The following is a 57,671-nucleotide window of genomic DNA, read 5'->3' on the forward strand; positions in this document are numbered from 1 at the left end:
CAGGTCGGCCGCGTAGGCGATGCCGAACGAGAGGCTGTCGCCATCGTCCATCACATCCACGCTCAGGTCGAAATGCACCTCGTCCACCGAGATGCTTCCGGCCGCCGCGGCCGGCTGCCGCGCCCCGCGCGGGGCGGCCTGCTGCTGGGTGGATTTGACCTGGAACAGCGGATGCAGGCCGGGTACGCGCGGCACCGAGAGCGCATCCACGAGCATGTCCAGCGGCACTTCCTGGTGCGCCTTGGCCTCGACGAAGCGGTCGCGCACGTGCTCCAGCCACTGCGCGAAGGACCAGGCCCGGTCGGCCTGCAGCCGCAGCACCAGCACGTTGGTGAAATGGCCCACCACGCCGGCCAGCTCGGGCCGGTCCCGCGTGGTGGTGGGCACGCCGATGCACAGGTCGTCCTGGCCGCCCAGGCGGTGCAGCAGCAGCCCGAGCAGGGACAGGCATACCAGGTAAGGAGAGGCTGCGTGCGCGCGGCCCAGCGCGCGCAGCGAGGCGGACACGGCCTCGTCCAGCCCGGCAGCCACCACGCCGCCCTGGGTGCCGCGCCGTGCGGTGCGCGGCCGGTCCAGCGGCAGCGCGGTCGCCAGCGGCGCGTCGCGCAGGCGTTCGCGCCAGTGGCCGATCTGGCGCTGCAGCTCCCCGGCTTCCATCCAGTGGCGCTGCCAGGCGGCGTAATCCGCATAGCCCAGCGATGCCGCACCTTGCGCCGCCGGGCCCGGCGCCGCTTCGCCCGGTGCGGCGAGCAACGCGCGCAATTCGGACAGCAGCAGGCCGATGGACTGTCCGTCGGCCGCGATGTGGTGCACGCAGAGCACCAGCTCGGGAGCACCTTCGGGGAAGACGTGCAGGCAGGCGCGGAAGACGGGACCGCGCTCCAGGTCGAAGGGTTCCATGGCGAAGGCCTGCGCCTGCGCGGCCAGGGCCTCCTGCGCCTGGGCACGGGGCATGCTCCATTCGCGCACCGACCAGCCGAAGCGCTGCTGCGGGTCCTCCCGCTGCACCGGCTGGTCCTGCGCGTCGCAGCCGAAGCAGGTGTGCAGCGCGGCGTGGCGCGCCACCAGCGTGGCCAGGGCGCGGTGCACCGCGGCGGCATCCGGCGATCCGGGCAGCACCATGCGGCCGGCCAGGTTGTAGGCGGGCGAGGCGGGATCGCGCTGCCAGGCGAGCCACAGGGGCCGCTGGGCATAGGCCATGGGAGCTTCGCCGGCGGCGGCCCTGGGCACCACGGGCAACGCCTCGAAGCCGATGCCGCTGGCACGCAGCCGCTCCAGGAACACCTGGCGCTTGTCAGGGGTGAGGGCCGCGAAGCGGCGCGAGAGCTCGTGCATTTCGGTGGTCATGCGATGGTCGTCCTTCCCGTTCGTGATTCAGAGTTCCAGCTCGCCCAGCAGGGCATCGATGCGCCGGGCCGGGTCGTCGGCCGCTGCGGCGCCATCCGCCTGCGGCACCAGGCCGTCGGCCGCGAGGCGCGCGGCGAGGTCGGCGAGCACCGGCACCTCGAACACCGTGCGCAGCGCCACGGTGCGCCCCCAGGACCGCTGGATGGCGGCGACGAGCTGCACCGCCAGCAGCGAGTGCCCGCCCCGCTCGAAGAAGTGGTCGTGCCGGCCGATGGCATCGGTCTGCAGCACCTCGCGCCACAGCGCGGCCAGCGCCGCCTCCGCGCCGTCGCGCGGCGGCTCGCCCGGCGCGCCGGCACCATTCAGGGCCTGGGCGGCCGATGGCAGGGCCCGGCGGTCCACCTTGCCGTTGGGCGTGAGGGGCAGCCCGTCCGACACCAGCACCGCGGCGGGCACCATGTAATCCGGCAGGGACTCCCCGAGGCGCTCGCGCAGCAGGGCGATGTCGATCGCGAGGCCGGGCTGGGCGCTCACGTGGGCGACCAGGCGCGCACCGCCCGGCCCCTGCTCCGCCACCACGACGGCCTCGCGCACCTCCGGCTGCGCGAGGAGCCGGGTCTCGATCTCGCCCAGCTCGATGCGGAAGCCGCGCACCTTCACCTGGTGGTCCACCCGGCCCAGGTATTCCAGCTCGCCGTCCTCGCCCCAGCGCACGCGGTCGCCGGTGCGGTAGAGGCGTTCCCCGGGCACGCCAGGCGAGGGGTGCGCGACGAAGCGCTGCGCGGTCAGCGCGGGCTGGCGCAGGTAGCCGCGCGCCAGGCCCGCGCCGCTGACGAACAGCTCGCCCGGTACCCCGGGCGGCACGGGCCGCAGGTCCGCGTCGAGCACGAACAGGCCCAGATCGGGAATCGCCGTGCCGACCGGACTGCGCTGCGGCTGCAGGTCGGCCCGGGTGATGCGGCGCCACGTGACGTGCACCGTGGTTTCGGTGATGCCGTACATGTTGACCAGCTCGGGCCGCGCATCGCCGAAATGCGCGATCCAGGGCCGCAGCCGCTGCGGGTCGAGCGCTTCCCCACCGAAGATGACCACGCGCAGCGACAGCTCCGGCATGCCGGCCGGCGGTGGTTCATAGGTGGCGGGCAGGCCCACCAGTTGCCCGAAGGCCGACGGCGTCTGGTTGAGCACGGTCACGCGCCGTGTGCGCAGCAGGGCCAGGAAGTCCTGCGGAGAACGGCTCACCCAGTACGGGACGATGACCAGTTGCCCGCCCGTGCAGAGCGCGCCGAAGAGCTCCCACACGGAGAAATCGAAGGCGCAGGAATGGAACAGCGTCCAGACGTCTTCGGGGCCGAAGCGGAACCAGCCGTCGGTGCCGTGCAGCAGGCGCACCACCTGGCGATGGCACAGCTGCGCGCCCTTGGGCCGCCCGGTGGAGCCCGAGGTGTAGATCACATAGGCGAGGTGGTCGGGGTGTACCGCCACATCCGGCGGCGTGTCGGGCCAGGCGGCAGCATCGCTGCACTGCGGATCCACCACGGCCAGGCCCGCGGGCAGCGGCGAGGCGTCCCACAGGCCGTCCTGGGTGACCACGCAGGCCATGCCGCTGTCGCCCGCCATGTAGGCGATCCGCTCCGGGGGATAGTCGGGGTCCAGCGGGACATAGGCCGCCCCGGACTTGAGCACGGCCAGCAGTGACACCACCAGGTCGAGCCCCCGGCCGAGCGCGACACCGACGCGGGCTTCCGGCCCGGCGCCCGCGGCGCGCAGCCGGTGCGCCAGCCGGTTGGCGCGGCGGTCCAGCTCGCCGTAGGTTAAGGCGTCGTCCTCGAAGCGCAGCGCGACGGCATCGGGTTGCCGCAGGGCCTGCCGCTCGAACAGGCGGTGGACCGTGTCGTTGCCATCCACTGCCGCGGAGGCCGGGGCCTGGCGGGCGTCCGGCAGGGCCAGCACGTCCAGCGAACCCAGCGCCCGGCCGGCATCCTCCGCCAGCGCGCGCAGCCCGCGCACCAGCTGGTCCGCCAGCCTCCCGGCCGCGGCGGCGTCGATCCGCCGGAGGTCGTGCCGCAGCTGCAGCGTCAGCACCGGCTCGAGCAACGCCAGCAGCGTGACGGGGTAGTGCGTTTCCTCGCGCTGCGCGGCCACCTCGGCCTCGAGCCCCGCCGGCAATGCGTGCAGGGCGCCATCGACGGGGTAGTTCTCGAACACCAGCAGCGTATCGAAGAGCCCGGCTGCATCCGTGCCCATCCAGCGCTGGATGTCGTAGAGCGGCGTGTGCTCGTGTTCGCGCATGCGCAGGCCCTGGGCCTGCAGTTCCCGCAGCCAGTCGCCCACCGCAGCGCCGGAACGGGGGGTGCAGGCCATGGGCAGCGTGTTGATGAACAGGCCCACCGCGCGCTCGGCGCCCGGCAGCTCCGCCGGGCGGCCCGCCACGGTGGTGCCGAACACCACCGTTTCCTGCCCGGCATGGCGTTGCAGCACCATGGCCCAGGCCGCCTGCACCAGCGTGTTGAGGGTGACGCGCTCGCGCCGTGCGAAGGCCTGCAGGCCCGCGGTTTCCTGCTCCGTGAAGGAAGCCCTTACCTCACCGGCTCCCAGCCGCGCGGCGCCCTCGCCCCGCGCGGAGGGCTCGGCAGGCGCAGCGTGCGGCAGGCACCGGGCCAGGAGGGTCGGCTCTTCCACGCCGCCCAGCGCCCCGGTCCACCAGGCCCGGTCCGCCTCGGCGTCGCGGTGCTGGAGCCAGCGGATGTAGTCGCCGTAGCGGGCGGCCGGCGCCGCATCGGGCAGGCCGGCATAGTGGCGCAGCACTTCTGCCATGAGCTGCGAGGTGCTCCAGCCGTCCAGCAGCACGTGGTGCATGGTCCAGATGAAGTGGTAGCCATGCTCGCCGGTGCGCACCAGCGCGAAACGGATGAGCGGCGGCTGCATGCCCGGGAACCCGGCGGCCAGTTCCTCCTGCGCGATCGCGTCCAGGCGGGAACGTGCATCGCCTGCGCCGCTTGCACCGATCTCGCCGCGCACATCGATCTCGCGCCACGGCAGCCTGCCGGCCCGGGCCACCCACTGCAGGGGCCGGGCGCCCTCGGCCAGCACGCCGCTGCGCAGCACCGCGTGGCGCTCGAAGGCGGCCTCCCAGGCGGCGCGCAGCCGGCCTGCGTCGAGGTGGCGGAAGTCGATGCGCAGCTGGTTGCGGTATGCGGCCGCATCCGGGTCCAGCAGGGTCTGGAAGACGAGCCCTGCCTGCAGTGGCGACAGAGGATACAGGTCTTCCACCTGCGCCCAGTCCAGCCCGAGCGCGTCCAGGCCCGCCTGGTCCAGCCCCGCGAGCGGGAAATCCGAGGGCGTGGCGCTTTGCGGCGCCTGCGCGCAGTGGTCGATCAGCGACCGCAGTTCGCGCTCGACATCCGCCATCCAGCCGCGCACCGCGGCGGCATCGTGGCGCGCGCCGCTGAACAGCACGTCCATCGACAGCTCGCCCGCGAGCACGCGGCCGTTGACGGTGAACTCGTGCGTGAGCGGGGCGCCGGCATCCACGAAGGGGCCGGCCGGTTCGGGCGCCAGCGTCCATCCGCCTGCGCTTTCCTGCGGCCGGGCGTCGAACTGGCCCAGGTAGTTGAACACCACCTGCGCGCGCGGCAGCGCCTGCAGGGCTTCGCGCTGCTCCGGCGTGCCGAAGTGGCGCAGCGCGCCGTGGCCCACGCCGTGGCGGGGCACGGCGCGCAGGGTTTCCTTCACGCGCCGCACGGCATCGCCCAGCGCCCCCCGCGCGTCGAGCGCCACGGGATAGAGCGAGGTGAACCAGCCCATGGTGCGCGACAGGTCCACCGCGGGATCGAGGTCTTCGCGGCCATGGCCTTCGATGTCCACCAGCACGCGGTCATGGCCGCTCCAGCGGCACAGCGCGCGCGCGAGGGCGGTGAGCAGCAGGTCGTTGGCCTGGGTGCGGTAGGCGGCGGGCGCCTGCGCGAGGAAGGCCTCGGTGGCGCGCCGGTCCAGGCGGATGGAGACGGACTGCTGCTGGGCAGCGGTGCCCTGGCCTCCGGGCCGCGCGCAGGGAAGCTCCGCCGGGCAGCCAGCCAGGGCGGCCCAATGCGCCAGCTCGTCGGCGTGGTCCTGCCCGTAGCGCTGCAGCACGGCGGCCCATTCGCCGAGGCCGCTGGAGGCCGGCGGCAGCGCGGCCGGCGCGCCCGCGAGGCACCGGGCATAAGCCTGCTGCAGGTCGTCCAGCAGGATGCGCCAGGAGACGCCATCGACGATGAGGTGGTGCATGACGAGCAGCAGCCGCGCATCCCCGCCCGGCAGGGCGACGGCGACGGCGCGCAGCAGCGGGCCACGCTCCAGGTCGAGGCTGCACTGCGCCTGCTCGCACAGCGCGCTGAGCTGCGCGGGACCGTCCGCCGCGCGCATCCACAGCACGTCGTCCCATCCGGACAGGGCCGTGGCGGTGTCTTCGTAGCGCTGCGTCCACACCTCCCCTGCCGCGCCCTGCTGCCGCGTGAAGCGCAGGCGCAGCGCATCGTGCCGCTCTGCCACCGCGCGCAGCGCGCCGCGCAGGGCCTGTGCCTGCAACGGAGCGGGACTGCGCAGCAGCACGGCCTGGTTCCAGTGGTGGCGCGCCGGCATCGGCATGGCGAAGAAGTCGCGCTGGAACGGCAGCAGCGGCACCTCGCCGCGCGCCGGGCCGGCGGGCCGTGCCTCGCCGGAAGGCAGGCGCTCGATGACGGCCGCGAGCTGGGCGATGGTCTGCCGCTCGAACAGCTGGCGCGGCGTGGCACGCCAGCCGGCCAGCCGCAGCCGGGCCACGATCTGCAGGCTGAGGATGGAATCGCCGCCCAGTTCGAAGAAGTTGTCGTCGCGGCCCACCCCGGCGCGGCCCAGCACCTCGCACCAGACACGGCCGACGGCCTGTTCGGCTTCGCCGCGCGGCGCCCCGCCCGACTGAGCGGCCACGGCCTCGGGCGGCTCGGGCAGCGCCTTGCGGTCCACCTTGCCGCCGGGACCCGTGGGCAGGCGGTCGAGCACGACAATCGCCGAAGGGACCATGTAGTCCGGCAGGCTGCGCTCCAGGTGCGCGCGCAGGGCGCCTTCGTCCAGTGCGGACGGTGTTGCGGGCATGGCTGCCGGCGCCGGTGCCAGGTAGGCGACCAGCCGCGTGCCCTGCGCCGTCGCGCGCGCCACGACCACGGTCTCGCCCACGCCCGGGGCGGCCCGCAGCGCGGCCTCGATCTCGCCCGGCTCGATGCGGAAGCCCCGCACCTTCACCTGGTGGTCCGTGCGGCCCAGGTATTCGAGCTGGCCGTCCTCGCGCCAGCGCACCCGGTCGCCGGTGCGGTAGAGGCGTCCGCCGCTGCCGAAGGGGTCGGCCACGAAACGCTCCGCCGTCAGGCCCGGCCGGCCGCCATAGCCGCGCGCCAGGCCCGACCCGCCCAGGTACAGCTCGCCCGGCACATGGCGCGGCACGGGCTGCAGGTCGGCATCCAGCACGTGGGCGGTGCGGCCCGGCATGGGCTGGCCGATGGGTGCGTAGGCCTGGGGGAAGGATGCGAGCGCATCCACCTTCCAGAGCATGGGCGTGACCACGGCCTCGGTGGGCCCGTAGCCGTTGATGAGCAGGCGCGGCCGCAGGTGGCGGCGCACGGCGTCGAAGCCTTCGCGCGGCATCGCTTCGCCACCGAAGGAGATCAGCTCCAGCGCGGGCGCATCGTCGCCTGCCCGCCCGGCCCAGTCGGCCAGCTGCCCCAGGTAGGCCGGCGGAAAGCCCGCATGCGTGATGCCGCGCACGCGCAGGGCCTCCAGGGTCTCTTCGGCGGTCCAGAGGGTGTCGTCGCGCAGCACCACGGCGGCGCCGCAGGTGAGTCCGGTGAACAGCCGCTCGTGCGCGCCGTCGAAGGCGAACGAGAGGAAGTGCAGTTCGCGCGTGCCCGGCCCCATCTCGTAGCAGGCGGCGGTGTCCACGCAGTGGGCGGCGAAGGGGCCGTGCTCCACCAGCACGCCCTTGGGCAGGCCGGTGGAGCCGGAGGTGTAGATCACATAGGCCAGCTGGCGCGGGCCCACCGGCACATCGGGCCCCGCGTCACAGGCGCCGGGTTCGTCGTCGCAGGCGATGCAGGCCACCCCCGGCGGCAGCGGGATGCGCCCGGCCAGGGCGCTTTCGGTGAGCAGCAGCGCCATGCCGCTGTCGCGCGCCATGTGGGCCAGGCGCTCGGCCGGATAGGCCGGGTCCAGCGGAACGAAGGCCGCGCCCGCCTTGAGGACGGCCAGCAGGGCCGCCACCAGCTCGGGCGAGCGCGACAGCGCGACCCCGATGCGCCGCTCCGGCCCGGCGCCCAGCGCAGTGATGCGGTGCGCGAGGTGGTTGGCCCGGCGGTCCAGCGCGCGGTAGCTCCAGGCGGCGTCCCCGGCCTCCACGGCCACCGCATCGGGCTGCCGCCGCGCCATGCGCTCGAACAGGCGGTGCACGGGCTCGGCATGGGGCTGTGCGCGCGGGCAGTCGCCCCACTCGCGCAGCTGGCGCGCCTCGCCACCGGCCAGCAGGGGCACGTCGCCCACGCACGGGTCGCCGGTGCCTTCCAGCGCCTGCAGCACGGCCGCGAGCACGGCCTCGTAGTGGCCCGCCATGCGGCGCACCGTGCCGGCCGCGAACAGTTCGCGGGCATAGTGGAATTCCAGGCGCAGTCCGCCCTGCCCGTCTTCCACGGCACCCAGGATGAGCTCGAACTGGGCGGTCTGGCCCGGGATGTCCCAGCGCTCGAGCGCCAGGCCCGGTAGCTCGCCCAGCGCGCGGTGGTCGTGCTGCTGGTAGTTGAACATCACCTGGAACAGTGGCGGCGCGGCCAGGCTGCGGCCGGGCTGCAGCGCCTCGACCAGCTGGTCGAAGGGCAGGTCCTGGTGGGCTTGCGCCTCCAGGGCGGCTTCGCGCACCGCGTCCAGTGCGGCGGACAGCGGCATGCGGCCATCGACCTGCAGGCGCAGCACCTGGGTGTTCACGAACAGGCCGACCAGGCCCTCGGTCTCCACGCGGCCGCGGTTGGCCACCGGCACGCCCACGCGCACGTCCTGTTGGCCGCTCCAGCGGTACAGGGCCGCCTGGAACGCCGCGAGCAGCGCCATGAACGGCGTGATGCCGCGCGCCTGCGCCGCCGAGCGCAGCGCCCGCACGCGGTCCGCGGGCAGCTCCCAGGCATGCACGGCCGCGCGGTAGCGGCCATCGGCGCGGCGCGGATGCTCCGCGGGCAACTGCAGCACCGGCTGCTCACCGCCCAGGCGGGCGCGCCAGTACGCGAGCTGGCGGTCTTTTTCGCCGGCCTCCATCCACTGGCGCTGCCAGAGGGCGTAGTCGGTGTACTGCAGCGCGGATGCGGGCTCCGCGGGGGCGCCCCCGCCCGCATGGCGGGCGCGGTAGCGCTCTGCAAACGATTCGACCAGCACGCGCAGCGACCAGCCGTCCGACACGATGTGGTGCATGGCGACCACGAGGCGGTGCTCCCCGGCCCCCGTGCGCAGCAGCCAGACCCGCAGCAGCGGCCCTGCGCCCAGGTCGAAAGGCGTCTCGCAGCAGGCACGGGCCGCGGCCTCGGCGCGTGCGCACCGTTCGGGCTCGGGCAGGTCCGACAGGTCGATGCGGTGCACCCCGAACTCCACGGAGTGCAGCACCTGCTGGTGGGGATGCCCGCCGGCATCGGCGCGGAAGACGGTGCGCAGCGCGGCATGCCGCGCGATCACGTCGCGCCAGGCGGCCTCCAGAGCGGGCACGTCGATGGCGCCCCGCAGCACGAACGCCCCGGTGATGTGATAGGCCGATCCCTGCGGCTCCATCTGCCACAGGAACCACTGGCGCATCTGCGCGTACGACAGGGGGGCCTCCCCGTCCTGCGCCTCGCGCGGCAGGATGGGAAACTGGCCCATCGTGAGCCCCTCTTCGCGCATCTTCGCGTAGGCGGCGCGGCGCTGCGCATCGGTCAGCCGCATGAAGCGCCGGGCCATCCGGGCTTGGGGGAGAAGTGCATCCATATCGCTCATCCGGCAATCTCCATATCGTCGAGGAAGGCATCCAGGCGCGACAGCGCGTCCGCCACGGGGCGCTGCGGGCGCGCGGCTTCCACGCACCGCGCCAGGTCCGCCAGCACGGGATGCAGGAAGACGTCCCGCACCGAAATCTCGGCCTGCAGGCCCGAGCGCACGCGGGCGACGAGCTGCATGGCCATCAGCGAATGGCCGCCCTGGGCGAAGAAGTGGTCGGTGCGGCCGGCGCGCGGCAGCGCGAGCAGCTCACACCACATGCGCGCCAGCGCCTCCTCCACCTCGCCCTGCGGTGCGGCGTAGGCCACCGCGGAAGCGGGCTGCAGCGAGGGCAGCGCCTTGCGGTCCACCTTGCCGTTGGCGTTCAGCGGCAGTTCCGGCAGCACCGCGATCTGCGAAGGCACCATGGCCTCGGGCAGTTCTGCGGCGAGCCGCGAGCGCAGCGCTTCGCCGTCCAGGGTGGTGCCCGCGTGCGGGCTGCAGTACGCCACCAGCGCCATGCCCGCGGGCGTGGATGCGGCCACCGCCACGGCCTCGCGCACGCCGGGCCGGGCCAGCAGGCGTGCCTCGATCTCGCCCAGCTCGATGCGCTGGCCGCGGATCTTCACCTGGTGGTCCAGCCGCCCCAGGTATTCCAGGGCGCCATCCTCGCGCCAGCGCACGAGATCGCCCGTGCGGTAGAGCCGCGCTCCCGCCTCGAACGGATCGGCCACGAAGCGGTCCGCCGTGAGGCCGGGCCGGGCGGCATAGCCGCGCGCAAGCCCGACGCCGCCCAGTAACAGCTCGCCCGGAGCGCCCGGCGGCACGGGCTGCATCGCGGCATCGAGCACATGGGTGCGCAGCCCGGCGATGGGCCGGCCGATCGGCACGGGTCCGCGCTCCTGCGGATGGCAGGTCCAGTGCGTGACGTCGATGGCGGCCTCCGTCGGGCCGTAGAGGTTGTACAGCGCCACGCCGGGCAACCGCTCCAGCACCTGGCGGCGCGCCTCGGCCGGCAGCGCCTCGCCGCTGCACACGATGCGCCGCACGCTGGCGCAGGCGTGCGCATCCAGCTGCGCCAGCAGGGCCTGCAGCATGGAGGGCACGAAGTGCAGCGTCGTCACCGCATGCCGCTGGATGAGCGCCTGCAATTGCGCGGGCTCCCGGTGCGCGCCGGGGGGCGCCACCGCCAGGCGCGCGCCCACGGCGAGCGGCCAGAAGAACTCCCACACCGACACATCGAAGCCGAACGGCGTCTTCTGCAGCACCGTGTCCCCCGGGCCCAGCCCGTAGGCCTGCTGCATCCACGCGATCCGGTTCGACAGTGCGCCGTGGCGGTTGGCCGCCCCCTTGGGCCGGCCGGTGGAGCCGGAGGTGTAGATCACGTAGGCCAGGTGCTCGGGGTGCAGCGCCGCGGGCGGAAGAGCGCCTTGGGTGGTGCCCTCGCCCGGCGCATCCTCCAGGGGCAGCAGGATCACCGGCTGCGCCATCGCCGCCGGCAGGCAGGCGCGGTGGGCGGCATCGGTCAGCACCAGCGCCGGTGCGCAGTCGCCGAGCATGTAGGCGATGCGATCCGCCGGCAGTTCGGGGTCGAGGGGCACGTAGGCGCCGCCGGCCCTCAGTACCGCGAGCAGCGCCTCCACCATGTCCGCGCCACGCGCCAGGGCCACGCCCACCAGTGTCTCCGGGCCCACGCCGCAGGCGCGCAACCGGTGCGCGAGACGGCTGGTGCGCGCGTCGAGCTGCGCATACGTCCACTCGCGGCCTTCGGCCACCAGGGCGGGCGCATCGGGGGTGAGCGCCGCCTGGCGCTCGAACATCCGGTGCACGGGCAGGTCCATGTCCACGGCCTCCCCGTCCGCCGACCACGCCTGCAGGCGCGCGCGCTCGGCATCGCCGAGCATGGCGACCTCGCCGACGGAGCGGCCGGGATCATGGGCCAGCGCATCCAGCATGCGTTCGTAGTGGCCGGCGATCTCCGCCATTTCCTGCGCGCCGAAGCGCGCGGCGTCGTAGCGGAACGCGGCCCGCAGTCCGCCGTCCGGGTCTTCCATGGTCTCCAGCGTGAGCCCGAAGGGCGCCGCGCGCAGTCCGGGATCGACGCGGCGCACGGCCAGCCCCGGCCAGCCCGCCAGGGGCCGGCCGCCCTCGCCCAGGTGGTTGAACATGCACTGGAACAGTCCTCCGCCTGCGTGGCCGCGCTCGGGGCGCAGCAACTGCGCGACATGCTCGAACGGCAGATCCTCGTGCTCGCGGGCCTCCAGCGCGGTCGCATGCACCTGCGCCAGCAGTGCAGACAGCGGCATCTGCGGCACGGGCCGCGCCTGCATCACCACGGTGTTGATGAAAACGCCGGCCACGTCGGCCGTCTCCGGGCGGTTGCGCCCCGCCACGGGCACGCCCACGCGCTGCACGGCATGCCCGGCATGGCGGAACAGCACGGCATGGAAGGCCGCCAGCAGCACGCAGAACAGCGTGGTGCCGTGGGCACGGGCGCGCTGGCGCAGCGCCTGCAACAGCGGGGCGGGCACGGCCAGCAGGTGCTGCGCGGCCCCGGCGTCCTGCCCTGCGGGAACCTGCGGCGACGCAGCAGCGGTGCCCCGGCCGATCTGCAGCACGGGCGCTTCTTCCGCGAGCTGCCGTGTCCAGTAATCCCGGTGCCGTGCGGCCTCCGGCCCCTGCAGCCAGTGCCGCTGCCAGACCGCGAAATCCACGTAGCGCAGTGCCGTGGGCGCATCGGACGGTGCATGGCCCTCGAGCGCATCCGCATAGCCTCGCGCCCATTCGTCGAGGATGCGCTCCACTGTCCAGGCATCGGAGGCGATGTGGTGCATCATGAACAGCAGCCGGTGCTCCCGCGGGCCGAGCCGGGCGAGCGCGCAGCGCAGCAACGGGCCGCGGCGCAGGTCGAAGGGCTCCGCGCACACCTCGCGCGCCAGTGCCTCCAGCCGCGCATCGCGCCCGTCCGGCGCCAGCCCGGAAAGATCGGTGCAGGGCAGCGGCACCTCCCGTGCGGGCTCCACGCGCTGCCAGGGCGTGCCGTCCCCGCTTTCGCCGAAGACGGTGCGCAGCCCTGCGTGCCGCCGCACCAGGGCCTGCAGCGCCGCATGCAGGGCAGCGGCATCCAGCGGGCCTTCGAAATCCAGTCCGCCCCCCACGTGGTAGGCCGTATTGCCGGGATCCATGCGCCAAAGGAACCACTGGCCCTGCTGGGCCCAGGACAGGGGCGCCTCGGCGCCCTCCGGCACGCCGCTGCGCGGCAGCGCATCCACGGAGGACGCAGGCGGCGGCTCCGCACCGCCGGCGGCGGAAGCATCGGATGGACGGCCGCTCAGCCGCTGGCGCAGCAGCGCCTGCTGTTCGGGAGAAAGGCGCGCGCGGCGCTCGGAAAGAAGAGGACTGTCGCTCATGTCAATCGGCCTGCAGGGAAACGGAAGAAGTTGCGGCGCCGCGCTCGATGTCCTCGATCAGCCGCAGTTCCACGAGCTGTGCCAGGTCGGCGATGCGCGGGGCCTTGAAGAAGGCCGCGGGGTGGATGTCCACGGCATAGGCCTTGCGCACGCGGGCCAGCAGGCGGATCGCCAGCAGGGAGTCACCGCCCAGCTCGAAGAGGTTGTCGTCGGCGCCGATGCCATCGATGCCCAGCGCCTCGGTCCACAGCGCCGCGAGGTTGTCCTCCAGCTCGCCCTCCGGCGCGCGGTAGGGCGTGGACAGCACCGGGCGGGGGTGCGCGGCGCCGCCGGAGGGAGCCGCTGGCGGCGGCGCGGCCTCCAGCGCATCCACGAGCCCGTCCAGCGGGCGCAGGCGCTGCGCGAGCGGCGTGACCGACACCAGCGTCTGCGGCTGCAGCGGCCCGTTCACCACCCGGTCGAACACCTCCATGCCCGTGCGCTCGTCCAGGCCCATGCCCTCGGGCACGTCCATGTCGGCACCGACGCCCACGTCGCGCCAGGCATCCCAGTTGACCGAGAACACCGGCCACGGGCTGTCGCGCCGGCTGGCGGTGGCGAAGGCGTCGAGCCAGGCGTTGGCGGCCGCGTAGTCGCTGCGGCCCAGCCCCCCCACCCAGCTGGCGACGGACGAGCACAGCAGCACGAAATCCACCGGCTCGCCGCGCAGGGCGTCCACCATGGCCCGCGTGCCCTGCATCTTCGCGGCGAAGGCCGCCTCCACCTCGGCCCGCGTGCGGGTGGCCAGCATGCCGCCGCCCGGCTCCATCACGGCGTGCACCACGCCGTTCACGCCGCCGAAGCGCGCATGCACGGCCTGCAGCGTGTCCCGCCACTGCGCCGCATCGGTGACGTCGGCCGCCACGGCCATCCATTCGATGCCGTCCGCATCCATCGCCTGCAGCTGCACGAGCCTGCGGCGTTGCGCCGCGGGCAGGTCCGGCCGCGCGAGCAGGCCCTCCCAATCCCCGCGCGGCGGCAGCGGCGTGCGCCCCAGCAGCACCAGCCGCGCGCCGTGGCGCCGGCCCAGGTGCCGCGCCAGCGCGAGGCCGACGCTTCCCAGCCCGCCCGTGATCAGCACCACGCTGCCTGCCCGCAGGCGCTGCGCGCAGGCAGCGGGCGCCGGAGCGGGCTCATAGGTCTTCACCCAGCGCTGCGCACCGCGCCAGGCCACGCAGAACTCGTCGGACGGGCGCGCCGGCTCGCCCGCGAGCGCGTCGGCCAGCTGCGCCTCGGCGGCGCTGCCGGCGTTAGGCACCAGCACATCCACCACGCGGCAGGCGATGCGCGGCATTTCCTGGCCCAGCACGCGCGCCAGGGCGGCCACGGTGGCCTTGCCGGGTTCCAGCGGTTCGATACCGGCCACCTCCTCGGCACGGTCGATCACGGCAGTGAGCGACAGCGGTTCATCGCGCCCCGCATCCTCGCGGCCCTGGGCCAGGGCCAGGAGGCTGAAGTAGCCGCGCTCCCAGTCTTCCTCCAGCCCCCAGAAGTGGAAGGCATGCGTCACCGGACCGAGCACTCGCCAGAGCGCTGCATGGTCGCCGCGCGCCTCCGGCCGCAGCCCGAAGCCGCCACCGCCGTCTTCCCTGAAACCTTCGGCCGCAGCCACCTGCACCACGCGCGCTCCGCGCTCCGCCAGGCGCTGCGCCAGGCGCTCCGCCAGCGGCAATCCCGCACCGCCGAGCAGCAGCACCGTGTCTCCCGGGCCGGGCCCCGCGGCCTCCGGCACCGCTTCGCTGCGCTGCCACGCGGGCAGGTAATAGAGTCCCTGCGGCCGCGGCGCGGGCGCATCGCCCTGCGTTCGGGGCGCGCCAGCCTCCACCCAGAAGCGCTGGCGCTGGAACGGATAGGTGGGCAGCGGCACATTCCGGCGGCGTGCGCCGTCGCGTGTGGCGGGCCAGTCGATCTCCACGCCCGCCGTCCACAGGCCGGCCAGGGCCTGGGCCAGTTGCTGCGCGTCGCGGTCCCGCTGCTGCGGATGGGCCAGGCTGGCCCAGATGCCGGCGGCCGTTGCCGCCTGCGCATGCCGCCGCGCGAGCCCCGCCATGGATTCGCCCGGCCCGGCCTCCAGCACCACGCGCCCCGGCTGCGCGAACACGGCGTCCAGGCCCTCGCGGAAGCGCACCGTACCCCTCAGGTGCCGCCCCCAGTAGGCCGGGCTCATGGCCTCCTCGGCCGTGATCGGCCGGCCGGTGACGTTGGAAACGAAGGGAATGCGCGGCGCATGGCGCGGCACCGCGGCGATGCGCCGCTCCAGTTCCGCCACGATGGGCTCGACCATGCGCGAATGCATGGCCACGGCCACGTGCAGCCGGCGGGGCGCATGGCCCTGCGCGCGCAGCGCCTCTTCCGCCGCCTCGACCGCGGCGGGCGTGCCGGACAGCACGCAGAGCGCATCGCCGTTCACGGCGGCCAGGTCGCAGCCGAGGGACAGCGACGGCGCGATCTCCGACTCGGGCAGCGGCACCGCCGTCATCGCGCCTTCGGGCAGGCCGGCCATGAGCCGGCTGCGCCAGATCACGATGCGCATCGCATCCTCGGGCGCGAAGACGCCGGCCAGGCAGGCCGCGACATATTCGCCCAGGCTGTGGCCCAGCATCAGCGCGGGCCGCACGCCGCACGACATCCACCACTGCGCGATCGCGTACTCCACCGCGAACAGCGCGGGCTGCAGCACCTCGACGCGCGCGAGTTGCCCGGCGGCCTCCGCTTCCCGGCCAGGCGCGGGGTGGATCAACGCCCGCAGGTCCATCCCGGTCTCCTGCCGCAGGACGGCGGCGCATGCATCCAGCGCCTGCCGGAACACCGCGCTGCGCCGGTCGAGCCCCTGCGCCATGCCGATGTGCTGAGCGCCGGAGCCGGGAAACAGGAACACCACCTCGGGCGCGGTGGCCGGCACGCGCCGGGGCTCGGGCAACGGAGCCTCCAGCCGCTGCGCCGCCAGGCCGGGCTCGTGCGCCGCCACGGCCGTGCGCCAGGCCCAGGCCCGGCGGCCGCACTGCAGCGTGTGCGCGATGTCGGCCAGCGCCTCCTGCGGCCCGCCGCGCAGGTGGGAGGCCATCTGCGCGCGGGATGCGTGCAGCGCGGCCTCGGTGCGCGCCGACAGCGGGAGCACCTCCCACCCGGGCTCAAGAATGCCCTCCGGCCCCTCCCTGCCCTGGCCTGCCTGATCGTCCACGGAACGGCCCGCGCGCGGCACCGGCGGCGGTGCCTCTTCCAGCACCACGTGCACGTTCGTGCCACCGATGCCGAACGAACTCACGCCCGCGCGGCGCGGGAAGGCGCCCCGGGGCCATGGAGCAGTTTCGGTATTGACGTAGAAGGGGCTGGATGCGAAATCGATGCGCGGGTTCGGCTGCCGGCAGTGGAGGCTCGGCGGCAGCTGCGCGTGCTTCAGGGCCAGGGCGGCCTTGATGAGCCCCGCCACGCCCGCCGCCGCGTCCAGGTGGCCGATGTTGGTCTTCACGGAGCCGACCGCGCAGAAGCCGCGCCTGTCCGTGTCAGCACGGAATGCCTGCGTGAGCGCGGCCATCTCGATGGGATCGCCCAGCGCCGTGCCCGTGCCGTGCGCCTCCACATAGCCGATGGTGTCGGCCGAGACGCCCGCGACGAGCTGCGCCGCGCGGATCACCTCGGCCTGCCCGTCCACGCCGGGCGCGGTGAAGCCAACCTTGGCCGCGCCGTCGTTGTTGGCCGCGCTGCCCTTGATGACGGCATGCACCGTGTCGCCATCGCGCAGCGCGTCCTCCAGCCGCTTGAGCGCGACCACGCCCACGCCGCTGCCGATCACCGTGCCCGCGGCATCGGCATCGAACGCGCGGCAGTGCCCGTCGGGCGACAGGATCGCACCGGCCTGGTAGCGGTAGCCGCCCTGCTGCAGCAGGTTCAGCCACACGCCGCCCGCCAGTGCCATGTCGCATTCGTGGCCCAGCAGCGACTGGCAGGCCATGTGCACGGCGACCAGCGATGTGGAGCAGGCCGTCTGCACGCTCACCGCCGGGCCGCGCAGGTCCAGCTTGTAGGCCACGCGGGCGCAGAGCGAGCTGGGCGCATTGGCGCCCATCAGGCCGAGCACGTCGGCGATGCCCGAACCCTCGTCCAGTCCGGCCGCGGGCAGCAGGTGGCGCATGAGGTACACGCCCGGCCCTTCGCCGCCGTACACGCCCACCTTGCCTTCCCAGCGCGCCGGATCGCAGCCGGCGTGCTCCAGACAGGCCCAGGCGCTTTCCAGGAACAGCCGCTGCTGCGGATCGAGCTGCTCGGCCTCGCGCGGCGTGAAGCCGAAGAACTCGGCGTCGAATCGGTCGAACCCGTCGAGCGGCACGCCCGCCTTCACGTAGTCAGGATCGCGGCGCAGCGCCTCGGGCACGCCCAGGGCCTCGAGCTCCGCATCCGAATAGGTCCTGACGGAGTCCAGGCCATCGCGGATGCGCTGCCAGAAGGTCTCGACATCCGGCGCGCCGGGAAACCGCCCCGCCATGCCGACGATCGCGATTTCCAGCCCGCTCGGTGCCTGCGAAGAGATCACGGGAGAGTCAATGGGCGCATTCATTCCCGGGCTCCTTGAAGATGGACGCGGCGCTGCAGCAGCGCGGCACGCTGCCGGCGCGCGCGGTCGTCGGCGGACTGCACCGCAGCGGATGCACCGGACTGCGCCGGGCTGCCGTCTCCCGCGGCCTGGTCGATGCGGCGCGCGAGCGATTCCACCGTGGGGTGCTGGAACAGGTCCACCAGCGCGAGCCGGCAGCCCCACTCGTCCTCCAGCCGGCGATGGGCACGCACCAGCAGCAGCGAGTGGCCGCCCAGGTCGAAGAAGTTGTCCTGCAGCCCCACCGACGGCACGCCCAGCAATTCGCTCCACAGCGCCGCCAGCCGGTGCGCCGTGCTGCCCTGCGGCGCCGTGGCGCCAGAACCGGTGCCTGCGTCCGTGCGCGCTGCAGGCGCGGGATCGGGCAGCGCGGCCCGGTCCACCTTGCCGTTGGCATTGAGCGGCAGAGCGTCCAGCACCACGATGGCCCGGGGCACCATGTAGCCGGGCAGCCGCTGTGCCAGTGCCGCACGCAGCGCCACGGCATCCCCCGCGCCCGCCACGTAGGCGACCAGCGACTCGGCGCCCTCCGCGCCGCGCACCACCGCCACCGCGTCCTTCACGCCGGCCTGCGCGCGCAGCGCCGATTCGATTTCGCCCAGCTCGATGCGCAGGCCACGCAGCTTCACCTGGTGGTCGATGCGCCCCAGGTACTCGATCTGTCCCTCGGCATTCCAGCGCACCCAGTCCCCGGTGCGGTACAGGCGCCCGCCCGCCCCTCGCGGATCGGCCACGAAGCGCTCGGCCGTCAGCCCGGGCTGGCCCAGGTAGCCGCGCGCCAGCAGGGCTCCGCCGATGTAGAGCTCGCCGGCCACGCCCTGGGGCACCGGCTGCAGCTGCGCATCGAGCACCCAGGCCTGCGTTTCGCTGATGGGCCGCCCGATGGGCACCGGCCCGGTCTCGTCCCGGCAGGTCCAGCGGGTGACGTGGATCGTCGTTTCCGTGGGCCCGTAGAGGTTCTGCAGCGTCGCGCCCGGCAGGCGGCGCAGGGCCTCGCGCTGCAGGGTCTCGGGCATCGCCTCTCCTCCGCAGATCACATGGCGCAGGCGGGTGCGGTGCTCGATGCCCGGATGGTCCAGGAAGGCCCGCAGCATCGATGGCACGAAGTTCAGCGTGGTGACCTGGTGGCGCTCGATCAGTTGCACGATGCGCTCCGGATCGCGGTGCGCCCCGGGCGGCGCCACCAGCAGGCGCGCGCCGGCCGTGAGCGGCCAGAAGATCTCCCAGCACGACACGTCGAAGCCGAAGGGCGCCTTGTGCAGCACCGTGTCCGACGCGGCCAGCCCGTAGGCGCCCTGCATCCAGGCCATGCAGGTGTGCAGCGCCGCGTGGCGCACGGCCACGCCCTTGGGCCGCCCCGTGGAACCCGAGGTGTAGATGACATAGGCCAGCTGCTCGCCATGCACCGCGATGCCGGGGTTCTCCGCATCGCCGGGCACTTCGTCCTGAAGGTCCTCCATGCCGATCACGCGCACGCCCGGCAGCGAGGGCACCTGCCCCGCCGTCGCCGCATGCGACAGCACCCAGGCCGCGCCGCTGTGCTCCAGCATGTCGCCCAGGCGCCCGGCCGGAAGCTCCGGATCCAGCGGCAGGTAGGCGCATCCAGCCTTCATCGCCGCCAGCATGCCCACGATCATCCCGACCGAGCGCTGCATGCAGATGCCCACCAGCGACTGTGGCCGCAGCCCCTCGCGCAGCAGGTGGTGCGCCAGGCGGTTGGCGCGCGCGTTCAGTTCCCCATAGCCGATGGCTTCATCGCCGAACAGCAGCGCCGTGGCCTGCGGCTGGCGCGCGGCATGCGCCTCCAGCTGCCGGAAGACCGGCACGGGCGCGCTCTCGCGGTGGTCGTTGCGGCTCCAGGCGTCCAGCTGCGCGCGCTCGGCGGGCGCAAGCCACTCCACCGCACTGGCCGGCTGGTCCGGGCCCTCGGCCATCGCCTGCAGCAAGGCCAGGAAATGGCCGGCCAGCCGCTCGATGGTGGCCGGCTCGAACAGTTCGGCCGCATGGACCCAGGTGAGCGACAGCGCCCCGGTGCCGCGCTCGCGTGCCTCCAGCACCAGCTCGAACTGCGCCTGCGGCCCCTGCAGCGGCTCGGCCCGCACGTCGAGCCCCGGCACCGACTGCAGCAGCCGGTCGTCCTCCGCCAGGTGGTTGAGCATGACCTGGAACAGCGGGCTCGCGCCCGCGCTGCGCTCCGGCCGCAGTGCCTCCACCAGCCGGTCGAACGGCAGCTCCTGGTGGGCCTGCGCGCCGAGCACCAGTTCGCGCGCATCGCGCAGCACACCGAGCAGCGTGGCCTGGGGGCCCACGGTACCGGGCAGTACCAGGGTGTTCACGAAGAGGCCGACCAGCCCGTCCACGCCGGGCACGCCCCGCTGCGCCACCGCCGCGCCGACGCGCACGCGCGGCTGCCCCGTGTACCGGGACAGCAGCACCTGCAAGGCCGCCAGCAACACCATGAAGGATGTCGCACCCTCGCGCGCCTGCAGCGCGCGCAGGCCCTGCACCACCGCCGCCGGCACCTCGAAGGCATGGCGGCGGGCCGTGTAGGCGGCCCGCGGCGAGCGCGGATGGTCCGGCCGCACCTCGCAGGGCGTCGCGTGCCAATCGGCCAGCCGCTCCCGCCACCAGGCCCACTGCCGCTCGCCCTCGCCGGCCTCCAGCCGGCCGGCGGCCCAGGCCGCGTAATCGATGTACTGCAGCTGCGGCATGGCCCGCGCGGGCAGGCCCTGGCGGCGCGCGCCGTAGGCCTCCAGCCACTCGGCCACCCACAGCTGCATCGATGCGCCGTCCGAAAGAATGTGGTGCATCACCACGGCGAGCACATGCGTGCGCGCATCCAGGCTCAGCAGCGCCACGCGCCACGGCGGGCCCTGCAGCAGGTCGAACGGGCGGGACTGCAGCGCATCCAGTCGCTCGCGCACGGCATCGTCGCGCTCCGAGCAGGCGGTGCGGCCGAGGTCCGCCGTCTCGGACGCGATCGCCGGCATGTCCTCCACGCGCTGGAACGGCACGCCATCCGGGCCTTCGCCGAACACGGTGCGCAGCGATGCCTGCCGCCGCGCCACGTCCTCCAGCGCGGCCTGCGCCGCCGCGGCATCGAGCTCACCGTCGATCCACAGCGCCGCACCCACGTGGTAGGCGGCATCCCCAGGTGCCAGTTTCCAGAGGAACCACTGGCGCGCCTGGGCATGCGACAGCGGCCGGTTCCCGGTGCGCAGGGACGGGGGCAGCGGCTCCACGGAGCTCGCGACCACACCGGCGTCGGCCGCCGGCCCCGCGGCCATGGCTGCGCGCAGGGCCTCCACGCACGCACCGAGCCGCGGATGGTCGAACAGCACGCGCGGCGCGAACGCCACGCCGAAGCGCTGCGCGGTGCGCGCTGCCGCCTGGGTGGCCGCGAGCGAGTTGCCGCCCAGCACGAAGAAATGCGAGTTGCGGTCCAGCGCCTGCGGCGCCGCGGTGCGCAGCACGTCCTGCCAGATGCCCGCCACCTCGGACTCGAGCGCATCCAGGGCGCCGCCGCCGGACGCGGCAGCCTCCTGCTGCCCGCCGCGCACGAAGCGCCCCCACTCGTAGATAGCGTAGGCATCGGCGCTGCGCTCCGACCACGCCGCGCGGCAGGCGCTGCGCTGCAGCTTGCCGCTGGTGGTCTTGGGCAGCGTGCCGGGCTGCAGCAGCAGCACGACCGACAGCGGCTCGCCCACCGCCTCGCTCACGGCCGCGCTCAGGGCCTCCACCAGCGCGTGCGGCGGCACCAGCTTCTGCATGCCGCGCGACACCTCCACCGCCGCGCCGATGCCCTCGGCCTGCGCTCCCTGCACCGGGAACACGGCCACGCGGCCCTTGCGCACTGCCTCCACCTCGGCCTCGATGGCCCGCTCCACATCCTGCGGATAGACGTTGTGGCCGCGCAGGATGATCAGGTCCTTGGTGCGCCCGGTCACGACCAGCTGCCCTTCATGCAGGAAGCCCAGGTCGCCCGTGCGCAGCCAGCGCCGGCCGCCGTGCTCCACGAAGGTGGAAGCCGTCGCCTCCGGCTGGCCCCAGTAGCCCGCCGCCACGCTGGGCCCGCTCGCCCAGACCTCCCCCACGCAGCCCGCATCGGCAGGGGCGAGCGAAGCCACGTCCATGATCTGCACGGCATGCCCGCTCGCCGGCCCCCCGCAGCCCACGAGCAGCGGGCCCGTGCCCGCATCGCCGGGCTCCGCCGCGCCCACGGCCAGCGCCTGTGCGGAGAATGCCCGTGCCCACAGGCCCTGCCCGGGCCGCACACCGGTCACGTAGAGCGTCGCCTCGGCCAGGCCATAGCAGGCATGCACCGCGCCTGCGCGGAAACCGTGCGCCGCGAAGCGTTCGGCGAAGGCCGCCATGGTGTCGGCCCGCACGGGCTCCGCCCCGCTGTAGGCCACGCGCCAGTGCGACAGGTCCAGCCCCTGCGCCTGCGCCTCGCTGATGCGTTCCAGGCAGAGGCGGTAGGAAAAATCGGGCCCGCCGCTGACCGTGGCGCGGTGGCGCGACACCAGTTCCAGCCAGCGAGCGGGCCGCTCCAGGAAGTAGCGCGGCGACACCAGCACGAGCGATGCCCCGCAGTACAGCGGCTGCAGCAGCCCCCCGATCAGGCCCATGTCGTGGAACAGCGGCGCCCACGAGACGAAGCGGTCCTCCGGCCCCGTGGCCATGCCTTCCTGGATGGCCCGCTCGTTGGCCATCAGGTTGCCGTGCGTCACCATCACGCCCTTGGGATGCCCCGTGGAGCCGGACGTGTACTGCAGGAAGGCCAGGTCGTCGTCCGCCGGTTCGTGCGTGCGCCACGCGCCGGCGAGCGCCAGGTCCACCGCGTCGCCCGCGATCACTTCCAGGCCGGGGAAACCGGCGCGCACCATCGCCTCCCACTCCGTCGTGGTCAGTACGCAGGCCGCGCCGCAGTCCCGCGCGATGCCCTGCAGCCGCGCCAGGTGCTGGGGCCGCTGCGATTCGGGCGGGAACACCGGCACCGCGACGATGCCGCTGTGGAAGCACGCCAGCATGCTGGCGGCATAGTGCTCGTCGTTGTCCTGCAGCACGAGCGCGCGTTCGCCCGGGGCGAACCGCTGCTGCAGCCGCGCGGCCAGGGCGTGCACGCGGCGCGCGAACTCCGCATAGGTCAGCGCCACTTCGCGCCGGCCGCCCTGCGGTTCGTCCACCACCGTCAGCCAGACAGCGTCCGGCCGCTCCCCGGCCAGCGTGCGCAGCCGCTCGACGAAATTGCGCGGCGCCGCCGCCTCCGCATCCAGGGCCGCGGACAGTGCGAGATCCTTCGCGTTCATGCGCCCGCTCCCAGGTTGCCGTGGGGCCGTGCCATGGCCACCACCACCTTGCGCGGCCCCTTGAAGGGCGCGCGCGCATGGGCCGCCAGCATGTTGTCCAGCATCACCACGTCGCCCTTCTCCCAGGGGAAGGACACGGTCTCTGCGTCCAGCACCGCGCGCACCTCGTCCATCAGTGCATCGGGCATGGGCGATCCATCGGCGAAGAAGGTATTGCGCGGCACGTTGTCGATGCCCAGCACCTCCTCCAGCACCTCGCGCTCTTCCGCGTCGCGCGCGGAGATATGGAACAGGTGGGCCTGGTTGAACCACACGGTCTCGCCCGTGACGGGGTGGACCTCGATGCCCTGGCACAGCTGCCGCGTGCGCAGCCCGCCGTCGTCCTTCCACTCCCACGCGATGCCCGCTTTCGCGCAGAACGCCTCCACCGCATCGCGGCGGTCCGTGTTGAACACCTTCTGCCAAGGCACGTCCATTTCGCCGAAATTGCGCACATACAGCACGCCGGGCTCGAAGAGGCGGCGGATGCGCTCCGGCATGCGCCGGTAGATGGCCCGGCTGTCCGCGATCGGCGTTTCGCCCCCTTCCGGTGCCGCCGTCACGCAGTGGAACCAGATGCGCATGGGCCACTCGCGGGTGTAGGCCTGCTCGTTGTGCAGCGGAATGGTCTGGTGCGCGGGATACTCCGTGGAGGTATAGACACCGGCCCCGGTGGAGGCCTCCACGGCCGAGCGCGGCGTCGAGGCAAACTCGTACTTCAGCAGCGGATCGCCGAAGGCCGCCGCGAACTGCTGGAAGGTCTCTACGGCCGGCACGTCGAAACCGCGCAGCAGCACCCCGCCCACGGCCGGCAGCGCCTCCTCGATGCGCGGACGCAGGCGGCCGAAGGCATCGAGCAGCCCCTCCCCGGGCCGGTTCGGCGTGATCAGCAGGGGCAGTTCGGACCCTTCGGGCGCCTGGCGCCTGAATTGCATCGGCATTTCATTCATGTGGAACTCCTCGTGCGCGCAAAGGCGCTGCCAGCCCGCGGCGCCAGCGGCAGCGCGGGAAACCAGAAAAGGAAGCAGGAAAAAAAGGGTGGCCGCGGTCAGGCGGTGGCCGCCAGGGGCTGCGCGCCGCGCGCCGCCCCCGGAGCCGTCATGCGCGCGGCCAGGGTCCGCAGGAAGCGGTCCTCCTCCTCGCGCAGGAAAAAGTGCCCGCCGCCAAACCAGTCCAGGGTCGAAGGGCCGCGCGTCTCGCGCGCCCAGGCCTGCAGTTCGGCCGCGGCGATGCGGTCAGCCCGCCCGCCGAAAATGTGGACGGGGCAGGACAGCGGCGCCGCGCCCTCCACGCACTCCGGCCGGCGGAAGCCGTGGCACAGGCGGTAGTCCGCCCGCAGCACGTCGAGCGTGATGCGCAGCAGCTCAGGCTCGGCGAACACCGCCTCCGGCGTGCCGCCCTGCTCGCGCAGGTCCGACATCAGGCGCGCATCGTCCAGCGGCTCCGCGTAGCGCTCGCCGCTGCGCAGCGCGGGCGCGGCGCAGGCCGACACGGCCAGTGCCGCGGGCACGGCACCGCCCAGGGCCTCCATGCGGCAGGCGACGCCATAGGCGAGCAGCGCCCCCATGCTGTGGCCGAAAAGCGCGAACGCGGCACCACCGGCGGCACGCAGGCAGCCCTCCGCCAGCGGGCCGACGAGATCGGCGTACGACCGCGCGAACGGCTCGCCCATGCGCGCGCCGCGGCCGGGCAGCTCCACCGGCACCACCCGCAACCCGGGGGGCAGGCGCCGCTGCCAGCGCAGGTACATCGTCGCGCTCGCGCCCGCGCAGGGCAGGCACAGCAGCACCAGGTCCGCGTCGCTCGCCATGGCCATCGCCGTCAGGCCGCCGCGGCGGTGGAACCTTCTGCCGCGGCCCCGGCGTCCTGCTGCGCCATCCAGTCGCGCAGCGACTTCGGCCGCATGTCGGTCCAGGCGCCGTCCACGTAGGCCACCACGGTCTTCTTGTCGCCGCGCACGCCGTCCACGGCCTTCCAGCCTTCGGGCACGGCCTTCCAGTGCGGCCAGATCGAATACTGTTCCTCGTGGTTGATCAGGACGATGAAGGTTTCGTCCTCGCGGTCGAAGCAGCTCGTAGACATCGGTGCATCCCTTGTGCGGTTGAACATCCAGCCCCGCCGCGCGGCTCCCGACAGGGAGAGCGCATCCGGACGGGCCTGCCTTCACAAGACGGTTGGCGGGGCCATCTGTTCATCGCGGCCTGCACCCGGGGCCGTTGCGGCACGTTTCAGGAATGCCCGCCGCCATCGTCCGTGCGGCGCGGCACCATGCCGGCCAGCCGCCACAGCTGCGCGGCCTCCTCGTAGCGCTGGCGGTGCAGGGGGTCCGCGTGCAGCCACGCGGCCAGTTCGGCGCGCGCGGCCTCGTCGAACGTCTCGCGGTCGAATTCGCGCTGGACCCAGGTCCAGGCCGCGTCCCAGGTGGGATCCTCATCGTGGGGGGCAGTCATGCACCGAGCCTAGCGCATCCCGACAGTAACGCCGCCGCCACGGGCGGCCTGCACGCCGCGCCCGCCGCCCCGTCAGCCCGCCGCGCGGGACCGCGCCAGAGTCACTGCCCCGCCATCATGTGGACGCGGCAGCGCGCCACCGCCTTCGCAGCCTCCGCGATCAGGCCGTTCACCAGCCCCAGCGCACAGCCCAGGCGTTCGGCGATCTGCCGCTGCGTGAGGCCCTCGATGCGGTAGAGCTCGAACACCATGCGCGTGCGCGGCGGCAGCTGCGAGAGCACCTCGTCGATCGCGTGGATCACCTGCTGCTCGCACATGTGGCGGTCGGGGGAGCGATGGCACGGCACATCGATGGCTTCCACGTCCACGTCGAAGGTGCGGTAGCTCGCCTCCACGCGGTGCCGGCGGCAATAGTCCAGCGCCAGGTTGCGCACCACCTGGCAGCAGTAGCCGATGGGCCGCTCCGCCACGCGCCTGGGCCCTTCGGCGAGCTTCAGGTAGGCGTCCTGCACCACATCGTCCGCCAGGTCCTCGGTATTGACGATCTGCCGCGCCACACGCCACAGCTGCGCACGGTGGGCAACGAACACATCGGCCAGGGAAGGTTCGGACAACGGCATGAAGGACATAAGCATCGCTTTCCTGGAATGGGCGGCGGCGGTTCCGTCGCGCGGAAAGCGATGATACAAACAAAATAAGTAATGCGAATTATTTGTATTTATAAAGTTGCGGCGCTTGCGTAAAAAATGTTTCGGTTCCCCTCCGCATGGGGTCGCAGGGCATCTGGACCCCTCGTGCACAACCAGCGTTTCTACTGATTTTTCTGAAAAACTACAGTAAAAATGATAAAAAATTTAACTATGGGAAAATCCGCAAACACTTTGTTACCCGCGCTTTGGCCGCCTCTCTCCCATGAAGCTCTCCACCCGCCTCGTCGTCCTCCTGTCAGTGCTCTGCGCCGCCTTGGCCATCCTCGGTGCGCTGGGCCTGTACGGCATGGGCAAATCCAACGAGGGCCTGCACTCGGTCTATGAGGACCGCGTCATTCCGCTGACCTACCTGAAGGCGGTTTCCGACCTGTACGCGGTCAGCGTGGTGGATGCCGCGCACAAGGTCCGGGACGGTGCCCTCACCGGATCGCAGGGTGCGGAGCAGATCCGCAAGGCGGCAGAGTCGATCCGCGCCCAGCTCGAGGCCTTCGGCAGGACACGTCTGCTGCCCGAGGAGGAACGCCTGCTGCAGGAGATGAAGCCGCGCCTCGCGGTGGCCGATGCCGCGGCGTCGCGCCTCGCGGCCCTCATGGTCTCCGGAGACCGGCAGCCGCTGGCCGACTATGCGGCCCGCGAGATGTACCCGGCCATCGATCCCCTGCAGGATGTGGTCGGCAAGCTGATCGACGCGCAGGTGCAGGGCGCCCGCACCGAATACGACAGTGCCAACGCGCTGTACGAACGGCTGCGCCTCGCCATGGTGGCGGCCATCGTGGCCTGCATGCTGCTGGCGCTGGCCATGGGCTGCTCCCTGGTGCTGCGCCTGCGCCGGTCGCTGGCACTGGCCAGCGGCGTGCTGGAGGAAGTCGCCGCGGGCAACCTCGCCATCCACATCGACACCCATGGCAGTGACGAGGTCGGCCTGCTCATCCGCAGCCTGGCGGGCATGCGCGACAGCCTGGCCCGGGTGGTCGGCAGCGTGCGCACGAGCGCCGAGAGCGTGGCCGCCGCCAGCACGCAGATCGCCCAGGGCAACAACGACCTGTCGGCACGCACCGAGCAGCAGGCCTCCTCCCTCGAGGAAACCGCGGCCTCCATGGAGGAACTCAACGCCACCGTGCGCCGCAATGCGGACAACGCGCGGCAGGCCAACGAACTGGCGATCAGCGCCTCCCGGGTGGCCGAGCAGGGAGGCGGCGCGGTCGGCGAGGTGGTGCAGACCATGAAGGGCATCACCGAGAGTTCGCGGCGCATCGCGGACATCATCGGCACGATCGACGGCATCGCCTTCCAGACCAACATCCTGGCCCTGAACGCCGCGGTGGAAGCCGCCCGCGCGGGGGAACAGGGCCGGGGCTTCGCCGTGGTGGCGAGCGAGGTGCGCAGCCTGGCCCAGCGCAGCGCCTCCGCGGCCAGGGAAATCAAGGAACTGATCTCCACGAGCGTGGAGCGCGTCGAGCAGGGAACGGTCCTGGTCGATCGCGCCGGCGAGACGATGACGCAGGTCGTGGACTCGATCCGGCAGGTGACCGGCATCATGGCGGAGATCAGCACGGCCAGCCAGGAACAGAGCCAGGGCGTCTCCCAGGTCGGCGAGGCCGTGGCGCAGATGGACCAGGTCACCCAGCAGAACGCGGCGCTGGTGGAAGAGTCCGCCGCCGCGGCCGGCAGCCTCCATGGCCAGGCCCGGAGGCTCGTCGAATCCGTCGCCTTCTTCCGGCTCGGCGCGGCCCGTACCGGTGCGGCCGCCGCCGTCCCGGCCCTGCCGTCCGCCGCGGGCCGGCGCACGTAGGGCGTCGTCCCCGCCTTCCAGGTTGCCCGGCACGCCCGGGGCATCGCGGGAGCCGGCGGGCTGCCGCCAGGCTGCGCGCCGGGTGCGGGCCACATGCGGGGACGGGGTGATGACAGGCGCCCCGGGCGCGCCACGTCGCAAATGCGTATATTGCGATCTCGACAGTGCGCTCCATCCACGGGGTGCAGGCATGCCTTCCACCCCCTACCGCACAGGCCATCGCATGAGCACCAGGAACAGGACGCCCCGTTCGCCCGCGCCCCCCCCTTCCCACCCCCTGCCGGGTACCCGGCTGCCTGCGGGCGGCGTGGACATGCAGTCCGCGGACCGCGCGCTCGTCCTCCAGGGCGGCGGCGCGCTGGGCTCCTACCAGGCAGGGGTGTACGAAGCACTGTTCGAAGCGCATCCGGCCCTCGACTGGGTCGCGGGCGTCTCGATCGGCGCCATCAACGCGGCACTCATCGCGGGCAACGCGCCGGAACACCGCGTCGCGCGCCTGCGGGAGTTCTGGAACCTCGTCTCCTCGGGCTTCGGGCAGCAGGTGCCGCAGTACCTGGGCGACCGCGCACTGCTCAATCAGTGGAGCGCCACCACCGGAGCGCTGTTCGGCATTCCCGGCTTCTTCAAGCCGCGCCTGGACCCCGCCCTGTTGCTGGGCGCCTCCGCGCCCGTGACCAGCTACTACGACACCAGCCCCCTCAAGGGCACCCTGGAGCGGCTGGTCGATTTCGACCGCATCAACCACGGCGGGATGCGGCTCAGCGTGGGCGCCGTCAACGTGCGCACCGGCAATTCGGTGTATTTCGACAGCACCGAGCAGGCGATCGGCCCCGAGCACATCATGGCCAGCGGCGCCCTGCCACCGGGCTTCCCGGCGGTCCACATCGACGGCGAAGACTACTGGGACGGCGGCGTGGTGTCCAATACGCCGCTGCAGTACGTGCTCGACGTGCATCCCCGCACGCGCCCGCTGCTGGTGCTGCAGGTGGACCTGTTCAGCGCCCGCGGCGCCGTGCCCGCCACGCTTTCGGAAGTGGCGCAGCGGCAAAAGGACATCATGTACTCCAGCCGCACGCGCATGAACACCGATGCGCTGTCGGCCAATGTCAACCTGCAGCAGGCCCTCGCCGACCTGATGGACAAGCTGCCGCCCGAACTGCGCCATGACCCGAGCGTGGAAGCCCTGCGCGCGCAGTTCACGCACGCGCCGATCGACATCGTCCACCTGATCTACCGCGGCCGGTCCTACGAGCGCGACTCCAAGGACTACGAATTCTCGCGCGCCACGGTGCTCGAGCACTGGCAGGCCGGCATGCGCGACATGCAGGCCACGCTGGCGCACCCGGAATGGCTGCGCAGCGAGGCCCGCAACGGCGTGACCACCTTCGACCTGAGCGAACCCGGCGCCGCGCGGGTGCGACACCCGGTGGGCGAACCCGGCGGCCTGTAGGACGCGGCCCCGTCACGCCGCCGCTTAAGCCGTTTCTAAGCGGCACTGGCAAGACTGGCGGCGAAGATCCCACCCGCCCTCTCCCCTTCCATCCGAAAGTGCCCGCATGAAGATCGAAGACGTCCGCCAGCAGGCTTTTGCCATGCCCCTGACCAGCCCCGCCTTTCCCCCGGGGCCCTACCGCTTCATGCGGCGCGAGTTCATGGTCATCACCTACCGCACCGACCTGGACGCCCTGCGCGCCGTGGTGCCCGAGCCGCTCGAAGTGACCGAGCCGCTCGTGAAGTACGAATTCATCCGCATGCCCGACTCCACCGGCTTCGGCGACTACACCGAGTCGGGCCAGGTGATTCCCGTGCAGCTGCGCACCGAACGCGGCGTGGAACAAGGCGCCTACGTGCATGCGATGTACCTCGACGACCATCCCCCCATCGCCGGCGGGCGCGAGCTGTGGGGCTTTCCCAAGAAGCTCGCCAACCCCGCGTTCAGCTACGAGACCGACGTGATCGTCGGCACGCTGGACTACGGCCGCGTGCGCGTGGCCAGCGCCACCATGGGCTTCAAGCACCGGCAACTCGACCCCGGCCCCGTGCTCGCCGGCATCGCGCAGCCCAATTTCCTGCTCAAGATCATTCCCCACGTCGATGGCACGCCGCGCATCTGCGAACTGGTGCGCTACCACATGGTCGATGTGACCCTGCACGGCGCCTGGACGGCCCCGGCCTCGCTGGAGCTGCATCCGCACGCGCTGGCGCCCGTGGCCGACCTGCCGGTGCGCAAGGTGGAATCCGCCGTGCACTACATCGCCGACATGACGCTGGCCCTGGGCACCGTGGAACACGACTACCTCGCCTGACCGGCCCGCCTTCCCCGCTTCCATTCATCCATCCGCACATCCAACCCAACCCCGAGGACATTCCCATGCAACTCAAGGACAAGGTCGCTTTCATCACCGGCTCGGCCAGCGGCATCGGCAAGGAAATCGCCACCCTCTTCGCGAAGGAAGGCGCCAAGGTCGTCATCGCCGACCTGAACAAGGACGCCGCCACCGCCACCGCGGATGAACTCAAGGCCACCGGCGCACAGGCCCTGGGCGTGGCCGTCGATGTGACGGACGAGGCCCAGGTGGACGCCGCTGTCGAGGAGGCCGCCAAGGCCTTCGGCGGCATCGACATCCTGGTCAGCAACGCCGGCATCCAGATCGTGCACCCGGTCGAGGAATTCAGCTTCGCCGACTGGAAGAAGATGCTCGCCATCCACCTGGACGGCGCCTTCCTCACCACGCGCGCCTGCCTCAAGCACATGTATGCGCAGGGCCGCGGCGGCAGCGTGATCTACATGGGCTCGGTGCACTCCAAGGAAGCCTCCAAGCTCAAGGCCCCCTACGTGACGGCCAAGCACGGCCTGATCGGCCTGTGCAAGACCGTGGCCAAGGAAGGCGCTGCCAAGGGCGTGCGCGCCAACGTGATCTGCCCCGGCTTCGTGCGCACGCCCCTCGTGGAAAAGCAGATCCCCGAGCAGGCGAAGACGCTGGGCATCACCGAGGACGAAGTCGTGAAGAACGTCATGCTCAAGGAAACGGTGGACGGCGAATTCACCACCACCGACGACGTCGCGCGCGCCGCCCTGCTGTTCGCCGCGTTCCCCACGAATGCGCTCACCGGCCAGTCGCTGGTGGTGAGCCACGGCTGGTTCATGCAGTAAAGCGCCGGGGCCGGGGCGTCACGCGGGCTCCAGCGGACAGGCGAGCGCGATGCGCCCGGCCAGCACGGCCCGCAACTCCGTGAGCGCAGCGATGCGCGCGTCGATCTCGGTCAGCTTGTGCGCCAGCACCGCCGCCAGCGCGGGCGCGGGATCCGGCGCATCCCACAGCTGCGGCAGGCGCTCGCCGATCTCCGCCAGCGTGAAGCCGAGCTGCTGCGCGGTGCGGATGTACTGCACCAGCATCACCGCCTCCGGCGGGTAGTCGCGATAGCCGTTGGCCTGGCGGCGCGCGCGTATCAGGCCCCGCTGTTCGTAGAAGCGCAGTGCCTCCCGGCTGAGGCCCGACAGTTCGGCCAGTTCTCCGATGCGCATGCGTGCAGCCGCCCCGCAGCGGGTGCGGAACGAAAAAAAAAGTGGTTGACCCTGAAGCTTACTTCAGGGTGGAAGCTCGCGCCCTCTTCCACCACTTTTGCGAACGCATCGATGACTCCTCCTGCCTACCTCCGGATCGTGCGCGCCAGCGCCTGGTACGACCTGCTGGTCACCTGGCCCTTCGCCCTGCCCTGGACCTTCGCCTGGCTGTATGCGCAGCTGGCCGCCCTCGCGCTCTACTGGCAGCTGCCCGGCACCGTCCACCCGCTGGACGCCACGCACATGCTGCTGGCCAACCTGCTGGGCGCCGTCGTGGTGGCGTGGTCTCTGGCGAGGCTGCTGTCGCCCTCGGTCCTGCTGGGCCGCCTCGATGCCCTCGCCCGGCTGCTGTTCGCCGCCGCACAGATCCATGCCGTGGTGCAAGGCGCCAACGCGATCGTGCTGGGGTTCACGGTGTTCGAGCTGGTCTTCGGCGTTCTGCAATGCCTGCCCGTCACCCGGCAGCCCCGTGCGGAATCCTCGGGTTTTACAACTGCTTTCCCGCATTGAAGACAATAGCGGTCACGGGGCCCGGCTCCAGGCCGGCCCAACTGCTGCCCGTCGCGCCCCATGGCGCCACCACAGACCCATGACCGAACCCCAAGAACTCCCCTTCCTCTCCCGCCTCTCCCTGGCCATCGGCAGCTTCTTCGCCCTGCTGGGCGACGGCCGCCTGGCCGCGCGCGTGCAGGCGCTGCGCAGCGGCGCTCCGCTGGCCAGCGAAGTGCCGCCGCCCCCTCCCGCACCGGCACCTGCGCCCGTGCAGGCCCCGCCGCCGGCCCCGGTACCTGCCCCGGCCCCCGTGCGCGCCACGGCCGACGTCGATGCCGCCCTGCAGCTGCTGGCCCTGCTGCAGCGCGAAGCGCGCTTCGTCGATTTCCTGCAGGAAGACATCGGCGCCTATTCCGATGCCGACGTGGGCGGTGCCGCGCGCCTGCTGCACGGCGGCGCGCGCAAGGTGCTGCAGGACACCTTCGACCTTGAACCCGTGCGCACCGAAGCCGAAGGCAGCCGCCTGACCCTGCCGGCCGGCTTCGATGCCGCCGCCGTGCGCGTCACCGGCAACGTGGTCGGCCAGCCGCCGTTCACCGGCACCCTGCAGCACAAGGGCTGGCGCGCCACCGCCGTGCGCCTGCCCGCCCTCACCGAAGGGCACGACACCCGCGTGATCGCCCCCGCGGAGGTCGAGCTGTGAGCGAAGCGAAATACGCCATCGGCATCGACCTCGGCACCACGCACAGCGCGCTCTCCTGGGTCGACCTGCACAGCGAGGGCGCGGCGCCCGAGATCCTGCCCATCGCCCAGCAGAGCGGCCCCGGCGCCGTGCAGGACTATTCCCTGCTGCCGTCCTTCCTCTACGTGCCGCACGACAGCGAATTCGCGCCCGGCGACCTGGCCCTGCCCTGGAACGCCACGCCCGGCCGCATCACCGGCGAATGGGCGCGCAGCCACGGCGCGCTGACGCCGATCCGCCTCGTCTCCAGCGCCAAGAGCTGGCTCGGCCATGCCGGCGTGGACCGCCGCGCCGGCATCCTGCCGGCCGACGCGCCGCCCGAGGTCGAACGCATCTCGCCGCTGGCCGCCAGCACCCACTACCTGCAGCACCTGCGCGACGCCTGGAACCACCGCCACCCCGAGGCGCCGTTCGACCAGCAGTCCGTCACCGTCACCATCCCCGCATCGTTCGACCCGGCCGCGCGCGAACTCACGGCCGAGGCCGCCCAGGCCGCGGGCTACCAGGGCATCACGCTGCTGGAAGAACCCCAGGCCGCGCTCTACAGCTGGATCGCCGCAAGCGCGGGCGACTGGCGCAAGCAGGTACAGGTGGGCGACGTGATCCTCGTCGTCGATGTGGGCGGCGGCACCAGCGACTTCTCGCTCATCGCCGTCACCGAAGACGCCGGCAACCTGCAGCTCAACCGCGTGGCCGTGGGCGAGCACATCCTGCTCGGCGGCGACAACATGGACCTGGCCCTGGCCCATGGCGTGGCGCGCGGCCTGGCCGCCGAAGGCAAACAGCTCGACCCCTGGCAGATGCGCGCGCTCACCTATGCGTGCCGCCTGGCCAAGGAGCAGTTGCTCAGCGACCCCGGCCTGCAGAGCGTGCCCCTGGTCGTGCCCAGCCGCGGCTCCAAACTGATCGGCGGCTCCATCCGCACCGAGCTGCAGCGCGAACTGCTCTCCACCATCCTGCTCGAAGGCTTCTTCCCGGCCGTCGAGAGCAGCGCCCGGCCCATCACCCGCCCGCGCGCCGGCCTCACGCAGATCGGCCTGCCCTATGCGCAGGACGCCGCCGTCACCCGCCACCTCGCCGCGCTGCTGGGCCGCCAGGCGGGCGCCACCGCGCAGCTGCCGGGCTTCGCGCAGCCCGAGGGCGCGACCTTCCTGCACCCCACGGCCGTGCTGTTCAACGGCGGCGTGTTCAAGTCCGAACTGCTGGCCGATCGCGTGCTCTCCACGCTCAACGCCTGGCTCGCCGCCGACGGCGCGCAGCCCGCCCGCCTGCTGCAGGGCGCCGACATGGACCACGCCGTTGCGCGCGGCGCCGCCTACTACGGCCAGGTGCGCCAGGGCCGCGGCATCCGCATCCGCGGCGGCACGGCCCAGGCCTACTACGTCGGCATCGAATCCAGCATGCCCGCCGTGCCCGGCCTCGAGCCGCCCGTGCAGGCCCTGTGCGTCGCCCCCTTCGGCATGGAAGAAGGCTCAGAGGCGCCGCTGCCGCCGCAGCAACTGGGCCTCGTGGTCGGCGAATCCGTGCGCTTCCGCTTCTTCGGATCGTCCGTGCGGCGGGGCGACCAGCCCGGCACCCTGCTGGATTTCTGGTCGCCCGAAGAACTGCAGGAACTCGCGCAGATCGAAGCCCACCTGCCCGCCGAAGGCCGCGCCGCAGGCGAGGTCGTGCCCGTGCAACTGCGCGCCCGCGTGACCGACATCGGCACGCTGGAGCTGCTGGCACAAGCGAGTGATAGGGCCTCGGGCGGCGCGCAGTGGAAGGTGGAGTTCGACGTCCGCGACGCGTGATGGCGGCCGCCTTCCGCATCGGCATCGACCTGGGCACGACCCACACCGTGCTCGCGTTCGCGCCCGTGGGCGCGGACGACATCCAGGTCTTCCCCATCCCGCAGAGCATCGCGGCCGGCGAGGTCGCGCCGCGGCCCCTGCTGCCCTCGCTGCGCTTCCATGCGGCCGAAGGCGCGCTCGCGGCGGCCGACCTGCCCCTGCCCTGGCCATCGCAGGAGCCCGCCATCCTCGGCGCCTTCGCGCGCGAACTCGGCCAGCAGACGCCCGGCCGGCTCGTGGCCAGCGCCAAGAGCTGGCTGTCGCACCCCGCCGTGGACCGCACCGCCGCCATCCTGCCCTGGGGCGCGCCCCATGAGGTGCCCAAGGTCTCCCCGCTGGAGGCCAGCGCCAGCTATCTGCGCCACCTGCGCCACGCCTGGGACCACGCCCACCCCGAGGCCCCCCTCGCGCAGCAGCCCACCGTGCTCACCGTGCCCGCCTCGTTCGACGAAGGCGCGCGCCAGCTCACCCTGCAGGCCGCCGCACTCGCCGGCCTGGGGCCCGTGCACCTCATCGAAGAACCGCAGGCCGCGTTCTACGACTGGGTCTTCGCCCACCGCGCCGGCCTCGCCAGCCAGCTGGCCGGCACGCGCCGCCTGCTGGTGGTGGACGTGGGCGGCGGCACCACCGACCTGACCCTTATCGACGTCACACTCGACGCCGCCGGCCAGCCCCAGCTCGCGCGCACCGGCGTGGGCGACCACCTCGTGCTTGGCGGCGACAACATGGACCTCGCGCTCGCCCGCTGGATCGAGCCGCGGCTGTCGGGCGGACCGGCGGGCCAACCCAGCCAAGCAGGCCAGCCCGCGCATGCCCCGCTCTCGGCGATCCAGCTCGCGCAGCTCACCCAGCGCTGCCGCAGCGCCAAGGAGCGCCTGCTCGCCCCGGACGGCCCCGCGGAGACCACCGTCACGCTCCAGGGCAGCGGCAGCCGGCTGATCGGCGGCGCGCGCTCCGCCACCCTCACGCGCGCCGACGTGGACCGGCTGCTGGTCGAGGGGTTTTTCCCACAGGTCGCGGCGGATGCGCAGCCCCTACGTGCGCGTGGCGCCCTCGTCGAATTCGGCCTGCCCTACACCCACGACGCCGCCATCACCCGCCACATCGCCGCCTTCCTGCGGCGCCAGGGCGGCGCCCTGCCCGACACCGTGCTGCTCAATGGCGGCGTGTTCCACGCCCAGGCCCTGCGCGAGCGCCTGCTCGCCACCCTGCGCGACTGGCAGCCGGCCGGTGCTCCGCCCATCCGCCTGCTGGAGGTCGACGACCCCCGCCTCGACGCCGCCGTCGCGCGCGGCGCCGTCGCCTACGCCATGGCCCGCGCCGGCAGCGCGCCGCGCATCCGCAGCAGCGCGGCCCGCGCCTACTACCTCGCGCTCGATGGCGGCCAGGGCGTCTGCGTGCTGCCGCACGGCACCCCCGAAGGCGACACCGTCCGGCTCGCGGACCGGCGCTTCCGCCTGCGCCTGGGCCGGCCCGTGCGCTTCAACCTGGTCACCAGCGCCGCCGATCGCCAGCACGGTGCGGGGGACCTCATCGCCTTGCAGGACGGCGACGAAGGCCTGCAGCGCCTGCCCCCCATCGCCACCGTGCTGCCCAAAACGCAGGCTGGCGGTGCGGCACAGGTCGAGGTACAGCTCGAAGCCCGCATCACCGACGTCGGCACGCTGGAAATGCACTGCGTCGCCGTGAACGCCCCGCATCCCCAGCGCTGGCAACTCGAATTCCAGCTGCGCGGCGATGCGGCCACGCAGGATGTGCATGACGACGGGGACGCAGGTGCCGACGCGAATACCGGCGCCAGGACCGCTTCCGCCGCATCCCCATCCAAGGCCACGGCTCCCCAGCCCCGCCTGCCCGAAGCCCTCGCCGCCATCGACCGCGTCTATGGCGGCAAGAAGCAGCAGGGCGTGGACACGAAAGAGGTCCGCCAGCTGCGCACCACCCTGGAACGCCTGCTCGGCGACCGCGCCACCTGGCCCACTCCCCTATTGCGCACCCTTTTCGGGGCCCTGCTGCAGGGCGCCAAACGCCGCCGCCGCTCCGCCCAGCACGAACGCACCTGGTTCAACCTCGTCGGCTTCACCCTGCGCCCCGGCTTCGGCGACCCGCTCGACGGCTGGCGCATGCAGCAGATGTGGGAGCTGTTCGGCCCCGGCATCGCCCACAGCGACGACAGCCAGCAATGGTCCGAATGGTGGACCCTCTGGCGCCGCATCGCGGGCGGCCTGGACGCCGAACAGCAGCAGATGGTCTACGACGTCATCGCTTACTACCTGCAGCCCGCGGGCGGTACCGACATCCCCGCCCCCGACGGTCCGCGCATGCAGGCGCCCGACGAACTGCTGCGCATGGCCGCCTCGTTCGAGCGCATCCAGCCGGCCGACAAGACGCAGTTCGGCGGCTGGCTGCTGCAGCGGCTGAAGCAACAACAGAAACAGCAGCAGCCACAACGCCCAACGGCCGAACTCTGGTGGGCCCTGGGCCGCCTGGGCGCCCGCCAGCCGCTCTATGCCAGCGTGCACCACGTGCTACCCCCTGCCACCGTGCAGGGCTGGCTCGCGCAGATCGAGGCCGACATCGCTCCCGACTGGGCGCGGCACGAGGCCGCGGCCTTCGCCGTGGCCCAGATCGCGCAGGCCACGGGGGACCGGGTGCGGGATCTGCCGGAGGAGGTTCGCATGCAGATCGCCGGGAAGCTGGAAGCCGCGCATGCTGCGCCGGGCTGGGTGGCGATGGTGCGGGAGGTGACGGTGCTGGACGAGGCGGATCAGCGGCGGGTGTTCGGGGAGGCGTTGCCGCCGGGGCTGGTGTTGGTGCGGGGTTGATTCGGAGCGCAGCGTGACCGCGCGCTCCTGTGTCCGCAGATTGCGCTGCCCGCAGGTCTATTCGCGGATGACGAATTCGAAGACGCGCCCGGACCGGGCATAGGTCTCGCGGGTCTGCTCCAGCACGTCGTTCAACACGGCGAAAGCATCAGGATTGTCCCGCGCGAATAACCCGGCGCCGGTGATGACGAGTTCGAGCGGGAACTCGATGACGGGGCTCGTTCCCCAGATGCCGCCGGAATGCAGATTGAGCAGGCAGTCGAACAGCGCATCCCAGTTCATGCCCCAGCCGGACTCTTCGCCGGGGCGCACCGGGTGATTGCCGCCGGGGCCGCCCAGCTGTAGTGCTTCGCCCATGGCCGCCAATACATCGGCCTTGCTGTGCTTGCCTTGGATGTTGATGGTGAGGACGTTGGGCATGGGGTCGGATTTTGATGGCTCTACGATGGAGGAGCCAAGGTTGATGGATACCAAATTTGGATGAGAGGCAAGCGCCGCACGAAGCAAAGACCGCGGCGCATCGCACCCGCAATGACAGCTTTGCAGCGATCGCTGCCGTTCGCTCTTGGTCACGAATGGGTACTATCGGCCAATAGCGAACGTCGCCCCCTTAGGTTCATTCTTGACTATGGCATTTCATCTGACACATCGCTACGGCAGCATGAGCACTGGCGACGAAGCTTCGGACCTTTCCGGACTGCTTGGCGAGCTAGATGAACGACCTGAGGATACTGAGCATGGCTCTGTGTCCGTTACGCATGAGTCCGAGTGGTGCATCTCCGCGTCTCGGGGCGGCTACGTAGTGTTTGAGAACCTTGAAAGCGGTGGGGAGCGGCATATGGATGGTGTTCCAGCAACCAAAGTGCTTGAGCTGTGGCGGGCGCTTGCAAGAGGCGACATTGCCATCTTGGAATCGGAGCCGTGGAAGTCCGGGTACTAACTCAATGTCCGCTTTGGGAAAAATCTAACGGCGGCTTCGGGCGCAGAGCCGTCATCTGGTCGTCTCCACAGAACGTCCGCAACCAGCCTGAACAGGTCATAGACACTCCCAGCAAAGAGACCGACTAGATCCCGCTTACCCTCCTGAGACACGCCCCTGGACCGTCGACACACCGCTGCAGGCAGCAAGCCATGGTGCAGATTCGAAATCCCACAGCCCCGCCCCGCTCCGTCACTACCAGTGCGCCTCAATAGGGTCACCTAAAAGGCCGCGTCCTGAACTTCATGACCTCATAGGCCGCAGCAATGCACTTCGCATGCAAAAATATAAAATGCATGCATCGAATGCATCCAAGGAGCCCGCCATGGCCATGCTCACCGTCCGCAACCTCCCCGAGGAAGTACACCGCGCCCTGCGCGTCCGTGCGGCCCAGCACGGCCACAGCATGGAGGCCGAAGTGCGCGACATCCTCGAATCCGCCATCAGCCCCCAGGGGCGCGTGAAGCTGGGTTCGCTCCTGGCCGACATGGGTCGCCAGGCCCGGCTGAGCGATGAAGAATTCGCGGTGTTCGAACACGCGCGCGACAAGGCGCCCGCCCGCTCGGTGAGCTTCGAATGATCCTGCTGGACACCAATGTGATGTCGGAGCCGCTCCGGCAGGCCCCGGAGCCGCGCGTGGTCGAATGGATCGATGCCCAGGCCATGGAAACCCTGTTCCTTTCCGCCATCACGGTAGCGGAATTGCGGGCAGGCGTCGCCCTGCTGCCGCCAGGCAAGCGGCGCACAGGCCTCCAGGACAACCTGGAAAAGCGCGTGCTGCCCCTGTTCGCGGGTCGGGTTCTGCCTTTCGATCTGGCCTGCACGCAGTCCTATGCCAAGCTAATGGCCGAGGCCCGCAACGCCGGCTTGGCGATCGGCACGGCCGATGGCTACATTGCCGCGATCGCCGCGGCCAACGGCTTTGCCGTCGCAACCCGCGACACCAGCCCCTTCGAAGCGGCAGGCGTCACCGTCATCAACCCATGGGCCTCGACATGAGCGCGCACAGATCCATGGGGAGTTCGCCCTCCCCCGTTTCGTCTCCCCTCCTCCACACCCTCCCCAACGGCGTCCGCCTCCTCGCCCTCCCCATGCCCCACGTGCAGAGCGCCAGCGTCGGCGTGTTCCTGCGCGTGGGCTCGCGCGACGAGACGCCGGAGACCAACGGCATCAGCCACGTGCTGGAGCACATGGCGTTCAAGGGCACGGCCACGCGCTCAGTGCAGGCGATCAACCTGGATGCGGAGCGGCTGGGCGCGGACGTGAACGCGTACACGGGCAAGGACAGCACGGGTTATTTCATGACCGGGCTGGGGCAGCATGCGCTGCAGCTGCTGGGCATGACGGCGGACATCGTGCTGCACAGCACCTTTCCCGAGGCCGAGCTGCAGCGCGAGCTGGAGGTGATCCGGCAGGAGGCGATCGAGTACGACGAGGACCCGGAGGACAGCTCCAGCGACCTGCTGGACCGCGCGCTGTGGGGCGATGATCCGATGGGTATGCCGGTGATCGGCACCGTGGAGAACATCGAGGGCTTCACGCGCGACGACCTGGTGCGGCACGTGCAGCGGCACTACGTGGCCGGCAAGACCATCGTGGCGGCCGCGGGGAATTTCGACGTCGATGCGTGGATGCGGCGCGCAGGGGAGCTTTTCTCGGGGATGCCCGCGTCGCCGGCCGGCGGCGCCGGGTCCCTGCCGCCCGCGCCTGCTCCGCATGTCGGCCAGGCCGTGGCGCGCCGCTTCACGCAGGTGTCGCAGGTGTTCCTGAACATCGCCTTTCCGCTGGGGACCTCGGGGCCCGCGGGGCCTGAGGGCATGGGCACGGCCATGCCGCCGCAGCGCTGGCGCCTGGCCGCGGCGCTGGCGGCCAACCTGTTCGGCGGCGGCATGTCCTCACCGCTGGTGGACACGGTGCGCGAGCGGCTGGGCCTGGCCTATAACGCCGATGCCACGATCGACAGCGGCGACGCATGGCTCAATTTCGTGGTGCATGCCGTCACCACGCCGGACAAGGTCGAGGAATTGGTCCGTGCCACAGGCGGGCTGCTGCATGCGCAGGCCGCCGCCATCGACCCGGTGCACCTGGAGCGCGCGAAGAACCAGCTCACGGTCTCGCGCGTGCGCGGCAGCGAGCGGCCCTTCGCGACGATGGAACGGGCCGTGGAAGAGGTGTTCGCGCACGGCACCGTGACGCCGCTGGCCGAGACAATCGCGCTGATCGGCGACATCCGCGCGGACGAAGTGCAGCAGGTGTTCGCGCGCATGCTCGCCCATCCCCCGGCGCTGTCGATCACGGGCAAGGGCGTGAGCACCAAGTCCGCGCGGCTGCTGGCGGCATCGCTGGCGGCATCGCTGGCTGCAAGTGGCCGCCAGGCCGCCTGACCGCTCTTGCGAAAGGCATCACGGCAGGCGGCGCCCTCCATCGCCCGGTTCACCCCATCTCCAGCGCCTTCCGTCGCATCGCGCTGGCGCCGCCGCGCGCACACCTCTAGATTGGCGGCATGGACGTCCTGTACACGATCCTGAAGTTCGCGATGTTGACCGTGCTGGTCGCATCCGCCGCGGAGGCCGCCGTGCTGTCGCTGCGCGCGGCCGGGCCCCGGTACGACTGGCGCGCGAGCGGGGTGTCGCTTGTCGACTTCCTGGTGCGCGAATACCCGCTGCGCTGGCTGCTGCCGCTCGCGTTCTGGAGCCAGGCGATGGACTGGCTCTACCAGCACCGGCTCTGGACGCTGCCCATGGACCACTGGACCGGCTGGGCCGCATGCTTCATCGCCCAGGAGTTCTGCTACTACTGGTACCACCGCGCCGCGCACCGCGTGCGCTGGTTCTGGTGCACCCACGCGATCCACCACTCGCCGAACGACCTGAACCTGTCGGCCGCATACCGCTTTGGCTGGACGGGCAAGCTCACCGGGACGCTGCTGTTTTTCATGGCCGCGCCCCTGCTCGGCATGCCGCCGAAGGTGATCCTGGTGATGCTGTCGCTGAACCTGCTCTACCAGTTCTGGATCCACGCGACCTGGATCCCCCGGCTGGGTCCGCTCGAATGGATACTGAACACGCCGTCGGCGCACCGCGTGCACCACGCGTCCAACCTCGAATACCTGGACGGCAACTACGGCGGCGTGCTGATCGTCTTCGACCGGCTGTTCGGCACCTACATCGCCGAACGGCCCGACCTGCCGTGCCGCTATGGCCTCGTCCGGCCGGTCACGGGCTACAACCTGCTGAAAATCGAGTTCGACCAGTGGCGCAGCCTGTGGCGCGACCTGCGCGGTGCACGCTCGGTGGCCGAGGCGCTGGGCTACCTGTTCAAGCCCCCGGGCTGGCGCCCTTGCGGCGCGGGAGAAACCACGGAGGACCTGCGCCGCGCCGCGCTCAATGCACCGGCCGCCCCAGCCGCCGGCTCGCCCGCGAAATCGCGTAGTTCACCAGGCAGTACAGCGCCGCCACGATGAGGTACACCGGCACCAGCGAGTGGTAGTTGGCGATGAGCACCCGGGCGTTCTGCATCAGCTCGCCATAGGTGACGACATAGCCGAAGGTGGTGTCCTTCACCACGATGACCAGTTGCGCGACCAGGGCCGGCACGATGTAGCGCAGCGCCTGGGGGAACACGATGGAGAAGAACACCTGGGTTTCCTTCATGCCCAGGCTGCGCGCGGCATCGGTCTGGCCGCGGGGCACGGCGAGCACGCCCGAGCGATAGACCTCGGCCACCACGGCTGCCGTGCTGAGGCCGATGGGCAGGGTCAGCATCCAGTAGGTACTGAGCTTGATGCCAGCCGACGGCAGCACCAGGAAGCACACGTAGATGAGCAACAGCGTCGGCGTGCCCCGCAGGAACTCGATGGCCGCGACGGCCGGCCAGCGCACGACCCGGTACCGCGCCAGGCGCCCCGCCAGCAGCACCAGGCCCAGGGAGAGCGCGATGGCCGCGGCCATCGCCGCCGAGACCAGCGTGCCGAGCAGGCCCTTGGCCAGGAAGGTCCAGGTCGTCGGCCAGGCGAAGAATTTCCAGTAGCGGGCATCGAGCTGCCCGGCGGCATGGAAGCGGAACGCGATGCCGACCGCCAGCAGGAGCAGCACGCCTGCCGCGACCACGCTCGCCACGCGGGTGAGGGTGCGGGCGCGGGGGTTCGGCGCGCCGAACAGGATGTCTTCGAGGGACCGGTTCATCGCAGGATCCGCAGCTTCCTGTCCAGGGCGGCTCCGGCCCAGGCGATGAGCAGGCCGCTGGCCACGTACATCGCGGCCGCGACGGCGAAGGCGGCCATGCCGGCCGCGGAGTCGGTCGCGATCTTGGAGACCAGCGTGGTGAGCTCCCGGCCCGGGAACGGCACCTGCGACGCGAGCGAGGTGGACAGCATCAGCGCGATGAGCAGCGACGTCATCGGCTGCACCACGGAGCGCATCGCCTGGGGCAGCACCACCGACCAGATGATCCGCGCGGGCCGCATCCCTAAGCTGAGCGCGGCCTCGATCTGGCCGCCGGGGATGGTGTTGATGCCCGAGCGGACATAGTCCGCCGTGAACGCGGAGCACACCAGCACCAGGGTCAGCACCACGCTGGGTTCGTAGTCGATCACGAACTCGAGATCGGGCAGCGCGAACACGATGAAGATCAGCAGCGCCACGCTGGGGATGTTGCGGAAGGTCTCGACGTAGAGGGTGAGCACCCAGCGCAGCGGCGGCAGCGGGAAGAGCCGCAGCATCGCCACCGCCATGCCCAGCAGCACGCCGGGCACGAACGACAGCGCGGTGAGCTTCCAGGTCAGCAAAAGGGCCTGCCCGAAGGCAGGCCCGTGGTCGGCCAGGAGCCTGGCAACCTCGCCCATCGGCTCAGGGCAGCGCAGGCGGCGTGGGGACGGCCGTGCTGCCCGTGCGCTGGCCGATGGCGATCGTCCAGAGCTTGGCCCAGGTGCCGTCGGCCTCGATCTTCTTCAGGAACGCGTTCACGAAGGCCACGCCGTCCGAGCCCTTGGGCAGGCCGATGCCGTACGGATCCTGCGCGCCGAACGGTGCGCCCGCGAGCTTCGCGTCGCCGGTGCCGAGGCTCAGGGTGTTGAGCAGCAGCGTGTAATCGGTCACGTAGGCATCCACGCGCCCCTGGCGCAGCCCGTCCAGGGCCTCCTGGTGCGTCTGGAACTCCTGCACGGTGCTCTTGGGCGCGAACTGCGCGAGGATCGCCGGCCCCGTGGAGCCGGCCTGCGTGGCAACCTTCCTGCCGCCCAGGTCGTTGACCGACTGGATCGCCTTGTTGTTCGCCTTGACCAGCACCCCGGCCTGCGAGGTGTAGTACGGGCCCGCGAAGGAGATCTTCTCGGCGCGGGCGGGGGTGATGGAATAGGTGGCGATGACCGTGTCCACCTGGCCGTTGATGAGGACCTGCTCGCGCGTGGACGAGGTCACCTGCGTGAACTGGACCTTGGAGGCGTCGCCCAGGATGTAGCGCGTCAGGAGCTGGGCGATGCCGGCGTCGAAACCGCGCATCCGGCCGTCCTTCTCGTTCAGCAGCGAGAACAGGTTCGAGGTCTGGGTGCCGCCCAGGCGCAGGGTGCCGGCCTGTTTGATCTTGCTGGCCCAGGGGCTCGCCGCGATGGCCTCGGCGCTGGCGACGGGGCCCTGCGCGACCAGCGCGTCGAACGCCGCGGCATCGATGGGCGAGCCCTGGGCGCTGGCTGCGCCGCCGCCGGCGATCGCCAGCGCCGCGACGGAGGATTTCAGGAGGGATTTGATCGTCATGGGCATGCGGTCCTCTCGGATGGTGGATTGCTCGGGGCAATGTATAGCACGCGCCGCTAGCTGCGGCGGGAGCGCACGAACCGGCGGTGCGAGATCTGCAGGTGCAGTTGCATCACCTGCTTGGCCAGCTCTCCGTCCCGCGCCGAGACGGCCAGGGTCAGGTCCTGGTGGTGATGGAGGCTCTGCTCCATGTCCGAGCGGGCATACAGCTGGAACGAGCCGGTGATGACGGGCATGTCGATCATGGTGCCGAGCATGTTCATGAGGCGGTGCGACCCGCTGGCCTGCAGCAGCGTGTGGTGGAAGTCCCGGTTGGCGTCCTGCACCAGCGAGGCCATGTTGGACTTGTTCGCGGCGATGGCTGCGCCCATCCTCGCGTTGCTGTCCTCGAGGCGCTGGAGGACTTCGGGAGTGCAGCGCTCCGCGGCCAGCTGCGCGGCATACGGTTCGAGCAGAAGCCGCAGCTGGAACACCTCGGCGATGTCCCATTCCGTCCAGGCCGCGACCTGTATGCCGCGCCCGCCATCGGACGTGGCCAGCCCGTCTTCCACGAGCCGGCGCAGCGCGGCCCGCACGGGTGTCCGGCTGATCCCGAATTCCTCCGCGAGCGGTTCTTCCTTGAGTTGCGTTCCCGGCTGGTAGTGGCCCGCCACGAGCCGGTGCTTGAGCTCTTCGTATGCCTTCCTCGTTCCGGTGGCCATGCCGCGTCCTTCCATGTCAGCCATGGATTCTATGGAACGGGACGCGCCCGCCGCCATACGCGGCAAACAGTACATAAAAAATACCAAATAGCCCTGATTCCAGCACGCATAGGTGTTTTCCCTGCGGATTGTGGTCTTCAATGTTTTTTATTTGTACTATTCCCGGCAAAGGAACACCGCATATGAAGATTGCAATCATCGGACTCGGGGAGGTGGGACGCACGTTCGCCGCCCCCCTCCACCGGCAAGGTCACGGGCTGCTGTTGTGCGAACGCCAGCCGTCCGCCGCGGCCGCCGCGCTGGCCGAGGGCATGGGAGCGCACATGCACGCCGAACCGGGCCCCTGGCTCGAAGAGGCCGACTGGACCTTCTCCTGCGTCATCGGCAGCCAGGCCCGGGCGGTCGCATCCGCCTGCGCCCGCCACCAGCGCCGCGGATCGGCGATCGCGGACTTCACCACCGCGTCCCCGGAGGACAAGCGCGGTGCCGCCGCGTCCGCAGCACAGTCCGGCGTGGGCTACATCGACACGGCGATCATGGGCGCCGTCTCCCTCGCCCGCGAGCGGACGCCCCTGCTGGCATCCGGCGACCGGGCCGATGAACTGAAGGCCATCTTCGACGGCATCCAGGGGCGCATGGAGGTCATCGAGGGCGGCCGGCCCGGCGATGCCATCGCGCTGAAGATCCTGCGCAGCGTGTTCACCAAGGGCATGGAGGCCCTCAGCGTGGAACTGCTGATGGCGGCCGAACGCCAGGGCGTCCGCGGCAAGCTCCCCGGCGTGCTGGCGGACATCGACCGCACGCCGCTGCGCGACTTCATCGACATGCTCGTGCGCACGCACGTCGTACACGCCGCCCGCCGCGCCCATGAAGTGGAGCAGGCCGCGGAGGAACTGGCGTCCCACGGCCTGCCGTCGCGGGTGCTGGGCGGCGTCGGCGACCGGTTCCGCGCCACGGCCTCGCAGCTCCAGGCATCGCCGCTTCCCCAGGCCGAACCGACCACCGACCAGGCCGTGCAATGGCTGCTGGCCCACGAGGCCCGGCACGCCGCGCCCCGCTGACTTTCCTACCGCCTCCCGCCCCACTCCTCCTTGACAGCGACACCATGACCATCACCCCGGAAAAGCTCCAGGCCCTGCGCGACCTCGGCACCGCCACCATCTACGAAGCGCAAGGCGCCAAGGGCGCCTTCGACCACGGGATGAAACCGATCGACCCGTCCCTGCGCATCGCCGGTCCCGCGCTCACCGTCGATGCCCGCCCTGCGGACAACCTCATCCTGCACTACGCGGTCCAGAAGGCACGACCCGGCGACGTGCTGGTCGTGGATGCCAAGGGCTTCATGGAAGCAGGCCCCTGGGGCGATGTCCTGACGCTGCAGGCGATGAAGAAGGGCATCGTCGCCCTGGTGATCAGCGGATGCGTGCGCGACGCCGATCTCATCATCGACCTGAAGTTTCCCGTCTTCTGCCGCGGCCTGTCCATCAAGGGCACCGGCAAGACCCAGCCCGGCAAGGTCAACGTTCCCATCACCATCGGCGACGTCGTCATCCGCCCGGGCGACATCGTCGTGGGCGACCGCGACGGCCTGGTGCTGGTGCTCCAGGAAGAAGTGGACATGGCCATCGAGAAGAGCAATGCCCGCGAGGCCAGGGAAGCCGGCCAGCGCGAAGCGATCGAACAAGGCGTATCCACCGTGGAACTGCTCGGCCTGGGCGACACGCTCAAGCGCCTGGGCCTGGCCTGAATCCCGGAAATGCGAGGAGACAACATGCAACGCCGCCAATTCCACCTGCTGGCCGTTTCGGCCGCAGCGCTCGGCCTCGTGCCCGCCGCCGCCCGGGCCGCCGACGCCTACCCTTCCCGGCCCGTGCGCCTCGTCGTGGGCTTTCCCCCGGGCGGGTCCGCGGACATCAACGCCCGGCTGGTCGGCCAGCAGCTGGCGAAAGAATTGGGCGGGACCCTGGTGATCGAGAACAAGGGCGGCGCCGGCGGAAACCTGGCCGCCATGGACATCAAGCGCTCCCCGGCCGACGGGTACAACCTGTTCTACGGCACTTCGGCCGTCGTGCTGGCGCCTTCGCTCTACAGCAAGCCCGGCTTCGACCCGTACACCGACTTCATCCCGGTGTCGCTGACCGCCACGATCCCGCTGCTGCTGGTGGCCTCTCCGCAGTTGCCGGCCAGGACCGTCGCGGAACTGGTGAACTACGGCAAGGAGAACCCGGGCAAGCTGAACTACGCATCGTCCGGCGCGGGCGCGCTGCTGCACCTGGGCGGCGCGCTGTTCACCGATGCCATGGGCATCAAAGCGGAACACGTCGCGTACAAGGGCAGCGCGCCGGCCGTGGCGGACCTGCTCGCAGGCAACGTGCAGTTCATGCTGCTGCCCATCAACGAAGCGATGCCGCATGTGCGCGCCGGTTCGATCCGGCCACTGGCCATCACGAGCGACAGGCGCTCCCCGCTCGTTCCCGACGTGCCCACGATGCAGGAGGCGACCGGCCGCAAGGACATGGAAATGGGTGCCTGGCAGGGCCTCATGGCCCCGCGCGGCACTCCACCCGATGTCATCGCGAAGCTGGCGTCCGCACTGCAGGCCACGCTCGCGGACCAGGACCTGCGCAGGAAGCTGGCGGAGCAAGGCTCCACCGTGCTCGGCGGAACCGCGAAGCAGTATGCCGACTACATGAAGCAGGAAGGCGCCCGCTGGAGCAAGGTGGTCCAGGACACCGGCACCCGGCTGGACTGAGCCAGGCAGTGATCGACCAAACCACAGGAGACACCATGGACACAGTACGTCGCTGGATCATCGCGGCCGCAGCGGTCGGGGCCTGCGGGCTCGCCGCCGCGCAGGAATTCAAACAGCCCATCAGGATCGTCGTGCCCTTCGCCGCCGGCGGCGCGACGGATGCCGTGGCGCGCATCCTGGGGCCGGGCCTGTCCCGGGAACTGGGGCAGCCGGTGATCATCGACAACCGGCCCGGCGCCAGCGGCCTCATCGGCTCCAACGTGGTGAAGAATGCCGCGCCCGACGGCGCGACCCTGCTGTTCGCGCTGGACCACTCGCTGGTGGTCGCTCCGCTCATCACCCCCGGGGCGAACTACGACGCCGTCCGCGACTTCCAGGCCCTGGGCACGGTGACCCGCTTCCAGTGGGTGTTCCAGGTGCCGCTCGCGAGCCCCGCCAGGAACCTGGCCGACTTCATGCAGCTCGCCAGGAGCCAGCCCGAGTTGCGCAGCTTCGGCGTGCCGGTCCTGGGCGGCATGCCCGAGCTGATGGGGACGGCCATCGGCGCGAAGGCAGGGGCCCCGTTCGAGCAGGTGCCTTTCCCGGGCTCCGCCCAGTTGATGCCGCTGCTGATCGGTGGCCAGCTCCCTGCCGGCGTGACCGGATCGCCCGAAGCCGTGCAACTGGCCAAGGGCCGCAAAGTCCGTGCGCTGGCCATCACCGGGGACAAAAGGTCCCCGCTGTTCCCCGACGTGCCCACGTTCGAAGAGCAGGGCATTCCGCACATGACCATCTCCAGCTTCAACGCCTTCTTCGGGCCCAAGGCCCTGCCTGCGGCCCTCGCGGCGAGATTCAACGCAGCGCTCCTGAAGACGCTGCAAGACCCGGAAGTCCGCAGCAAGATCGCCGACATGTCGCTGGACCTGGAAGCCCATTCCACACTGGAGGCCGCGGCCGCAGAACTCCGGCAGGATTACGACTTCTGGCATGCACGCAGCGGCAGGCCGGCCGCGCCGCGTCCGTGAGCATCGCCAGCGCCCGCGATCCGTCCACGGGACTTCACGCCATGCTGCCTTCCGAACCGCCGCAGCCCTGTCCATTCAGTGCCGGCACAGGCCGCCCGGGCTTCGCGGTTCCCCCCGGAACCTGCGATTGCCACATGCACTTTTTCAGCGATGCGGCCCAGCCCGTCCCGGGAGCCGTGGTGACGCCCCCGGAAGCGACGCTCGCGCACTACCGCCGGCTCCAGGCGCGGCTGGGCATGTCGAGGTATGTCCTCGTCCAGCCCTCCACCTACGGCCTGGACAACCGGCTGATGCTGGCGGCCCTGGCCGCCAGCGGCGGCAACGCGCGTGGCGTCGCCGTGGTCGATGACCGCGTGGCGCCCGGCACGCTCGCCCGCATGCAGGAGGCCGGCGTCCGCGGCGTGCGCTTCAACCTGGTGCAGCAGGGGGCGACGACGGCCGCGATGCTGGAACCCGTCGCGCAAGCCATCGCGCCGCTGGGGTGGCATGTGCAGATCCACGTGCAGCAAGGCGACCTCATCGCCCTGGCGCCGCGGCTGCAGGGGCTCGGCGTGCCCGTGGTCATCGACCACTTCGGCCGGTTGATGGAGCACCCGGAACTCGCCCCGCAGACCTTCGACCGCATCCGCCGGCTGCTGGACAGCGGCACCGGATGGCTGAAGCTCTCGGGCGCCTACATCGCGACCCGGCACGGCCGGTACGACGGGCTGGACCCGTATGTGCGGCGCCTCGCGGCGGAACACCCGGACCGGTTGCTATGGGGTTCCGACTGGCCGCACGCCACGGAGACGGCGAAGCCCGATGACGCCGAACTCATGGACCTGCTGCCGCGCTGGCTGCCCGACGCCTCCGCGCGGCACACCGTCCTCGTCCGGAATCCGGAAGCCCTGTACGGATTCGAACGCGCGGCGGCCGGGCCCTGAACCGCGCGGGAGCGGCGTGGACGATCGATCTACTCGCTGGCCGTGACGAGCGGCTTGTAATGGTGCGGCAGGCGCATCAGCACCAGGTCCTTGCGGCGCACCACGCTGGTCGGGTAGCGGCTGCCCTCGGCAGAGCGGGTGTCGATGGACAGGCTGGCGACGCCTTCCGGCTCCCAGACCAGCTTTTCCTGCCGCGGGAACTCGAAACTGTCGGGGCCGAAGACGCCGCTGCGCCCGCCATCGGGCGTGTTGGCGAACGCCAGATAGACGTTGTTCTCGCCAGCGCGTGCACGGTAGAGGTGCCAGTGGAGCGGATCGCTGCCGGTGGGGATCGGGTAGTTCTGCCGCACGGCGGAGCCCCCATGCGCGCCGGTGAATCGCCCGCCCTGCGCCGCGGGGCAGGCGATGATGTCGCACCCCTCGAGCGCCAGCACGCGGCCCGCCTCCGGAAAGCTCGCGTCGTGGCCGATGAGCAGGCCCAGGCGGCCGAGCGGCGTGTCGTGCACCGCCCAGCGCTCGCCGGGCGTGGCCCAGGAACGGTCCTGCTGCGTCAGGTGCAGCTGGCGATAGATGCCGATGCGCCCTTCGGGCCCGGCCAGCACCGCGCTGTTGTAGAGCCTGTCGCCATCGCGTTCGGCAAAACCCACCACCAGGTAGAGGCCGAGCCGCATCGCGATGTGCACGACCGCATCCACGGTCTCGCCGTCGGCCGGCACGGCGCTCCGGGCGGGGTCGTGCAGCCCCGTCAGGGCCCGCTCGGGGAACACCACCAGTTCCGCCCCGTCGCGCTGCCGGGCTTCTTCGGCCCAGTGGGCGATGGCGGCCAGGTTGTCGCCGGCCTCCGGCTGCGGCGCGCACTGGGCCACCGAAACCACCGATTGCCGGCCCGGCGGCAGCGGGCGGTGCCCATAGAGGCGGAAGAAATCCGACGGGTTCCACAGGAAGGTGTTGGTCATCAGCGCGGGATAGTGCGCCGGCTGGCGCTGCGCGATCACCGGCTCGCCCAGGAACTCGCGGGCACGGCTGCGGGCCGGGTCGATCTGCGCGTAGCAGATGCCGTCGCCGTCATCGACCGCGGCCAGGATTTCGCCATCGGGCGCGATCACGCAACTGCCGCCGCTGAACTGCACGGTGCGCTCCAGGCCCCAACGATTGCTCTCGACCAGGTAGCAGCCGTTCTCGGCCGCGCGAGTGATCCAGTACGGGGCCGGCGTGCGCTCGGCCAGCCAGTTGCTGATGTGGCAGATCACGTCGGCGCCGCCCAGCGCGCCCAGCCGCGCCGTCTCGATGAAGTGGATGTCCATGCAGACCAGCAGGGCGATGCGGCCCAGCGGCGTATCGAACACCGCGTGGCCCAGATCGCCGGGGGCGGCCCATTTCGGCTCGGAGATGTACGAATGGCTCTTGCGGTGCACGCCGACGACGCCGCCGGGGCCGATCAGCACCGCGCTGTTGTAGTAGAGGTGGGTGGACGGATCCACCTCCGGCATGCCGACGACGATGTGGCAATCGCGCGCGCGGGCCAGCGCGGCGAAGCGTTCGGTGGTGGGACCCGGGATCGGCTCGACCACCGGTGCCACCTCGTCGCGGTCGTGCCAGCAGTAGCCGGTGGTGCCCATCTCGGGCGTGACGACCAGGCGCGCCCCGGCCGCGGCGGCCTCTTCCACCAGGGCGAGCAGGGCCTGCACATTGCGTTCCTTGGCATTCAGGACCGGTTCGAACTGGACGGCGGCGGCGGTAAAGGGTGAAGGGACCATGAAAGGGCTCCTGTGGATGGAAAACGGAGGAAAAGCGGGAGGGGGTGCGGAGCCGGCTCAGATGGTCATGTAGCGATCGACCACCGCATCGGTCAGGTCGGCGACCGGGCCGGCGACCGCGATCGCGCCCTTCTCCAGCATGGCGAAGCTGCTGGCCACGCGGCGGGCGAAACCGATGTTCTGCTCCACCAGCACCATGGTCATGCCCAGCTCGGCATTCAGGCGCACGATGGCGGCCTCGATCTCCTGCACGACCGAGGGCTGGATGCCTTCGTTCGGCTCATCGAGCAGCATCACCTTGGGTGCGGCGGCGAGCGCCCGGGCGATAGCCAGCTGCTGCTGCTGGCCACCGGAGAGCACACCGCCGGGGCGGTCGAGGTTCGCGGCCAGGTAGGGAAACAGCTCCAGCGCCAGCGGCGGCACCTCGCGCGGCCCCTGGCGCGCGAAGGCGCCCATCAGGATGTTCTGCCGCACGGTGAAATCGGGAATGATCTCGCGGCCCTGCGGCACGTAGGCGATGCCGGCGCGCGCACGCAGGTGGGTGGACTGCGCGGCGATGTCGGCGCCGTCCAGCAGGATGGATCCCGTGCTGTGCACCAGGCTGCCGACCAGGGTGCGCAGCAGCGTGGTCTTGCCCATGCCGTTGCGCCCGAGCACGGCCGTGACCTGGCCGGCCGGCACCCGCAGGTCGATGCCGTGCAGCGCATGGCTGCGCCCGTAATAGCTGTGGACGTTCTTCAGTTCTAGCATGGCGTGCTGATCCCGTGTGAACCCAGGTACGCCTCGCGCACCCGGGGATCGCGTTCGATGGCCTCCACGTCGCCCTCGGCCAGCACCTTGCCCAGGTGCAGCACGGTGATGCGCTCGGCGATCTCGCGCACGAAAGCCATGTCGTGCTCCACCACCAGGATGGTGTGGCGGCCGCGCAGGGCCTTGAGGATTTGCGAAGTGCGCAGCGTCTCGGCCTGCGTCATGCCCGCCGTGGGCTCGTCGAGCAGCAGCACCTGCGGCTTCTGGGCGATCAACAGGCCCAGCTCCAGCCACTGCGTCTGCCCGTGGCTCAGGAATGCGGCCTGACGATGCTGCTCGGCCTCCAGGCCGGTCAGTGCCAGGATCTCGTCGATCTGCGCCTCGGCCGCTCCGCCGAAGCGAAAGCGCAGGTTGCGCAGGATCGAGCGCTCGCGGCAGCTGGCCACGCGCAGGTTGTCGCGCACGCTCAGTTCCCGGAACACGCTGGGAATCTGGAACTTGCGGCCGATGCCGGCGCGCGCCACCCGGTACTCGGGCCAGTGCGTGATGTCGCGGCCGTACAGCCGGATGCGGCCCTGGGTGCTGGCCGTCTTGCCGGAGACGAGGTCCATCAGCGTGGTCTTGCCGGCACCGTTGGCGCCCAGCAGGACCCGCAGCTCGCCTTCGTGCACGGTGAGCGATACGCCGTCCACGGCCTTGAACCCGCCGAAGCGCACGCCGATGTCGTCCAATTGCAGTGCGACCTGTGTCATGCGGCCTCCCGGGCGGGAAGGACGGGCGCGGGCTCCGCGGCCTGCGGGGCTTTCGCGGTGTGCGTGGCAAGGCTGCGGCGGCGTGCCAGCAGGTCGTGCCCCCAGCCCGCGATGCCCTTGGGCAGATACAGCACCACCAGCACGAAGACCAGGCCCACGACCACCTTCCATGCCTCCACCAGGGCCGGCGTCTCGCTGGCCGTGGCCTCCAGCAGGTTGATCAGGATGGCGCCCAGGCACGCCCCCAGCAGGGACGACCGGCCGCCCACGGCGGCCCACACCACCATGCTGATGGAGAACGCCAGGTCCATGAAGCTGGGCGAAGCGAACTCGGCCACCACCACGTAGAGCATGCCGGCCACGGCGGCGATGCCGGCCGACAGCGTGAAGAAGAAGGTCTGGTAGTGCGCCACGTCGAAGCCCAGGTAGCGGGCGCGCTGCGGGTCTTCGCCCGCGGCCTTCAGGATCAGGCCTGCGCGGGTGGCCACCAGCAGCCGGGTGCCCACCAGGACCACCGCCAGGGTGCCGGCCACGAGGTAGTAGGCCGGCAGGCCGAACGGGTCGAACTCCAGTCCGCCGATGCGCAGCCAGGCCAGGTCGGTCAGGCCGTTGAAGCCATTGGTGAGCGGCTGTGCATCGACCAGCAGCAGGCGCACCAGCAGCACCACCGCGAGCGTGATGATCGAGACGAAGACGCCGGCGATCCGCTTGCGGAACACCACCACGCCCAGCAGGAAGGCGACCGCCATCGGCAGCAGCAGCCCCATCGCCAGGCCGAAGCCCTGGTGCTGGAACGGCTGCCACAGGAACGCGCCGCGGTTGATGCAGCACAGATCGACCACGGCGCCGGGCTCGGCGTTGGACAGCATGAAATCGGGCACCGGGCCGTGCGCCCCCGGCTGCTGGCTGGCGGGGCTCGCGAGCTTCAGGGCCATGGCGAGCATGTACGCGCCCAGCCCGAAGAACAGGCCCTGCCCCAGGTTGAGGATGCCGGCATAGCCCCAGCCCAGGGCGATGGCCACGCCCAGCATGCCGTACACCAGGTACTTGGCGATGCGGTTGAGCCAGAAGGCATCGAGCACCAGCGGGGCCAGGGCCACGAGCAGGAGGAAGGCACCGTAGGCGGCGAGGGTCGCGCGCCGGTCGAAGGAGGCAGTCATGGATTCAGCGCCCTTTGAAAGAGAAAAGCCCCTGCGGCCGCACGACGATGAGCAGGATCACCAGGCCGAAGACCACGGCCCGTCCCACGATGTCGTTGGACAGCGTGGCGATCACGCCGTTGACCTCGCCCAGCACGCCGGCGGTCACCACCGCGCCCAGCAGGCTGCCCAGGCCGCCCGCCACCACGACGAGGAAGCCGTCCACCACCAGGGTGGTGCCCATGTCGGGCGAGACGGTCTTGAAGCCCGCCACCAGCACCCCGGCGACACCCGCCAGGCCCGCGCCGAAGGCGAAGGTCCAGGCGTTGACGCGCTGCACGTCGATGCCGCACGCAGCGGCCATGCGCGGGTTGCGGATGATCGCGCGCACCTGCATGCCGACGGTGGTGCGGTAGAGAAGGAACCAGGTACCGAGCGTGAGCACGGCGGTGCTCGCCACGATGAACGCGCGGTAGGCGTTGATGGCCACCCCGCCCACCTGCACCACCCCCTGCAGCATCTCCGGCACCGGCAGGTTCTGCAGCCCGGGCCCCAGGCCCTGCACGTGGATGCCGAAAAAGCTCAGCCCGCCTTCGAGCCGCACCGCCTGCTGCACCAGGATCGCCACGCCCCAGGTCGCCAGCAGCGTGTCGGGCAGGCGTCCATAGAGCTTGCGTACCACGCAGCGCTCGATCAGCAGGCCGAGCAGTGCGGCGCTGGCGAAGGCCAGCGGGATCGAGGCGATCAGCCCCCAGCCGAGCCAGATCTGCGCGAGCACGGCGGTGTAGGCGCCCACCATGATCATTTCCCCGTGGGCCATGTTGATCACGCCCATGGCGCCGTAGGTGATGACCAGCCCCAGCGCCACCAGCAGCAATATCGCGCCCACGCTCAGGCCGATGAAGAAGACATCCAGCATATGGTTCCCATGGAAGGATGGCAGGCGCCGCCGCGCCGGGTGGCGCGGCCGCAGGGCGCCCGGGAGCTCAGGACTTGACGTTCACCGCACCCTTGGTGGTGCACATCAGGTTGGTATCGGTCTCGCCGTAGGCGAAATACGGCAGCGGCCGCACGGGCTTCGGCGCGGCATCCACCACCTTGCTCTGCCCGTCAGCCTGCCACTGGCCGATGCGCGGCGTGACCCAGGCATGCAGGCTCTCCGGGTCGATCAGCACCTTGCCGCCGGGCGCGTCGTACGACTGGCCGCCGATGTGGGCGCGGATCGCATCGGCCGTCGCGGACTTGCCGGCCTCGACCGCCTGCTTCCACAGGAACACCTGGAAGTACGCCGCCTCCAGCGAGTGGTAGGTCACGGCCTTCGGGTCGTTGACGAACTTGCGGTAGCGCTCCACGAACGACTTGTTGGCCGGCGTGTCGATCGACATGAAATACGGCACGGACGTGTAGCTGCCGGCGGCGTATTCGGCCCCCATCGCGGCGATCTCGATCTCGCCGGTCACGGTGGCGCAGATCGGCACGGCGGCCTGCGACATCCCCTGGTTCTTGTATTCGCGGTAGAAGGCGATGATCGAGTCGCCCACCACGTTGGACAGCACGGCATCGGCCCCCGACTCCTTGATCTTGCGCACCATGCTGGCCCACTCGGAGTGGCCGAGCTCGAGGTATTCGTCGCCCACCCATTGCGCGCCCGCCTGCTCGATCAGCTTCTTGCTGACCTTGGCCATCTCGCGGGGATAGACATAGTTGGAGCCGACGATGAAGATCTTCTTCTTGCCCAGCTTGTTGACCATCCACGGGATGTAGTTGCCCAGCTGCTGGTTGGCCACGGCGCCGCTGTACACCACGTTCTTGGAGCACTCGAAGCCTTCGTAGTGCGTCTGGTAGAACAGCATCGCATTGCGGCGTTCGAACACCGGCAGCACCGCCTTGCGGCTCGCGGAGGTGTGGCAGCCGAACACCGTGGAGATGCGGTCGCGCACCACCAGCTTGGAGGCCTTTTCGTTGAAGATCTTCGGGTCGGATGCACCGTCTTCCACCACCACTTCGACCTTGCGGCCCATCACGCCGCCGGCGGCGTTGATTTCGGCCACGGCCATCAGCACGCCGTTGGCGAGCATCTTCTCCACGATGGAGAGGCCTCCGGTCTGGGAATACAGGGCACCGACCTTGATGGTCTCGGCGGCCTGGGCGGAGCGCATCCAGGCGGGCGTTGCGAGCGCGGCCGCGGTGGCGGCGGAAGAGGCGAGGAGACGACGGCGTGTCGTGTTCGGCATGGCAGATCCTTGTTGACAGGGCGGCGCAGGCATGGAGCGCACCGCCGGATTGATGAACCGGGACGAAGCAGAACCAGCCGACAGCACTGTCGGGCGCAGGCAAAAAAAAACCTCCAGGCGCGGGATGAACCGCTCCGGGAGGCTTCATTGCCTGGGCCTGGCAAGCGTTGACCGCTTGCCGGACCAACCGCGTCATGGCCTGTGAACAGGGGATGCCGCAGTCACCACACCGTCAATTCAAATTGCGATGCGGTGCCGTGTTTATATCGGCTCATGCGGAAGATTTCAATAGCGATTCCATGTGGATGATCGAATTCGCGATGTCGTCCATCGGCACCCGCTTGGCCATGGCCTGCTCCCGGATCGTCTGGTAGGCCGCCGCCTCGTCCAGTTGCCGGGTCACCATCAGGATGGTCTTGGCGCGGCTGATGGTCTGGTCGCTCAGGATCTTGCGGCGCAGCTTGCGGTTTTCCTTGGCCAGTGCCTGGCGCTCGGTCCAGAGGCTGCGCGCGGTCACCAGCGTGGCCAGCAGGCCCAGCGGCTTGATCGGCTTCTGCACCACCGCCAGGGCCCCGCTCTCCAGCACCATCTGCAGCGTGCCGGGATCCTCGTAGTTGACGATCGCGATCACCGTCGGCCGCGGCTGCGGCAGGGCCTTGAGGAATGCCGTCGTGGCCGCCCTCTCCTCGCCGTCGATCAGCAGGAACAGCACGTCGGTGTTGTTGGCCGGGGCCGTGGGCATGGGCCACACCGAGCTGACCAGGCAGCCGATGCGCCGCATGTGCCCGATCAGGGCCGCGCCCTCCTCGTCGGGCGGATGCACGACCACCACCTTCAGCTCGAGCAGTTCGCGCAACTTGGCAACAGACATCCTGCCTCCTGCTGTCAGGCCAGTCTCCGCTCAAGCGGATCGAGCCGGTTGTCAATCATGTAGGGGTCGGGCCTGACCTGCAAGCCGGGGTCGTCCACCACCTGGAACTGGCCCTGCGCATCGACGCGCGCAACGCGCGGCCAGAGGTAGGTATGGTGGTTGTCGCCATCGATGCGGACCACGCCCTGGGGCGCATCGAATGCGTGCTGGTGCAGGTGCGGCAGCAGCTGGTTCATGCGGTCGCCTCCCGAACGGGCCAGCGTCTGCGCATACAAATACACCTGGAAATACGCCGCCTCGGTGCATGCCGTGATCGGCATGTCCGCCCCGTAGCGCGTCCGGTAGGCCTCCACGAAGCGCAGGTTGGCCTCCGACTGCAGGGTCGAGAAGTACGGTGCCGCGGTGATGCAGCCTTCGGCCACGCCGGGCGCCATCTGCGCCACCTCGGCCTCCTGGGTCGACTGGCTGGCGATCGGGTGGGTGCGGGTGTCGAAGCCGGCCTCCCGGTACGCCTCGTAGAAACGGGCGATGCCGTCGCCCACCACGGTGGAATAGACCACGTCGGGCCGGGCGGCCTGGATGCGCCGCAGCACCTTTCCCATGTCGATGTCCGCCACCCGCAGCGGAACGTACATCTCGTCGAGCACCTTGCCGCCCGACTGCCTGAACAGGTCCGCGATGATGCGGTTGGATTCATAGGGATAGACGTAGTCGGAACCCACCAGGAACACCCGCTTGCCATAGTGGCGCGCGAGGTACCGCACCAGCTGCACCGAGTTCTGGTTGGGCGCGGCGCCGGTATAGACGCAGTGGGGCGAGTATTCGAAGCCTTCGTAGAGCGTCGGGTAGAACAGCAGTGCGCGGTGCGCCTCCACCACCGGCAGCATCGCCTTGCGCGTGCTGGACATGTACCCGCCGAAG

At 71.1% G+C, this 57,671-nt stretch carries 41 protein-coding genes (2 of these 41 cut by a window edge); 17 read left to right on the forward strand and 24 right to left on the reverse strand.

Annotation, left to right across the window (positions count from 1 at the left end):
* From ACGHC0_RS19130 to ACGHC0_RS19175, 10 genes are all read right to left on the reverse strand, one after another.
* Positions 1–1,347, reverse strand: partial view of an amino acid adenylation domain-containing protein gene (locus ACGHC0_RS19130; RefSeq protein WP_415266464.1) — the beginning only. 2,748 nt of this gene lie to the left of the window's left edge; only the first 1,347 of its 4,095 coding nucleotides appear in the window; it begins with the start codon at positions 1,345–1,347; the stop codon falls past the left edge of the window.
* Positions 1,348–1,374: 27 nt separating this feature from the next.
* Positions 1,375–9,366 (reverse strand): amino acid adenylation domain-containing protein, encoded by a 7,992-nt coding sequence (locus ACGHC0_RS19135; RefSeq protein WP_415926592.1) that lies wholly within the window; start codon positions 9,364–9,366, stop codon positions 1,375–1,377.
* Positions 9,363–12,755: an amino acid adenylation domain-containing protein gene (locus ACGHC0_RS19140; RefSeq protein ID WP_415266466.1), complete on the reverse strand. Its 3,393-nt coding sequence runs from the start codon at positions 12,753–12,755 to the stop codon at positions 9,363–9,365. Before ACGHC0_RS19140 ends, ACGHC0_RS19135 begins: the two co-directional genes overlap by 4 nt.
* Before the next feature lies 1 nt (position 12,756).
* Positions 12,757–17,349: a beta-ketoacyl synthase N-terminal-like domain-containing protein gene (locus ACGHC0_RS19145; protein WP_415266467.1), complete on the reverse strand. Its 4,593-nt coding sequence runs from the start codon at positions 17,347–17,349 to the stop codon at positions 12,757–12,759.
* Positions 17,346–22,694 (reverse strand): amino acid adenylation domain-containing protein, encoded by a 5,349-nt coding sequence (locus tag ACGHC0_RS19150; protein WP_415266468.1) that lies wholly within the window; start codon positions 22,692–22,694, stop codon positions 17,346–17,348. The genes ACGHC0_RS19145 and ACGHC0_RS19150 overlap by 4 nt, the downstream gene beginning before the upstream one ends.
* Positions 22,691–23,683 carry a TauD/TfdA family dioxygenase gene (locus tag ACGHC0_RS19155; RefSeq protein WP_053842618.1) on the reverse strand — a complete coding sequence of 331 codons (993 nt, stop codon included), beginning with the start codon at positions 23,681–23,683 and terminating at the stop codon, positions 22,691–22,693. The genes ACGHC0_RS19150 and ACGHC0_RS19155 overlap by 4 nt, the downstream gene beginning before the upstream one ends.
* A 98-nt stretch (positions 23,684–23,781) precedes the next feature.
* Positions 23,782–24,549, reverse strand: a complete 768-nt coding sequence (locus tag ACGHC0_RS19160) for a thioesterase II family protein (protein WP_405045305.1) — start codon at positions 24,547–24,549, stop codon at positions 23,782–23,784.
* A gap of 5 nt (positions 24,550–24,554) precedes the next feature.
* A complete protein-coding gene (locus ACGHC0_RS19165; protein ID WP_013596032.1) occupies positions 24,555–24,815 on the reverse strand; it encodes an MbtH family protein in 261 nt (86 codons plus the stop codon).
* Between the two features lie 146 nt (positions 24,816–24,961).
* Positions 24,962–25,183 carry a DUF4880 domain-containing protein gene (locus ACGHC0_RS19170; RefSeq protein WP_415266469.1) on the reverse strand — a complete coding sequence of 74 codons (222 nt, stop codon included), beginning with the start codon at positions 25,181–25,183 and terminating at the stop codon, positions 24,962–24,964.
* Between the two features lie 101 nt (positions 25,184–25,284).
* Positions 25,285–25,818: a sigma-70 family RNA polymerase sigma factor gene (locus tag ACGHC0_RS19175; protein ID WP_415266470.1), complete on the reverse strand. Its 534-nt coding sequence runs from the start codon at positions 25,816–25,818 to the stop codon at positions 25,285–25,287.
* A gap of 277 nt (positions 25,819–26,095) precedes the next feature.
* Between ACGHC0_RS19175 and ACGHC0_RS19180 the strand changes: the two genes are divergently transcribed.
* The 4 genes from ACGHC0_RS19180 (at position 26,096) to ACGHC0_RS19195 (ending at position 30,839) form a co-directional block, all read left to right on the forward strand.
* Positions 26,096–27,685 (forward strand): methyl-accepting chemotaxis protein, encoded by a 1,590-nt coding sequence (locus ACGHC0_RS19180; protein ID WP_415266471.1) that lies wholly within the window; start codon positions 26,096–26,098, stop codon positions 27,683–27,685.
* A gap of 223 nt (positions 27,686–27,908) precedes the next feature.
* On the forward strand, positions 27,909–29,135 hold the full coding sequence (locus ACGHC0_RS19185; RefSeq protein ID WP_415266472.1) for a DUF3734 domain-containing protein: 1,227 nt from the start codon (positions 27,909–27,911) through the stop codon (positions 29,133–29,135).
* Between the two features lie 106 nt (positions 29,136–29,241).
* The gene (locus tag ACGHC0_RS19190) at positions 29,242–29,991 is read left to right on the forward strand and encodes an acetoacetate decarboxylase (protein ID WP_107130214.1); all 750 of its coding nucleotides are present in this window, start codon (positions 29,242–29,244) and stop codon (positions 29,989–29,991) included.
* Between the two features lie 65 nt (positions 29,992–30,056).
* Positions 30,057–30,839 carry a 3-hydroxybutyrate dehydrogenase gene (locus ACGHC0_RS19195; protein WP_019701179.1) on the forward strand — a complete coding sequence of 261 codons (783 nt, stop codon included), beginning with the start codon at positions 30,057–30,059 and terminating at the stop codon, positions 30,837–30,839.
* 18 nt (positions 30,840–30,857) lie between these two features.
* Here the strand turns inward: ACGHC0_RS19195 and ACGHC0_RS19200 are convergent, their stop codons facing one another.
* Entirely contained in the window at positions 30,858–31,211 is a 354-nt protein-coding gene (locus tag ACGHC0_RS19200; protein WP_415266473.1) for a MerR family transcriptional regulator, read from the reverse strand.
* Positions 31,212–31,322: 111 nt separating this feature from the next.
* Between ACGHC0_RS19200 and ACGHC0_RS19205 the strand changes: the two genes are divergently transcribed.
* The 4 genes from ACGHC0_RS19205 to ACGHC0_RS19220 all read left to right on the forward strand — a co-directional run bounded on the left by ACGHC0_RS19205 (position 31,323) and on the right by ACGHC0_RS19220 (position 37,138).
* Complete coding sequence (locus ACGHC0_RS19205) at positions 31,323–31,760, forward strand: hypothetical protein (RefSeq protein WP_415266474.1); 438 nt, start codon at positions 31,323–31,325, stop codon at positions 31,758–31,760.
* 79 nt (positions 31,761–31,839) lie between these two features.
* Complete coding sequence (locus ACGHC0_RS19210) at positions 31,840–32,445, forward strand: DUF2760 domain-containing protein (RefSeq protein ID WP_415266475.1); 606 nt, start codon at positions 31,840–31,842, stop codon at positions 32,443–32,445.
* Positions 32,442–34,274, forward strand: a complete 1,833-nt coding sequence (locus ACGHC0_RS19215) for an Hsp70 family protein (protein WP_415266476.1) — start codon at positions 32,442–32,444, stop codon at positions 34,272–34,274. The genes ACGHC0_RS19210 and ACGHC0_RS19215 overlap by 4 nt, the downstream gene beginning before the upstream one ends.
* On the forward strand, positions 34,274–37,138 hold the full coding sequence (locus ACGHC0_RS19220; protein WP_415266477.1) for an Hsp70 family protein: 2,865 nt from the start codon (positions 34,274–34,276) through the stop codon (positions 37,136–37,138). The genes ACGHC0_RS19215 and ACGHC0_RS19220 overlap by 1 nt, the downstream gene beginning before the upstream one ends.
* Positions 37,139–37,195: 57 nt before the next feature.
* Here the strand turns inward: ACGHC0_RS19220 and ACGHC0_RS19225 are convergent, their stop codons facing one another.
* Entirely contained in the window at positions 37,196–37,558 is a 363-nt protein-coding gene (locus tag ACGHC0_RS19225; protein WP_415266478.1) for a barstar family protein, read from the reverse strand.
* Between the two features lie 884 nt (positions 37,559–38,442).
* On the opposite strand from ACGHC0_RS19225, the gene ACGHC0_RS19230 reads away from it, so the two are divergent.
* The 4 genes from ACGHC0_RS19230 (at position 38,443) to ACGHC0_RS19245 (ending at position 41,580) form a co-directional block, all read left to right on the forward strand.
* On the forward strand, positions 38,443–38,697 hold the full coding sequence (locus ACGHC0_RS19230; protein ID WP_415266479.1) for a FitA-like ribbon-helix-helix domain-containing protein: 255 nt from the start codon (positions 38,443–38,445) through the stop codon (positions 38,695–38,697).
* On the forward strand, positions 38,694–39,116 hold the full coding sequence (locus ACGHC0_RS19235) for a type II toxin-antitoxin system VapC family toxin (RefSeq protein WP_415266480.1): 423 nt from the start codon (positions 38,694–38,696) through the stop codon (positions 39,114–39,116). Before ACGHC0_RS19230 ends, ACGHC0_RS19235 begins: the two co-directional genes overlap by 4 nt.
* 14 nt (positions 39,117–39,130) lie before the next feature.
* Positions 39,131–40,501, forward strand: coding sequence for a M16 family metallopeptidase (locus ACGHC0_RS19240; protein ID WP_415268438.1), 1,371 nt, complete (start codon positions 39,131–39,133; stop codon positions 40,499–40,501).
* 119 nt (positions 40,502–40,620) lie between these two features.
* Positions 40,621–41,580 (forward strand): sterol desaturase family protein, encoded by a 960-nt coding sequence (locus ACGHC0_RS19245; protein WP_415266481.1) that lies wholly within the window; start codon positions 40,621–40,623, stop codon positions 41,578–41,580.
* Here ACGHC0_RS19245 and ACGHC0_RS19250 read toward each other — a convergent pair.
* The 4 genes from ACGHC0_RS19250 to ACGHC0_RS19265 are packed head-to-tail and all read right to left on the reverse strand — an operon-like array spanning position 41,501 to position 44,568.
* Entirely contained in the window at positions 41,501–42,301 is an 801-nt protein-coding gene (locus ACGHC0_RS19250) for an amino acid ABC transporter permease (protein ID WP_415266482.1), read from the reverse strand. The two genes, ACGHC0_RS19245 and ACGHC0_RS19250, sit on opposite strands and share 80 nt — an antisense overlap.
* Entirely contained in the window at positions 42,298–42,960 is a 663-nt protein-coding gene (locus tag ACGHC0_RS19255) for an amino acid ABC transporter permease (protein WP_415266483.1), read from the reverse strand. The genes ACGHC0_RS19250 and ACGHC0_RS19255 overlap by 4 nt, the downstream gene beginning before the upstream one ends.
* A 4-nt stretch (positions 42,961–42,964) precedes the next feature.
* Positions 42,965–43,867 carry a glutamate ABC transporter substrate-binding protein gene (locus ACGHC0_RS19260; protein ID WP_415266484.1) on the reverse strand — a complete coding sequence of 301 codons (903 nt, stop codon included), beginning with the start codon at positions 43,865–43,867 and terminating at the stop codon, positions 42,965–42,967.
* Positions 43,868–43,923: 56 nt separating this feature from the next.
* Positions 43,924–44,568 carry a GntR family transcriptional regulator gene (locus ACGHC0_RS19265; protein WP_368352497.1) on the reverse strand — a complete coding sequence of 215 codons (645 nt, stop codon included), beginning with the start codon at positions 44,566–44,568 and terminating at the stop codon, positions 43,924–43,926.
* Positions 44,569–44,750: 182 nt separating this feature from the next.
* On the opposite strand from ACGHC0_RS19265, the gene ACGHC0_RS19270 reads away from it, so the two are divergent.
* The 5 genes from ACGHC0_RS19270 (at position 44,751) to ACGHC0_RS19290 (ending at position 49,247) form a co-directional block, all read left to right on the forward strand.
* Positions 44,751–45,629 (forward strand): NAD(P)-dependent oxidoreductase, encoded by an 879-nt coding sequence (locus ACGHC0_RS19270; RefSeq protein ID WP_415266485.1) that lies wholly within the window; start codon positions 44,751–44,753, stop codon positions 45,627–45,629.
* Positions 45,630–45,673: 44 nt separating this feature from the next.
* Positions 45,674–46,315 (forward strand): 4-carboxy-4-hydroxy-2-oxoadipate aldolase/oxaloacetate decarboxylase, encoded by a 642-nt coding sequence (locus ACGHC0_RS19275; RefSeq protein ID WP_415266486.1) that lies wholly within the window; start codon positions 45,674–45,676, stop codon positions 46,313–46,315.
* Positions 46,316–46,339: 24 nt separating this feature from the next.
* A complete protein-coding gene (locus ACGHC0_RS19280) occupies positions 46,340–47,320 on the forward strand; it encodes a Bug family tripartite tricarboxylate transporter substrate binding protein (protein WP_415266487.1) in 981 nt (326 codons plus the stop codon).
* 35 nt (positions 47,321–47,355) lie between these two features.
* Positions 47,356–48,324 carry a Bug family tripartite tricarboxylate transporter substrate binding protein gene (locus tag ACGHC0_RS19285; protein ID WP_415266488.1) on the forward strand — a complete coding sequence of 323 codons (969 nt, stop codon included), beginning with the start codon at positions 47,356–47,358 and terminating at the stop codon, positions 48,322–48,324.
* Between the two features lie 134 nt (positions 48,325–48,458).
* The gene (locus ACGHC0_RS19290; RefSeq protein ID WP_415266489.1) at positions 48,459–49,247 is read left to right on the forward strand and encodes an amidohydrolase family protein; all 789 of its coding nucleotides are present in this window, start codon (positions 48,459–48,461) and stop codon (positions 49,245–49,247) included.
* Between the two features lie 29 nt (positions 49,248–49,276).
* On the opposite strand, the gene ACGHC0_RS19295 is transcribed toward ACGHC0_RS19290, so the two are convergent.
* The 8 genes from ACGHC0_RS19295 to ACGHC0_RS19330 form a co-directional block, all read right to left on the reverse strand.
* Entirely contained in the window at positions 49,277–51,004 is a 1,728-nt protein-coding gene (locus tag ACGHC0_RS19295) for a nitrilase-related carbon-nitrogen hydrolase (RefSeq protein ID WP_415266490.1), read from the reverse strand.
* Between the two features lie 57 nt (positions 51,005–51,061).
* On the reverse strand, positions 51,062–51,754 hold the full coding sequence (gene urtE, locus ACGHC0_RS19300; protein ID WP_415266491.1) for an urea ABC transporter ATP-binding subunit UrtE: 693 nt from the start codon (positions 51,752–51,754) through the stop codon (positions 51,062–51,064).
* Positions 51,748–52,506: an urea ABC transporter ATP-binding protein UrtD gene (urtD, locus tag ACGHC0_RS19305; protein ID WP_415266492.1), complete on the reverse strand. Its 759-nt coding sequence runs from the start codon at positions 52,504–52,506 to the stop codon at positions 51,748–51,750. The genes urtE and urtD overlap by 7 nt, the downstream gene beginning before the upstream one ends.
* Positions 52,503–53,666 (reverse strand): urea ABC transporter permease subunit UrtC, encoded by a 1,164-nt coding sequence (gene urtC, locus ACGHC0_RS19310; protein ID WP_415266493.1) that lies wholly within the window; start codon positions 53,664–53,666, stop codon positions 52,503–52,505. The genes urtD and urtC overlap by 4 nt, the downstream gene beginning before the upstream one ends.
* Before the next feature lie 4 nt (positions 53,667–53,670).
* Positions 53,671–54,564, reverse strand: coding sequence for an urea ABC transporter permease subunit UrtB (urtB, locus tag ACGHC0_RS19315; RefSeq protein ID WP_415266494.1), 894 nt, complete (start codon positions 54,562–54,564; stop codon positions 53,671–53,673).
* A 67-nt stretch (positions 54,565–54,631) separates the two neighbouring features.
* On the reverse strand, positions 54,632–55,879 hold the full coding sequence (locus tag ACGHC0_RS19320; RefSeq protein ID WP_368352508.1) for a transporter substrate-binding domain-containing protein: 1,248 nt from the start codon (positions 55,877–55,879) through the stop codon (positions 54,632–54,634).
* A gap of 271 nt (positions 55,880–56,150) precedes the next feature.
* Positions 56,151–56,750: an ANTAR domain-containing response regulator gene (locus tag ACGHC0_RS19325; RefSeq protein WP_013596065.1), complete on the reverse strand. Its 600-nt coding sequence runs from the start codon at positions 56,748–56,750 to the stop codon at positions 56,151–56,153.
* Between the two features lie 14 nt (positions 56,751–56,764).
* A protein-coding gene (locus ACGHC0_RS19330) for a transporter substrate-binding domain-containing protein (protein ID WP_368352509.1) crosses the window boundary here: on the reverse strand, positions 56,765–57,671 show its 3' portion. The gene runs 239 nt beyond the window's last position; only the last 907 of its 1,146 coding nucleotides appear in the window; its start codon lies beyond the right edge, outside the window — the gene reads right to left on this strand; the stop codon is at positions 56,765–56,767.

This window comes from Acidovorax sacchari, from assembly GCF_042847045.1.
Taxonomy (GTDB): domain Bacteria; phylum Pseudomonadota; class Gammaproteobacteria; order Burkholderiales; family Burkholderiaceae_C; genus Paracidovorax; species Paracidovorax sacchari.

Bases quoted from the DNA above. Each gene is read 5' to 3' on its own strand.
- ACGHC0_RS19135 (WP_415926592.1), bottom strand. From the start codon at position 9,366: ATGAGCGATATGGATGCACTTCTCCCCCAAGCCCGGATGGCCCGGCGC.
- ACGHC0_RS19140 (WP_415266466.1), bottom strand. From the start codon at position 12,755: ATGAGCGACAGTCCTCTTCTTTCCGAGCGCCGCGCGCGCCTTTCTCCC.
- ACGHC0_RS19145 (WP_415266467.1), bottom strand. From the start codon at position 17,349: ATGAATGCGCCCATTGACTCTCCCGTGATCTCTTCGCAGGCACCGAGC.
- ACGHC0_RS19150 (WP_415266468.1), bottom strand. From the start codon at position 22,694: ATGAACGCGAAGGATCTCGCACTGTCCGCGGCCCTGGATGCGGAGGCG.
- ACGHC0_RS19155 (WP_053842618.1), bottom strand. From the start codon at position 23,683: ATGAATGAAATGCCGATGCAATTCAGGCGCCAGGCGCCCGAAGGGTCC.
- ACGHC0_RS19160 (WP_405045305.1), bottom strand. From the start codon at position 24,549: ATGGCCATGGCGAGCGACGCGGACCTGGTGCTGCTGTGCCTGCCCTGC.
- ACGHC0_RS19165 (WP_013596032.1), bottom strand. From the start codon at position 24,815: ATGTCTACGAGCTGCTTCGACCGCGAGGACGAAACCTTCATCGTCCTG.
- ACGHC0_RS19170 (WP_415266469.1), bottom strand. From the start codon at position 25,183: ATGACTGCCCCCCACGATGAGGATCCCACCTGGGACGCGGCCTGGACC.
- ACGHC0_RS19175 (WP_415266470.1), bottom strand. From the start codon at position 25,818: ATGCTTATGTCCTTCATGCCGTTGTCCGAACCTTCCCTGGCCGATGTG.
- ACGHC0_RS19180 (WP_415266471.1), top strand. From the start codon at position 26,096: ATGAAGCTCTCCACCCGCCTCGTCGTCCTCCTGTCAGTGCTCTGCGCC.
- ACGHC0_RS19185 (WP_415266472.1), top strand. From the start codon at position 27,909: ATGAGCACCAGGAACAGGACGCCCCGTTCGCCCGCGCCCCCCCCTTCC.
- ACGHC0_RS19190 (WP_107130214.1), top strand. From the start codon at position 29,242: ATGAAGATCGAAGACGTCCGCCAGCAGGCTTTTGCCATGCCCCTGACC.
- ACGHC0_RS19195 (WP_019701179.1), top strand. From the start codon at position 30,057: ATGCAACTCAAGGACAAGGTCGCTTTCATCACCGGCTCGGCCAGCGGC.
- ACGHC0_RS19200 (WP_415266473.1), bottom strand. From the start codon at position 31,211: ATGCGCATCGGAGAACTGGCCGAACTGTCGGGCCTCAGCCGGGAGGCA.
- ACGHC0_RS19205 (WP_415266474.1), top strand. From the start codon at position 31,323: ATGACTCCTCCTGCCTACCTCCGGATCGTGCGCGCCAGCGCCTGGTAC.
- ACGHC0_RS19210 (WP_415266475.1), top strand. From the start codon at position 31,840: ATGACCGAACCCCAAGAACTCCCCTTCCTCTCCCGCCTCTCCCTGGCC.
- ACGHC0_RS19220 (WP_415266477.1), top strand. From the start codon at position 34,274: ATGGCGGCCGCCTTCCGCATCGGCATCGACCTGGGCACGACCCACACC.
- ACGHC0_RS19225 (WP_415266478.1), bottom strand. From the start codon at position 37,558: ATGCCCAACGTCCTCACCATCAACATCCAAGGCAAGCACAGCAAGGCC.
- ACGHC0_RS19230 (WP_415266479.1), top strand. From the start codon at position 38,443: ATGGCCATGCTCACCGTCCGCAACCTCCCCGAGGAAGTACACCGCGCC.
- ACGHC0_RS19235 (WP_415266480.1), top strand. From the start codon at position 38,694: ATGATCCTGCTGGACACCAATGTGATGTCGGAGCCGCTCCGGCAGGCC.
- ACGHC0_RS19240 (WP_415268438.1), top strand. From the start codon at position 39,131: ATGGGGAGTTCGCCCTCCCCCGTTTCGTCTCCCCTCCTCCACACCCTC.
- ACGHC0_RS19245 (WP_415266481.1), top strand. From the start codon at position 40,621: ATGGACGTCCTGTACACGATCCTGAAGTTCGCGATGTTGACCGTGCTG.
- ACGHC0_RS19250 (WP_415266482.1), bottom strand. From the start codon at position 42,301: ATGAACCGGTCCCTCGAAGACATCCTGTTCGGCGCGCCGAACCCCCGC.
- ACGHC0_RS19255 (WP_415266483.1), bottom strand. From the start codon at position 42,960: ATGGGCGAGGTTGCCAGGCTCCTGGCCGACCACGGGCCTGCCTTCGGG.
- ACGHC0_RS19260 (WP_415266484.1), bottom strand. From the start codon at position 43,867: ATGACGATCAAATCCCTCCTGAAATCCTCCGTCGCGGCGCTGGCGATC.
- ACGHC0_RS19265 (WP_368352497.1), bottom strand. From the start codon at position 44,568: ATGGCCACCGGAACGAGGAAGGCATACGAAGAGCTCAAGCACCGGCTC.
- ACGHC0_RS19270 (WP_415266485.1), top strand. From the start codon at position 44,751: ATGAAGATTGCAATCATCGGACTCGGGGAGGTGGGACGCACGTTCGCC.
- ACGHC0_RS19275 (WP_415266486.1), top strand. From the start codon at position 45,674: ATGACCATCACCCCGGAAAAGCTCCAGGCCCTGCGCGACCTCGGCACC.
- ACGHC0_RS19280 (WP_415266487.1), top strand. From the start codon at position 46,340: ATGCAACGCCGCCAATTCCACCTGCTGGCCGTTTCGGCCGCAGCGCTC.
- ACGHC0_RS19285 (WP_415266488.1), top strand. From the start codon at position 47,356: ATGGACACAGTACGTCGCTGGATCATCGCGGCCGCAGCGGTCGGGGCC.
- ACGHC0_RS19290 (WP_415266489.1), top strand. From the start codon at position 48,459: ATGCACTTTTTCAGCGATGCGGCCCAGCCCGTCCCGGGAGCCGTGGTG.
- ACGHC0_RS19295 (WP_415266490.1), bottom strand. From the start codon at position 51,004: ATGGTCCCTTCACCCTTTACCGCCGCCGCCGTCCAGTTCGAACCGGTC.
- urtE (WP_415266491.1), bottom strand. From the start codon at position 51,754: ATGCTAGAACTGAAGAACGTCCACAGCTATTACGGGCGCAGCCATGCG.
- urtD (WP_415266492.1), bottom strand. From the start codon at position 52,506: ATGACACAGGTCGCACTGCAATTGGACGACATCGGCGTGCGCTTCGGC.
- urtC (WP_415266493.1), bottom strand. From the start codon at position 53,666: ATGACTGCCTCCTTCGACCGGCGCGCGACCCTCGCCGCCTACGGTGCC.
- urtB (WP_415266494.1), bottom strand. From the start codon at position 54,564: ATGCTGGATGTCTTCTTCATCGGCCTGAGCGTGGGCGCGATATTGCTG.
- ACGHC0_RS19320 (WP_368352508.1), bottom strand. From the start codon at position 55,879: ATGCCGAACACGACACGCCGTCGTCTCCTCGCCTCTTCCGCCGCCACC.
- ACGHC0_RS19325 (WP_013596065.1), bottom strand. From the start codon at position 56,750: ATGTCTGTTGCCAAGTTGCGCGAACTGCTCGAGCTGAAGGTGGTGGTC.